The sequence below is a fragment of the Streptomyces sp. NPDC001599 genome, assembly GCF_042893535.1.
Taxonomy (GTDB): Bacteria; Actinomycetota; Actinomycetes; order Streptomycetales; family Streptomycetaceae; genus Streptomyces.
The window spans coordinates 838,258-883,055 of the sequence record NZ_JBIAVA010000003.1 but is presented as its reverse complement, the minus strand read 5'-3'; the positions used below and the strand labels follow the sequence as shown (position 1 = coordinate 883,055).

General features: G+C 70.2%; 35 protein-coding genes and 1 pseudogene. 22 read left to right on the top strand and 14 right to left on the bottom strand.

Annotated features, from left to right (window positions below; translation table 11 throughout):
- From ACFYZ3_RS12810 to ACFYZ3_RS12780, 7 genes are all read right to left on the bottom strand, one after another.
- Window positions 1-1,517, bottom strand: a 1,517-nt coding sequence (locus ACFYZ3_RS12810; RefSeq protein WP_388515997.1) for an alpha-amylase family glycosyl hydrolase, incomplete at its 3' end; no start/stop codon positions are given.
- Between the two features lie 152 nt (window positions 1,518-1,669).
- Window positions 1,670-3,367, bottom strand: coding sequence for a carbohydrate-binding module family 20 domain-containing protein (locus tag ACFYZ3_RS12805; protein WP_186780137.1), 1,698 nt, complete (start codon window positions 3,365-3,367; stop codon window positions 1,670-1,672).
- A 321-nt stretch (window positions 3,368-3,688) separates the two neighbouring features.
- Window positions 3,689-4,756 carry a LacI family DNA-binding transcriptional regulator gene (locus ACFYZ3_RS12800; RefSeq protein ID WP_007388230.1) on the bottom strand — a complete coding sequence of 356 codons (1,068 nt, stop codon included), beginning with the start codon at window positions 4,754-4,756 and terminating at the stop codon, window positions 3,689-3,691.
- Window positions 4,753-6,393, bottom strand: coding sequence for an alpha-amylase family glycosyl hydrolase (locus ACFYZ3_RS12795; RefSeq protein ID WP_228956019.1), 1,641 nt, complete (start codon window positions 6,391-6,393; stop codon window positions 4,753-4,755). Before ACFYZ3_RS12795 ends, ACFYZ3_RS12800 begins: the two co-directional genes overlap by 4 nt.
- Before the next feature lie 76 nt (window positions 6,394-6,469).
- Window positions 6,470-7,375, bottom strand: a complete 906-nt coding sequence (locus ACFYZ3_RS12790; protein WP_356203750.1) for an ABC transporter permease subunit — start codon at window positions 7,373-7,375, stop codon at window positions 6,470-6,472.
- A gap of 22 nt (window positions 7,376-7,397) precedes the next feature.
- Window positions 7,398-8,405 (bottom strand): carbohydrate ABC transporter permease, encoded by a 1,008-nt coding sequence (locus tag ACFYZ3_RS12785; protein ID WP_007388233.1) that lies wholly within the window; start codon window positions 8,403-8,405, stop codon window positions 7,398-7,400.
- Window positions 8,406-8,518: 113 nt separating this feature from the next.
- Window positions 8,519-9,793 carry an extracellular solute-binding protein gene (locus ACFYZ3_RS12780; protein ID WP_365005149.1) on the bottom strand — a complete coding sequence of 425 codons (1,275 nt, stop codon included), beginning with the start codon at window positions 9,791-9,793 and terminating at the stop codon, window positions 8,519-8,521.
- Between the two features lie 404 nt (window positions 9,794-10,197).
- Between ACFYZ3_RS12780 and ACFYZ3_RS12775 the strand changes: the two genes are divergently transcribed.
- Complete coding sequence (locus tag ACFYZ3_RS12775) at window positions 10,198-11,226, top strand: LacI family DNA-binding transcriptional regulator (protein WP_007388257.1); 1,029 nt, start codon at window positions 10,198-10,200, stop codon at window positions 11,224-11,226.
- Window positions 11,227-11,244: 18 nt separating this feature from the next.
- Here ACFYZ3_RS12775 and rfbB read toward each other — a convergent pair whose 3' ends face one another.
- Complete coding sequence (rfbB, locus tag ACFYZ3_RS12770) at window positions 11,245-12,222, bottom strand: dTDP-glucose 4,6-dehydratase (protein ID WP_007388235.1); 978 nt, start codon at window positions 12,220-12,222, stop codon at window positions 11,245-11,247.
- 77 nt (window positions 12,223-12,299) lie between these two features.
- Window positions 12,300-13,373 carry a glucose-1-phosphate thymidylyltransferase gene (locus ACFYZ3_RS12765; protein ID WP_108988837.1) on the bottom strand — a complete coding sequence of 358 codons (1,074 nt, stop codon included), beginning with the start codon at window positions 13,371-13,373 and terminating at the stop codon, window positions 12,300-12,302.
- A 232-nt stretch (window positions 13,374-13,605) separates the two neighbouring features.
- Between ACFYZ3_RS12765 and ACFYZ3_RS12760 the strand changes: the two genes are divergently transcribed.
- The 14 genes from ACFYZ3_RS12760 to ACFYZ3_RS12695 are packed head-to-tail and all read left to right on the top strand — an operon-like array spanning window position 13,606 to window position 31,981.
- Window positions 13,606-14,904 carry an aminotransferase class III-fold pyridoxal phosphate-dependent enzyme gene (locus ACFYZ3_RS12760; protein ID WP_164413951.1) on the top strand — a complete coding sequence of 433 codons (1,299 nt, stop codon included), beginning with the start codon at window positions 13,606-13,608 and terminating at the stop codon, window positions 14,902-14,904.
- Window positions 14,901-15,926 (top strand): ATP-binding cassette domain-containing protein, encoded by a 1,026-nt coding sequence (locus tag ACFYZ3_RS12755; RefSeq protein ID WP_007388259.1) that lies wholly within the window; start codon window positions 14,901-14,903, stop codon window positions 15,924-15,926. Before ACFYZ3_RS12760 ends, ACFYZ3_RS12755 begins: the two co-directional genes overlap by 4 nt.
- Window positions 15,923-16,747 carry an ABC-2 family transporter protein gene (locus tag ACFYZ3_RS12750; protein ID WP_125634041.1) on the top strand — a complete coding sequence of 275 codons (825 nt, stop codon included), beginning with the start codon at window positions 15,923-15,925 and terminating at the stop codon, window positions 16,745-16,747. Before ACFYZ3_RS12755 ends, ACFYZ3_RS12750 begins: the two co-directional genes overlap by 4 nt.
- Complete coding sequence (locus ACFYZ3_RS12745; protein WP_125634039.1) at window positions 16,744-17,550, top strand: ABC transporter permease; 807 nt, start codon at window positions 16,744-16,746, stop codon at window positions 17,548-17,550. The genes ACFYZ3_RS12750 and ACFYZ3_RS12745 overlap by 4 nt, the downstream gene beginning before the upstream one ends.
- 6 nt (window positions 17,551-17,556) lie before the next feature.
- Complete coding sequence (locus ACFYZ3_RS12740) at window positions 17,557-19,020, top strand: hypothetical protein (RefSeq protein WP_356203742.1); 1,464 nt, start codon at window positions 17,557-17,559, stop codon at window positions 19,018-19,020.
- A gap of 7 nt (window positions 19,021-19,027) precedes the next feature.
- Window positions 19,028-21,115 carry a glycogen/starch synthase gene (locus ACFYZ3_RS12735; protein WP_388515955.1) on the top strand — a complete coding sequence of 696 codons (2,088 nt, stop codon included), beginning with the start codon at window positions 19,028-19,030 and terminating at the stop codon, window positions 21,113-21,115.
- Window positions 21,108-22,229 (top strand): sugar phosphate nucleotidyltransferase, encoded by a 1,122-nt coding sequence (locus ACFYZ3_RS12730; RefSeq protein ID WP_042822082.1) that lies wholly within the window; start codon window positions 21,108-21,110, stop codon window positions 22,227-22,229. The genes ACFYZ3_RS12735 and ACFYZ3_RS12730 overlap by 8 nt, the downstream gene beginning before the upstream one ends.
- Window positions 22,226-23,152 carry a carbohydrate kinase family protein gene (locus ACFYZ3_RS12725; protein ID WP_007388265.1) on the top strand — a complete coding sequence of 309 codons (927 nt, stop codon included), beginning with the start codon at window positions 22,226-22,228 and terminating at the stop codon, window positions 23,150-23,152. Before ACFYZ3_RS12730 ends, ACFYZ3_RS12725 begins: the two co-directional genes overlap by 4 nt.
- 17 nt (window positions 23,153-23,169) lie before the next feature.
- A complete protein-coding gene (locus ACFYZ3_RS12720) occupies window positions 23,170-26,253 on the top strand; it encodes a Cof-type HAD-IIB family hydrolase (protein ID WP_388515954.1) in 3,084 nt (1,027 codons plus the stop codon).
- Window positions 26,250-28,358, top strand: a complete 2,109-nt coding sequence (gene malQ / locus ACFYZ3_RS12715) for a 4-alpha-glucanotransferase (protein ID WP_388515952.1) — start codon at window positions 26,250-26,252, stop codon at window positions 28,356-28,358. The genes ACFYZ3_RS12720 and malQ overlap by 4 nt, the downstream gene beginning before the upstream one ends.
- 12 nt (window positions 28,359-28,370) lie before the next feature.
- Window positions 28,371-29,552 carry a sedoheptulose 7-phosphate cyclase gene (locus tag ACFYZ3_RS12710; RefSeq protein ID WP_054101757.1) on the top strand — a complete coding sequence of 394 codons (1,182 nt, stop codon included), beginning with the start codon at window positions 28,371-28,373 and terminating at the stop codon, window positions 29,550-29,552.
- Complete coding sequence (locus ACFYZ3_RS12705; protein ID WP_125634031.1) at window positions 29,545-29,961, top strand: cupin domain-containing protein; 417 nt, start codon at window positions 29,545-29,547, stop codon at window positions 29,959-29,961. The genes ACFYZ3_RS12710 and ACFYZ3_RS12705 overlap by 8 nt, the downstream gene beginning before the upstream one ends.
- On the top strand, window positions 29,958-31,010 hold the full coding sequence (locus tag ACFYZ3_RS12700; protein ID WP_007388270.1) for an ROK family protein: 1,053 nt from the start codon (window positions 29,958-29,960) through the stop codon (window positions 31,008-31,010). The genes ACFYZ3_RS12705 and ACFYZ3_RS12700 overlap by 4 nt, the downstream gene beginning before the upstream one ends.
- Entirely contained in the window at window positions 31,007-31,981 is a 975-nt protein-coding gene (locus ACFYZ3_RS12695; RefSeq protein ID WP_388515950.1) for an SDR family oxidoreductase, read from the top strand. Before ACFYZ3_RS12700 ends, ACFYZ3_RS12695 begins: the two co-directional genes overlap by 4 nt.
- Here ACFYZ3_RS12695 and ACFYZ3_RS12690 read toward each other — a convergent pair.
- Entirely contained in the window at window positions 31,920-33,269 is a 1,350-nt protein-coding gene (locus ACFYZ3_RS12690; RefSeq protein ID WP_158002317.1) for a serine hydrolase domain-containing protein, read from the bottom strand. The genes ACFYZ3_RS12695 and ACFYZ3_RS12690 overlap by 62 nt on opposite strands.
- Window positions 33,270-33,575: 306 nt before the next feature.
- Here ACFYZ3_RS12690 and ACFYZ3_RS12685 point away from each other — a divergent pair, with 306 nt between their 5' ends.
- Window positions 33,576-33,914: an alpha-amylase gene (locus ACFYZ3_RS12685; protein ID WP_007388238.1), complete on the top strand. Its 339-nt coding sequence runs from the start codon at window positions 33,576-33,578 to the stop codon at window positions 33,912-33,914.
- Between the two features lie 112 nt (window positions 33,915-34,026).
- Here the strand turns inward: ACFYZ3_RS12685 and ACFYZ3_RS12680 are convergent, their stop codons facing one another.
- Window positions 34,027-34,944: an alpha/beta hydrolase gene (locus ACFYZ3_RS12680; protein ID WP_007388216.1), complete on the bottom strand. Its 918-nt coding sequence runs from the start codon at window positions 34,942-34,944 to the stop codon at window positions 34,027-34,029.
- Window positions 34,945-35,142: 198 nt separating this feature from the next.
- Here ACFYZ3_RS12680 and ACFYZ3_RS12675 point away from each other — a divergent pair, with 198 nt between their 5' ends.
- Window positions 35,143-36,000: a helix-turn-helix domain-containing protein gene (locus ACFYZ3_RS12675; protein WP_388515947.1), complete on the top strand. Its 858-nt coding sequence runs from the start codon at window positions 35,143-35,145 to the stop codon at window positions 35,998-36,000.
- A gap of 678 nt (window positions 36,001-36,678) precedes the next feature.
- Here ACFYZ3_RS12675 and ACFYZ3_RS12670 read toward each other — a convergent pair.
- On the bottom strand, window positions 36,679-37,458 hold the full coding sequence (locus ACFYZ3_RS12670) for a hypothetical protein (RefSeq protein WP_228956026.1): 780 nt from the start codon (window positions 37,456-37,458) through the stop codon (window positions 36,679-36,681).
- A gap of 262 nt (window positions 37,459-37,720) precedes the next feature.
- Between ACFYZ3_RS12670 and cseB the strand changes: the two genes are divergently transcribed.
- The 4 genes from cseB to ACFYZ3_RS12650 all read left to right on the top strand — a co-directional run bounded on the left by cseB (window position 37,721) and on the right by ACFYZ3_RS12650 (window position 42,059).
- Complete coding sequence (cseB, locus tag ACFYZ3_RS12665; protein WP_176156289.1) at window positions 37,721-38,431, top strand: two-component system response regulator CseB; 711 nt, start codon at window positions 37,721-37,723, stop codon at window positions 38,429-38,431.
- 1 nt (window position 38,432) lies between these two features.
- Window positions 38,433-39,686, top strand: coding sequence for a HAMP domain-containing sensor histidine kinase (locus ACFYZ3_RS12660; protein WP_054101752.1), 1,254 nt, complete (start codon window positions 38,433-38,435; stop codon window positions 39,684-39,686).
- Window positions 39,687-39,859: 173 nt separating this feature from the next.
- Window positions 39,860-40,942, top strand: coding sequence for a D-alanyl-D-alanine carboxypeptidase family protein (locus tag ACFYZ3_RS12655; protein ID WP_388515946.1), 1,083 nt, complete (start codon window positions 39,860-39,862; stop codon window positions 40,940-40,942).
- A 205-nt stretch (window positions 40,943-41,147) separates the two neighbouring features.
- A complete protein-coding gene (locus ACFYZ3_RS12650) occupies window positions 41,148-42,059 on the top strand; it encodes an endonuclease/exonuclease/phosphatase family protein (protein ID WP_054101750.1) in 912 nt (303 codons plus the stop codon).
- A gap of 178 nt (window positions 42,060-42,237) precedes the next feature.
- On the opposite strand, the pseudogene ACFYZ3_RS12645 reads toward ACFYZ3_RS12650, so the two are convergent.
- Window positions 42,238-42,450, bottom strand: a pseudogene (locus tag ACFYZ3_RS12645) (ATP-binding protein); the annotation flags it as partial.
- Between the two features lie 64 nt (window positions 42,451-42,514).
- Window positions 42,515-42,862 carry a hypothetical protein gene (locus tag ACFYZ3_RS12640; RefSeq protein ID WP_007388218.1) on the bottom strand — a complete coding sequence of 116 codons (348 nt, stop codon included), beginning with the start codon at window positions 42,860-42,862 and terminating at the stop codon, window positions 42,515-42,517.
- 505 nt (window positions 42,863-43,367) lie between these two features.
- On the opposite strand from ACFYZ3_RS12640, the gene ACFYZ3_RS12635 reads away from it, so the two are divergent.
- Window positions 43,368-44,669: a phytase gene (locus ACFYZ3_RS12635; RefSeq protein ID WP_042822089.1), complete on the top strand. Its 1,302-nt coding sequence runs from the start codon at window positions 43,368-43,370 to the stop codon at window positions 44,667-44,669.
- The last annotated feature ends 129 nt before the right edge of the window (window positions 44,670-44,798 follow it).

Here is a 44,798-nt window from a genome sequence, read left to right as displayed (position 1 = left end):
ACCCCGTCCGCCAACGCCGGATTCGCCTTGCGCAGCTTCGACAACGCCGCGATCGACCGGTACAGCGGATGCCGCACGTCATACGCGTCACTCGCATGCGTACGCTCCGTACCGATCTCGTCGTCGTCCAGGTAGTCCGCCACCTTCGACGCGAACATCGACTGACGACCGTAGACGTCGTCCCCGGCGCCGGTGAAGCCCTGCTCGTCACCGGAGTAGATCACCGGATTGCCCCGCGACAGGAACATCAACTCGTGCGCCAGCCGGTCCCGCCGCAACAGTTCCGCGTCCCCGGCCCCCGGATGATCGGACTTCAGGAAGAAGCCGATACGGCCCATGTCATGGCTGCCGAGAAACGTGACCTGGCTGTACGCGTTCGCCTTGTCCGTGGTGTACCGGTAGTCCTGCGCGAAGACGGTGGCCAGGTCACCGGCGGGGCCGCCTCGTGAGGCATAGTTGCGGATGGCGGACTGGAGCGGGAAGTCGAGAGTTCCGTCGAGGCGGCCCTCGGTGAGGTAGGGAGCGGTGATGGCCGGGTCGGCGGAGAACGCCTCGGCGAACAAGAAGAAGTCCTCACGGCCCTTCTTCGCGGCGTAGGCGTCGAGTGCCGTGGCCCACTGCGTCCAGAATTCCATGTTGACGTTCTTGGCGGTGTCCACGCGGAAACCGTCGACGTCGAAGTCGTCGACCCACTTCTCGTAGATCTTCTCCATGCCCTGGACGACCTCGGGCCGCTCGGTCCACAGATCGTCCAGGCCGTAGAAGTCGCCGTACAGCGCGCTCTCGCCGGCGAAGGTCGAGTCGCCGCGGTTGTGGTACATCGTCGGGTCGTTCAGCCACTCGGGGACCATCTCGCCGGTGTTCTCCGGCGTGTACGGGAAGGAGTCCCGGTCGACCTTCGACATGGCCTCGGCGTCGTCGAAGGGCCGGCCCGACGCGTCCAGGTACGGGTAGGCGCCCTTGCTCCGGTAGCCGTACTTCTTCTCCGCGTAGTCGACGGTGTCGGCGGTGTGATTGGTGATGACGTCGAAGTAGACCTTCATGCCCTTGGCATGGGCCTTGGAGATGAGGTCGGTGAGATCGCGTTCCGAACCGAAGTGCGGGTCGACGCTGGTGAAGTCGGTGACGGCGTAGCCATGATAGGAGGCGGTCTTCTTGCCGCCCCGTTCCAGCACCGTCTTGTTGCGGAACACGGGCGTGAGCCAGATCGCGGTGGTGCCCAGTCCCTTGATGTAGTCGAGCCTGCGCGTGATGCCCTTGAGGTCGCCGCCCTGGTAGAAATTCTTGTCCGTCGGGTCGTAGCCCGTGCTGTAGCGGTCGCCGCTGAGGCCTCCTCGGTCGTTGGACGGGTCTGCGTTCGCGAAGCGGTCCGGCATGAGGAGGTAGAACTGTTCCCTGCTCACTGAAGGGCGTGCGGGCTGCGCTGCCAGCCATGCGTCGGGTGGGGGCGCGGGTGCCGTGGGTGCGGACGCCGCGTGCGCGGGTGCGGGCAGGGCCGTGGCCAGAACGGTCGCCAGCGCCGTGGTGAGAACGGATCTTCGCAGAGAGCCGGTCACGCGTGTGTGCTCCTCGTCTGTGCGGTCGGTTGGGATCCGGGGCACGTCCGGCCGCCCGGCGCCTGCGGCGAGGCGCGGCACCGGGCGGCCGTGGGTCGTGGAGGTGCGGGTGTTCAGTCGCGCCAGGTGTCGCCGAGCACGACGGAGCCTGACGACGAGACGGTCGCGGTGCGGTTCGCGCCGCTCTCCCAGGTGACCTTGCCGTTCGCGTCCTTGCGCAGGTACTTGTACTCGAAGGAGGTCCCGGCCGGGAGGCTGACGTCGAGCTTCCAGACCGGGTAGGCGGCCGGGTCGAGCTTGAGTGCGTTGTCGGGGTTCCAGTCGCCGAGCCGGGTGTTGTCGCCGGTGACGTAGATGTTCTCGCCCCAGCTGGTCGTGGCGTTCACGCGGAACGAGGCGCCGGCGGCCGGCTCGGGGTCGGTGCTGCCGCCACCACAGGTCTTGGCACCGACGTGCAGGGCCAGCGCGGTGTTCGCCCCGAGCGTGGCCGTGAACTGGCCGGCGGAGTTCACCGTGACGCCCTTGCCGCTCTGCACGTCGCAGTAGTCACCGGCGGGCAGGGAGGTCTGGAACGTGCGGGTCAGCGATCCGCCCTCGTGGTTGATGGCGACGTACGCCTTGGATCCGCGGCCGAAGGCGATCTGGTTGTTCCCGTTGTCCCACCAGTCCGTCACGGCCTCGCCGTGGGCGGTGTTGCGCCAGGCGACCATGCTCGCGACCTCGCGCCAGGCGTGCTGGCACTTCCAGCCGTCGGTGTAGCAGGCGTTCACCTGACCGCCGTTGGGGCCGCCCGCCGCCGTGTCGGTGAAGGAGTAGCCGGAGTGCACGTCCGGAGCACCGTACGGCCAGGCCAGCGAGAAGACCTGGGCGAGCGTGTACGTGGCGCCGTCCTTGTAGGTGAGCGTCCGGCCGTTGCGTTCGGTGTCGTGGTTGGTCACGAACACGGACGCCTTGTCGCTCGGCAGGTACCCCCAGTCCTCCCCGAAGTTCTTCAGGTACGCGAGCTTCTCGCCGCTGAAGACCCGCTTGAGATCATAGGCGTACGTGAACTCCTGCGGGTCGCCGACGCCCAGGTACTCACTGGGCTGCACGGCCTCCCCCGGGGCTCCGATCGTTTCCAGCTTCATGTACGCGTTCGGGTCGGTGAGCCGCGACTTGATGTCCTTGAGATCGTCGACGGCGATGTGCTTGGCGGCGTCGACGCGGAATCCGTCGACGCCCAGGGAGAGCAGGTCGTTCAGGTACCCTGCGATGGTCTTCCGGACGTACTCCTCGCCGGTGTCGAGGTCGGGCAGACTGCCCATCTCGCAGTGCTGGACGTTCCAGCGGTCCCGGTAATCGGTGATGTCGGTGCGGCAGTCGTCCATGTCCGCGCCGGAGTAGGTGCCCGGGTAGTCGTACTTGCTGTACGTGGAGCCGCCGGTACCCGTGCCGGAGGAGTTGGCCATGTGGTTGATGACGGTGTCGGCCACGACCTTCACTCCGGCCGCGTGACAGGTCTCGACCATGCTCTTGAACGCGGCGCGGTCACCGAGCCGGGTGGCGATCTTGTAGCTGACGGGCTGGTAGGCGGTCCACCACTGGCTGCCCTGCACCCGCTCGTTGGGCGGTGAGACCTGGACGTAGCCGTAGCCGGCGGGGCCGAGCGTGTCGGTGCACTCCTTGGCAACCGATGCGAAGTTCCACTCGAACATCACCGCGGTGACGTCCTTGTCTCCGACCGGCGCGGCCTGCGCCGGGGCCGGGACCGTGACGGCGGCAGCGGCTCCCGCCACGACGGCGAGTGCGGCAGCCACGGACTTTCTGGCCATGGTTCCTCCTGAGTCGAAGGGCAACGCGCCATGCCCGTGGGGTTGGTGGGGGGATGGAGTCAACCATCGCATCGATGAATCTTGCTGCAAATGGTTGCGGGCCGACCGTATGGGGAGGCGCCTTCATGGTCAACCCCTTCGACCCCACTCTCGCCAAACCGCCGCATTCAATGGGGAATTCTTCTTGCAAGGACTTACGCAAGAGTTCCGACGGTGTTACCTTCAACCACGCTTCCGGTCCGGTGCCGGTGGCCCGGTCCGCACCGGGCCACACGCGCCCGGCCCGGACCGGAGCGGTACACACCGGCCCCGTTCACGGATCTAGGCGTGCGCCTGGCTCCGCGCCACCTGCGCCGTAGAGCCCCGCACCACCAGCTCGGGCTGGAACACGTACTCCGTCCGCTGGACCGGCGTACCGCCGATCTCTTCCAGGAGCGCTCCCACCGCCGCGGTCGCCATGGCCTGTACGGGCTGGCGCACCGTGGTCAGCGGTGGATCGGTGAACGGGATCAGCGGTGAGTCGTCGAACCCGATCACCGACACGTCCCGCGGCACGTCGAGGCCTCGCTCGCGCACCGCCCGGATGACACCGAGCGCCATCGGATCGCTGCCGCAGACGATGCCGGTGCAGCCCTGGTCGAGCAGCGCGCCGGCGGCCGCATGGCCGCCCTCGACACTGAACAGCGTGCGCTGGATCAGTCTTCCGGCCTCGTCACCGGGAGTACCGAGGAAGGAGTGCAGCGCGGCCACGAAGCCCTCCGCCTTGCGCCGGGACGGTACGAAACGGGTCGGCCCGACGGCCAGGCCGATGCGCTCGTGTCCGAGATCCACGAGGTGACGCACGGCCATTCGCGCCGCCGAGCGGTCGTCCGGGGACACGAACGGCGCGTTGACGTGTTCGTTGAACCCGTTGATGAGGACGAACGGCACCTTCCGCTCGGCGAGCCGGGCGTAGCGCAACGCGTCCGCCGTGGTGTCCGCGTGCAGCCCGGAAAGGAACACGATGCCGTTGACACCGCGCTCCTCCAGCTGTTCGACCAGTTCGTCCTCGGTCGCCCCACCCGGCATCTGGGTGCACAACACCGGGGTGTACCCGTATCCCGCGAGGACCTGCTCGATGACCTGGGCGAACGCGGGGAAGATCGGGTTGGTCAGCTCGGGGATGACCAACCCGATGAGTCCGGCGCTGCGCCGGCGCAGCCGTGTCGGCCGCTCGTAGCCGAGCACGTCGAGCGCGGCGAGGACCTTCTGCCGGGTACCGGAGGCGACGCCGGGCTTGCCGTTGAGCACCCGGCTGACGGTGGCTTCACTCACCGCCGCCTGGGCCGCGATGTCGTGGAGGCGCAGCGTGCCGGTCTCGGTTGCGCGAAGCGGCCGCAAGGCCGTCATACCTCCCACCAGACGGCCGTGTCGGCGGGCAGTTCGAACTCGTCGCCGCTTGCCCTGACCGGGCTCGATGCGAGCAGTACGCGGCCGGGTGCCGCGATGCGGACCGCGCTCCCCGTCGTATTGACGGTGCACGCGAAGCCGGGCCGGTCGAACCTCAGGGTTCCGGTCGGGGCGTCGTCGTGCCAGACCACGTCGGTGCCGGCGCCGAGGCCCGGCTGCTCGCGGCGCACGGCGAGGGCGGTGCGGTACAGCTCGAGAGTGGAGCCGGCGACGCCGGTCTGCGCCTCGACGCTCAGCTCGCCCCAGCCCGCCGGCTGCGGCAGCCAGCTGCCGCCGGCGCCGAAGCCGTATGAGGAGCCCTCGCGGGTCCAGGGGATCGGCACCCGGCAGCCGTCGCGGAAGCCGTCCTGGCCCTGGGCCCGGAAGAAGGACGGGTCCTGGCGCAGTTCGTCGGGCAGGTCGGTGACGTCGGGCAGGCCGAGTTCCTCGCCCTGGTAGATGTAGGCGGAGCCGGGCAGCGCGAGCATCAGCAGCGTCGCGGCGCGGGCACGACGCAGGCCCAGCGCGCGGTCACCGGGAGTGCGGATCTGCGTGCCGAGGCCGGGCGGGTTGGCGTACCGGGTGGCGTGCCGGGTGACGTCGTGGTTGGACAGCACCCAGGTCGCCGGGGCGCCGACGGGTCGCATGGCGTCGAGGGAGCTGTCGATGATCGCGCGGAGTTCGGCGGCGTCCCAGGGTGCGCCCAGGTACTGGAAGTTGAAGGCCTGGTGCAGTTCGTCGGGACGGACGTAGTTGGCGGTGCGCTCGACGGTCGGGGTCCATGCCTCGGCGACGAAGATCCTGTCCCGGTCGTACTCGTTGAGGATGAGGCGCCAGGCGCGGTAGATGTCGTGGACACCGTCCTGGTCGAAGAACGGCATGACGTCGGTGCCGAGCAGCTTGAGCTGGTCGCTTCCGCCGAGGTCGGGCAGGCCCTCGGCCTTGACCATGCCGTGGGCGACATCGATGCGGAAGCCGTCGACGCCCATGTCCAGCCAGAACCGCAGGATCGAGCGGAACTCGTCGGCGACGGCGGGGTGTTCCCAGTTGAGGTCGGGCTGCTCGGGCGCGAAGAGGTGCAGGTACCACTCGCCGTCCGGCAGCCGGGTCCAGGCGGGGCCACCGAAGATGGACTCCCAGTCGTTGGGGGGCAGTTCCCCGTTCTCTCCCTTGCCGGGGCGGAAGTGGTAGCGCTCCCGCAGCGGCGACCCGGGCCCCTCGGCGACCGCGCGCCTGAACCACTCGTGCTGGTCCGAGGAGTGGTTCGGCACCAGGTCGACGATGATGCGCAGGTCCAGGGCGTGGGCGTCGCGGATCAGCGCGTCGGCGTCCAGCAGAGTGCCGAACATGGGGTCGACGGCACGGTAGTCGGCGACGTCGTAGCCGCCGTCCGCCTGCGGGGAGGCGTAGAACGGGCTCAGCCAGACCGCGTCCACGCCAAGATCGCGCAGATACGGGAGGCGCTGCCTGATGCCTTCGAGATCACCGGTGCCGTCTCCGTTGCTGTCGGCGAAGCTGCGCGGGTAGACCTGGTAGATGACGGCGTCTCGCCACCAGTCCGCGGCTTCGCGGGTGGAGGTGACGCGGGCAGGTGCCATGTCGGTCGGGTACTGGCTCATGATGTCCCTTGAGACGTGAGGGGCCGGACAACGGGTCAGTGGTGCGGGCGGGTTCTCAGCCCTTGGTGCCACCGGCTGTCAGACCGGTCACCAGGTTCTTCTGAACGAGGTAGAAGACTGCGGAGATCGGGATGGCGATCAGTACGGCCGTCGCGGCCATGTACTGACGCTGCGCGTCGTGCTCGCTGACGAAGCTCTGCAGGCCGACGGCGAGGGTGTACTTCTGGTCGTCGAGCATGAACGTGGTGGCGAACGCGACCTCGCTCCAGGCCGTGATCATGGTGTAGAACCCAGCGACGGCCAGGCCCGGGCGGGCCAGTGGCAGGATCAGACGGAAGAACGTGCCGAACGGCGAGAGTCCGTCGACCCGGCCGGCCTCGTCGATCTCGACGGGGATCGTGTCGAAGTAGCCCTTCATCAGCCAGGCGCAGTACGGCACCGCGGTCGTGAGATAGACCAGGATGAGCGCCGCGTAGGTGTCGATGAGGCGGAGGTCCGAGAGGATCACGTACATCGGGACCATCAGGACCGCGATGGGGAACATCTGCGTGATCAGCAGGACCCACATGAACTTCTTGTAGCCCGGGAAACGCATCCGTGAGACGGCGTACCCGCTGGTCGCCGCCACGAGTACCCCGATCACGGTGGTGCCGAGGGACACGATGAGCGTATTGCCCAGCCACTTGAGGAAGTTGGTGTGCTCGAGCACGAACGAGTAGTTGCTCAGGGTCGCGGTGTCGAGGATGCGGGAGGGGTGGAGGTAGTCGTCCTTGCCCGGGCCGAGCGAGAGGAACACCAGCCAGCCGATCGGGAACAGCGCGACGAGGCTCGCGACGACCAGCACGGCGTGCGTGGCCACCGAAACCCCGCGGCTGCGCCGGCCACGGCGCGGAGCGTTGCGCGGCACGGACGTCTCGACCGGGTCCAGGACCGGTGACGTGGAAAGGGTCTGGGTGCTCATGATGGTGGCTGCTCCTGCGGCGTCAGATGGCGGCTTGCACGTCGTTGCGGTTCAGCCAGCGGCGGTAGACGGAGGTGAACACGATGAGGAGGGACAGCAGCAGGACGCCGTACGTCGCGGACTGGGCGTAGTCGCGCGGCGTCTGTCCGAAGCCGAGGTAGTAGGCCCAGGTGACCAGGATCTGCGCGTCCGGCGCGGTGTTGCCGAAGAGCAGGAAGATGATCGCGAACTGGTTGAACGTCCAGATCACGCCGAGCAGCACGACCGTGGAGCTGACCGACCTGAGCCCGGGCAGGGTCACGTTGCGGAACTGCTGCCAGGCGTTCGCGCCGTCCATCTCCGCTGCTTCGTACAGCGTCGAGTCGATCGACTGCAGGCCGCCGAGGAGCGAGACCATCATGAAGGGCACACCGCACCAGGTGTTGACCATGATGGCGGCGATCTGCTGGAAGAGCGGATCCTCCAGCCAGGCCGGCGAGGGCATCCCGAGCGCGTCGAGCGTCGTGTTGACGACGCCGGCATCGGCGAGCATGAAGCGCCAGGCGAAGACGGTGACGAACGTCGGCACGGCCCACGGCAGGATGAGCATCATCCGGTAGGCGGTGCGGCCGCGCAGCCCCTTCTGGTTGAGCAGCAGGGCCAGGCCGAGACCGAGACCGTAGTGCAGCGCGACGCAGGCGGCCGTCCAGACGATGGTCCAGATGAAGTGGGACCAGAAGCGGTCGTACGCCGTCGGTCCCCACAGGATGTCGGCGTAGTTGTCGAGGCCGATGAACTTGTAGGTGGCGTCGATGTGGTTGACGCCGATGGTGCGGGCGGAGTTGAGGCTCGTGGCGTCCGTCAGCGTCAGATAGAAGCCCCGGACCAGCGGATACAGCACGATGACGGCGAGCACGACAACGACCGGGGCGATCATCGCGTAGGCGTACCAGTGCTTCTGGTAGCCGCTCTTGAGACGGGTGATGAGGCCCGGACGCCGGCCGCGGTCGTCACCACTGGGTGCGGCCGGGCGCTCCACGGCGACAGTCATGAGGAAACACCTTCTGGTCTGGGGCGGGTGTAACGGGTGCCGCGGCCCGCCACGCGGGGCGGGCTGTTGGGGCGGGGCCGCGGCACCTGATCGGGGAGCGCTCGATCAGCGCGTCACTTGCTGAAGCCGTCGGGCAGGAGCTTGCCGTACTGGACCTCGACGGAGGACAGGACTGCGTCGAGGCTCTCCTTGCCACTGGCCGCCTTGGGCAGCTCCTGGTCGAGCGGCCCCCACAGCGAGCTGTACTCGGGCAGCTCGGGCCGCGGCTGGGCGGCGGAGAGCACCTTCTGGAATCCGGCGAGGCCGGGGTCGGCGGTCACCTTCTCGGTGTACGCGTCCGAGCGCGTGGGCAGCGTCGAGTTCTTCAGGGCGATCTGCTCCTGCGTCTTCGCGGAGGTCATCCACTTGACGAACTTCAGGGCCGCGTCCTGGTGGGCCTTGTCGGATCCGGCGTAGACGGACAGGTTGTGGCCGCCCGTCGGAGCGGCCGCCTTGCCGGTGGAACCGGCCGGGACGGTGGCGACACCGAGGTTGTTCTTGTCCTTGAACGCGGTGCCCTTGTAGAAGTTCGTGATCTCCCAGGGACCCTCGATGGTCATGGCGACCTTGCCGTTGACGAACGCGTCCTGGCGGTGCGCGTACGAGTCGGCCGTGACGTCCGCCTTGTGCAGGCCCTTGCCGTTGAACAGGCTCAGCCAGGTCTCGGCCGCCTTCTGTCCCTTGGCGGAGTTCACCGTGATCTTCTTGGCCTCGGCGTCGACCGTGTCGGTGCCCTCGCCCAGGAGGAACGGCTCGAGGTAGTAGCCCTTCTCGGAACCGAAGAACCCGTCGACGCCGGTCTTGTCCTTGATGGTGGCGGCGGCCTTCTTCAGCTCGTCCCAGGTCTTGGGCGCCTCGCTGATGCCCGCCTTCTCGAAGAGCTCCTTGTTGTACACGAGCGCGAGCGTGTCGGTGAGCAGCGGAACACCGTACGTCTTTCCCTCGTACTGGGCCTGCTTCATCAGGTTCGGCTGGAACTTGTCCTGCTCGTCGAGCGCCACGGTGCCGTCGAGCGGCAGCAGGTAGCTCTTCTTCGCGAAGGCCGGGGTCCAGCCGACCTCGGCACGAATCACGTCGGGTGCGCCGCTGGCGCCGGCCGCCGTGTCGAACTTGTTCTGGGCCTGGTCGAAGGGGACGTTGACGTATTTGACCTTGACGTCCGGGTTGGCCTTCTCGAAGTCCTTGATCAGGGCCTTGTACGTGGGCGCCTCGTTGGTGGCGTTCGACGTGTCCCACCATGTGATGGTCACGGGGCCGGAGGCCTTGCCCCCGTCATCGCTTCCGCCGCAGGCCGTCGCCGCGAGTGCGAGGGACGCCACCACCGCGGTGGTCACTATGCCACGCCGCATGAGATCTCCTAGAGGGTGAAGGCCCGTGAGTGGGCGAGGAACGGTCCCGTCCGTACCTCTGGCCGACTTGCCGACTGAGCCGTCGCGGCCACCGGGCGACGTGAACGTAACAGTGGAGAAAGACTGGCGAAAGACGTTGCGCGAATTTTCTGCAAGAACTGCCCATCGTTACTTCTTCGTATCCCATCGGTTGCCGACGGAATACTTGACGTGGCACGCATCCTTGAGACGCAGTGGCGCGAATCACCGCAAAACAGATGATGATGGGCCCGGTCCGCCCAACAGCTCTCCTCTTCGTGCCGCACGGGGCTGCAAGGTCTTCCGCAAGGACACCGGCTACACCATCACGGTGGCCGTCCGGTGCTGGTGGGCTTTCCCCCTGGTAACGGGTAGAGTCCCTGTCCATGACCGCGCGGCTCTCCGACATCGCAGCCCAGGCGGGAGTCAGTGAAGCCACCGTCAGCCGCGTGCTCAACGGCAAGCCAGGAGTGGCCACCGGCACCCGCGAGTCCGTCATGGCGGCACTCGACGTACTCGGGTACGAGCGACCGCCGCGGTTGCGCACCCGAAGCGCCGGCCTGGTGGGCCTGATCACCCCCGAGCTGGACAATCCCATTTTCCCCGCGCTCGCCCAGGTCATCGGCCAGGCGCTCACGCGCCAGGGATACACGCCGGTCCTCGCCACCCAGACTCCGGGCGGCTCGACCGAGGACGAACTCACCGAGATGCTGGTGGAACGCAGCGTTTCCGGCATCATCTATGTCTCAGGGCTGCACGCCGACACCACCGCCGACACCCAGAGGTACGACCAACTCCGCGGTCAGGGCATACCGTTCGTGCTCGTCAACGGGTTCTCGGCGCACATCGAGGCCCCTTTCGTATCCACCGACGACCATGCCGCGACGCGCCTGGCCGTGCAGCATCTCGCCTCGCTCGGCCACACGCGGATCGGCCTCGCCGTCGGCCCGCGCCGGTTCGTCCCGGTGCAACGCAAGATCGCGGGCTTCCTGGCCGGGATGTCCGGGTATCTGGGCCTGAGTGAGGAACAGGGCGAGGAGCTTGTGCAGCACTCCCTCTTCACCATGGAGGGCGGCCAGGCAGCGGGTACCGCGCTCCTTGCGCAAGGTTGCACCGCCATCGTCTGCGCCAGCGACATGATGGCGCTGGGCGCCATCCGAGCCGCCCGCCAAGCCGGCTGCCGGGTCCCCCAGGACGTCTCCGTGGTCGGCTTCGACGATTCTCCGCTGATCGCTTTCACCGACCCGCCCCTCACCACCATCCGTCAGCCGGTGCACGCCATGGGCCAGGCCGCCGTCCGCGCGGTTCTCGAGGAGATCGGCGGAACCCCCGCGCCCCACACCGAGTTCATGTTCATGCCCGAGCTCGTGGTACGCGGCTCGACCACCGCGGCGCCCATCACCCGCCCCCGCTGATCCTTCCCGGGGAACCGGTCAGGCTGCCTCGTACAGCGGTCGCCACCAGTGCGGGTGCTCGCGGTACCAGGCCACGGTCCGCGTGAGCGCCCGCTCGAAGTCGCCGGACGGTCGGTAGCCGAGTTCCTGGGTGATACGCGTGTGGTCCACCGCGTAGCGGCGGTCGTGCCCCTTGCGGTCCTCCACGTGCTCAATGCGGTCGGGGCCGGCACCGCACAGTTCGAGCAGCCGGTGGGTCAGGTCGAGGTTGGTCAGTGAGGTGCCGCCACCGATGTTGTAGACGCGACCGGCGCGGCCCGCCGTGCGGACGAGTTCGATGCCCCGCACGTGGTCGTCGACCGACAGCCAGTCCCGCACCTGCAGCCCGTCCCCGTAGACCGGGACCTTACCGCCGCTGAACAGCGCCGCCACAAAGCGCGGGATCAGCTTCTCGGGATGCTGGTAGGCACCGAAGTTGTTCGAACAGCGTGTCACCCGGACGTCCAGGCCGTGCGTGCGGTGATGAGCCAGTGCCACGTGGTCGGCGGCGGCCTTGGACGCCGCGTAGGGCGAGTTGGGGCTCAGCGGGGAGTCCTCCGTGGCGGCGCCGGCCGGTAGGTCGCCGTACACCTCGTCGGTGGAGACCTGGACGAAGGTGCGGGTCCCCTGTCGGAGCACGGCGTCGAGGAGAGTCTGGGTGCCCATGACGTTGGTGCGGGTGAAGGCCGCGCCGGAGGCGATCGACCGGTCGACGTGGGACTCGGCCGCGAAGTGCACGATGTCCTCGTGTTGAGCGGCGAGCCGCTCCACCGAACGGGCGTCCAGCACGTCGCCGTGTACGAAGGACAGCCGAGGGTCGCCGGTGACGGATTCCAGGCGGGTGAGGCTGCCGGCGTACGTGAGGGCGTCGAGCACGGTCACCTCGATGCCCGGTGGCCCGGCCGGCCCCAGCAGGGCACGAACGTATGCGGAGCCGATGAAGCCGGCTCCGCCGGTGACGAGGATGCGTCGGGTCATGAGGTCGTGTGCACCTTGTCCTTGGAGTGGTCGTCGACGGTGGCGGGGCGCATCGGTGCGTTCCGGCCGGCAGGCTGTCACGAAGTGAGGTGGACCCTGCTGTCGTCCCCGATGACGAGCCTGTGCGAGCGCGACAGCCGCGGGGACGCCACGACGACCGCGCCGCGGCCTATGAGGGAGTCCTCGATGCGTGGGGCGCCCGCGATCCGTGCCCCGGGCAGCAGCACCGAGTGGGCGATCGCGCTGTCCTCGATGCGGCAGTCCTCACCGACCGCGGTATAGGGCCCGATCATGGAGTCGGTGACCACTGTTCCGGCGCCGATGATCGCCGGACCTGTGATCCGTGAGCCCCGCACCACGGCTCCCTCGGCGACGAGGACCCGTCCGCGTACCGTGCTCTCGGCGTCGACCTTGCCCTCGATGCCTCCGGTCACGGTGTCCAGGACGTGCCGGTTGACCTCAAGCATGTCGTCGACGCTGCCGGTGTCCCGCCAGGGCGCCGCCGTGGTCTCCGCGCGCACCGGGAGCCCCTGGTCGATCATCCACTGGACGGCATGGGTGATCTCCAGTTCCCCGCGGGCGGAGGGGGAGATGGACCGGACCGCCTCGTGCACGGCGGCAGTGAAGGCGTAGACGCCCACGAGGGCCAGATCGCTGCGCGGGTGTTCGGGCTTCTCCTCCAGCCGCAGCACCCTGCCTTCGTCACCTCCCTCGACTTCGGCCACACCGAAGGCGGTCGGGTCGGCGACCCGCGTCAACAGCAGCCGGGCCGCCGCCCGTTCGGTCCGGGCTCGCCGCAGGAAACCGGTGACCCCTTCGGGCAGGTAGTTGTCACCGAGGTAGAGGAGGAAGTCGTCGTCACCCAGGAAGTCGCGGGCGATCCGCACCGCATGGGCGAGGCCCAGGGGGCGGTGCTGGCGCAGGTAGGTGACCCGCAGGCCGAAGGCCGAGCCGTCTCCGACCACCCGGCGGATCTCCCTCTCGTGGGAGCCGACGACGATGCCCGTCTCGGCGATTCCGGCGGCCGCCAGCGCGTCGAGCGCGTAGGAGAGAACCGGCCGGTTGGCTATCGGCATCAGCTGCTTGGCACCGGTGTGGGTGAAGGGACGCAGTCTGCTACCCGTTCCGCCCGCCAGGAGCAGGGCCTTCACACGGACCTCCGGCGGGGCGGTTCTTGCGGTGAGTGCGGTCGCACTGACTCCTCCTCGGTCCAGCTCGGCGAGCGGGCGCGTTTCGACTCAAGCAGAGTTCGCAACACCGTGCAAGGCGCTTCTGAAATTTTCAGAAACTACTTGCTGAGATCGTCGCCACGGTGTTTCACTCGGAGTCCTCACCAACCAAAACCCTTGCTCCACAGCTCAGTTCACACCGTAGGGAGCCGCCGTGAGGCACCAGCACCACCAGCTCGACCAGTTGGAGCGGGAGGAGTTGCGCCTGGCACCCGGAGCCTCCGAGGAGGCGACCGCGGGACGGCGGGTCTTCGCCGAAGGACGCGGCCCCGTACTGACCGACCTGGACGGCAACCAGTACCTCGACTTCGCCGCCGGCACCCTCACGCAGTCCCTCGGGCACACCCATCCCGAGGTGGTCGAGGCGCTCACCGCCCAGGCACACCGGCTGTGGAACGTGCACGACACCGCCACGCCCGACCGGGCGCGACTCCTCGACACCCTGGCCCGCCTGCTTCCCGAACACCTCGACACATACGCGCTGTTCTCCACCGGTGCCGAGGTGGTCGAGGCCGCCCTGCGCGTCGTACAGGCGACCGCGCCGCCGGGACGCAACCGGATCGGCGCGCTGCGGCACGGCTTCCACGGCAAAACGCTGGGGGCACGGATGCTCGTGCACTGGGACATCGGTCACCAGTCGTTCGCGGGCAACAGCGTGCTCGGCTACGCGCCCTACTGCTACCGGTGTCCGCTGGACCTGGAGTACCCGTCCTGCGGTGTGCGCTGCGCGTCGCTGGTGCGCCGCCACATCACCGACAAGCCCAGCACGTCGGCCCTGGTCTTCGAGCCGGTGCTCGGCGCGGCCGGCGTCATCGTGCCGCCGGCCGGCTACTGGGACCAGATCGCCGACGCCTGCCGGGCAAGCGGTGTGCTGCTCGTCGCCGACGAGGTGCTCACGGGCGGCGGTCGCACCGGCGCCTTCCTGGCCAGTGACCGAGTCGGGGTGGAGCCGGATCTGGTGGCCATGTCGAAGGGCATGGCGAACGGCTTCCCCTTCGCCGTGCTCGCGGGCCGCCACGACCTGCTGCACGATCCCGCCGCGGCGACACCGGGTGCGTACGCCTCCACCTACGCGAGCAACCCGCTCGGGATAGCGGCCGCACGCGCGACCCTGGAGGTCATCGAGCGGGACCGCCTGATCGAACAGGTGGACCGTCTCGGCGAGGTGCTCGGTGACCGGCTCCGAGCACTGCACGACCGGTTCGAGAACCTCGGGGAGGTGCGCGGGCTCGGGCTGCTGTGGGGCCTGGAGTTCGTGACCGACCGGGCCAGCCGCACCCCCTCCCCCGCACTCGCCCGCTCCGTGTACACGACCGCGCTGGATCTGGGGCTGCGGGTCGCGCTCGGCGGGCACGTGCTGCGCATCGCACCACCCTTCACGATCGACGAGGCGCTGGTGGACGAGGGTGTCGGACTGCTCGCGAAGGCGATCGAACAGGCGGTGGACGCGTGATCGTCGCACACGAACTGGTCAAGGAGTTCAAGATCCCGGAGCGGCGGCCGGGCCTGGCGGGCTCGCTCGCCACCCTCTTCACCCGCAGACACCGGGTGGTACGCGCCGTGGACGGCGTCTCCTTCGAGATCCCGGCCGGCTCACGCACCGCCTACATCGGCGCGAACGGCGCCGGCAAGTCCACCACCATCAAGATGCTCACCGGCATCACTACGCCCACGGCGGGGTACTGCCGGGTGCGCGGCATAGAGCCGTATCGCCACCGGCAGCGCAACGCCCGGTCCATCGGGGTCGTCTTCGGGCAGCGCAGCCAGCTGTGGTGGGACCTGTCCGTGCCGGACTCGTTCCGCATCCTGCGGCGGATCTACGACATCCCGGACCCCGTCTACCGGCGCAACCTGGCCCTGTACCGCGACCTCCTCGACATCGATGCGCTCGGGACCACACCGGTGCGGCAGCTGAGCCTCGGACAGCGCATGCGCGCGGAGATCGCGGCGAGCCTGCTGCACGACCCGGCGGTGGTGTTCTGGGACGAACCCACGATCGGGCTCGACATGGTGCTCAAGGAGGCCGTGCGCGAACTGGTCAACCACGCTCACCGCGAGCTGGGCACCACCGTCGTACTGACCAGTCACGACATCGCCGACATCGCGGCCATCTGCGACAGCGCCCTGGTGGTGGACCGGGGCCGGGTGGTGCATCAGGGCAGCATCCAGGACCTGTTGCGCTCGGCCGACCGGCGTGCCGTCCTCTTCGACCACCGCGACCCGATCGCGCCGGACACTGCGTGCGCGATCGTGGAGCAGGGACTGCCCGGGGTGCGGGCCACGGTGGTCGACGGCGGCCGCGTCCACGTCGACTACCCCGCGACGGAGTTCACCTCCCGCCGCGTACTCGCCTTCCTCCTGGAACGCTTCGACCTGGCCGACTGCTACGCGCCCGAGCCCGACCTCGAGGACGTGCTGCGCCAGATCTACGGGCAGCGACGTGACGCGGCCCTCCGTGAGGTGGACGCCGCGTGAAGCCACCCACGACGCGCGCGGTGCGGGCCTACCTCCCGTTCGCGACAGGAGGGCTGCAGTCACTTCTGCAGTACCGCTCGATGTTCGTGATCACCGGCATGACCGCGGCCGCGGGCGCGGCCGTCACCGTGTTCCTGTGGCGCGCCGTCTACGCGGACACTCCGGCGGACGGTGGGCCGGGCGGCTTCACCCTCACGGGCATCACCACCTACCTCCTGGTCGCGCAGGTGCTCCAGGTACTGCACACCAACCGGGTGGACGACGAGGTCGCCGCCGAGGTCTACCGCGGGGACGTGGCCGTGATGCTGGTGCGGCCGGTCAGCTATCCGCTGGTGCGGTTCTTCGCCAGTCTGCCGGTCGTCGCGGCGAACGCGGTGCTCGTCGCGGTGCCGGTCCTGGTCCTCTTCGCCCTCCTGGTACCTCTCACGGTGCCGCGTCCCGGTGACGTGGCCCTGTTCGCGCTGTCCACCGTGTTCTCGGTGCTCATCGCGTTCTGCGTCAACCTGCTCACCGGCATGACCGGCTTCGTCACCACGAACACCTGGGGCGTCCGCATGGTCAAGCAGAGTGTGGTCGCCTTCTTCGCCGGGCAGTTGGTGCCGATCGCGCTGATGCCGCAGCCACTGGCGGCTCTCGCCCGTTGGCTGCCGTTCCGGGGCATGGTCGACGGCCCGCTGACGCTGCTCCTGGGCCGCTACGACGGCGCCGCCGGGGCACTGCAGGTCCTGGTGCAGCAGGTGGGCTGGGTCCTGGGGCTCGGGGCCGTGTGTGCCGTGCTGTGGCGGGCGGCACTCGGCCGGCTGGAGGTGCTCGGCGGATGAGCGCACGGAGCACGGCGGCGCGGTACGCGCGTCTGTCCTGGTTTCTGGGCGGTGTCGGTCTGCACCGGCTCACCGCCTACCGGTTGGACTTCCTGCTCGGTGCCGGCGCGTTCCTGGTCCGGGTCGGGGTGCAGACGGCCGTGGTCGGCCTGGTGTTCCGGCAGGTGCCGGTGGTGGGCGGCTGGTCGTACCACGAGGTGGTGTTCCTGCTGGGCTTCTCCCTGCTGCCGCGGGGCCTCGACCATCTCTTCACCGACCAGCTGTGGGAGCTGAGCCGCAAGCTGGTGCAGCGCGGTGAGTTCTACCGGCACCTGGTGCGGCCGGTCAGCCCGCTGTTCTCACTGCTTTCCGAGCGGTTCCTGCACCCGGACGGGTTTGGCGAACTGATCGTCGGCGCGGCCCTCGTGGGCTGGTCCGGATCTCATCTCGACCTGGACCTGACCGCCACCCAGTGGGCACTGGCCCCGCTGTTCGTCCTGTGCGGGGCGCTGATCCACTCGGCGGTGAAGCTCCTGTTCGCCTCGCTGTCCTTCTGGACGGTCACCAGCCTGCCCGCCATGTACGCGGCCAACCAGGTCTCCGAGTTCACCTCCTACCCGCTGGACATCTACCACCCGACCCTGCGGGCCCTGCTGACCTGGGTGCTGCCCTTCGCCTTCACCTCGTACGTGCCCTGCACCTATCTGCTGACCGGCGACACCGGGCTGGTGGTGTGGCTGCCGGTGGTGACGGCGGGAGCGGTCGCGCTCGCACTCGCGGTGTGGCGGCGAGGTCTGACCATCCACGACACGACCGGGAGTTGAGAGCACATGCACGGTGCCGAAGCGGATGCGGGCCTGGACGGGCTGCTGCGCGCCGCCCCCTGGATGCCCGAGGACGCGCGCGCCGCCGAGCGTTTCGAGCGGATCGATCACGCGGTACTCGGCGGGGCGGCGTTGCTCCTGATCGTGGCGGCCGTCGGCGGTCCCGCGTCAGGTCGCCGGTTCTTCGTACCGGTGCGCGGAACCGACGGCGGCGGCTTCGAAGCGGCGCACGGCAGCGAGGCATTCGACGTCGCCGCGGTGACCCGCACGCTGACCGGCGGAAAGCTGCCCACGGCGCGAGGCGGGTCCGTCGAGTTCCGGGGACCCGGGCGCGGTCCGATCGGGGTGCGGCGCCTGCCGTTCGAGCAGGGCTGGTCCTCCAACGCGCTGTCGCTGGTGGACGTGTCGGGCACGGCCTGCATCCACAAGACGTACCGCCGTCTGGACGAGACCATCCACGAGCCGGAGCTGCTGCGCCGCATGAACGGCACCGGCCGCACCCCTCAGTGGGTGGGCGACTACACGTACGTGGCGCCGGACGGCACGTCCCGCAGTCCGCTCGGCGTGATCTACCAGTACGTCCAGGGCGAGGGCATCGACGTCCCGCTGCGCGGGAACCTCCGCTCGATGTGGCCGCGGCTCTCGGGCACCACGTCCGTCGAGGAGGTCGTCCGCTCCCACCTGGGACCGCTGGAAGAACGGTTGCGCCGGGCCTGCGAGTTCCTGGGCGACTTCCACCGGGACCTGGCACACCGGCTGGGCGGCGCCGCCGAGTATCCCGTGCGCGAGGCCCTGGACGACGCGGTGGACCGCGCCGACCGTCTCGCCCGGCACGGCACCGGACTGGCACTGCCGAAGTCCGCGCACGAGGCCGCCTTCGACGCCCTGCGCACAGAACTCGCCGCGCTGGCGGCGGAGTTCGAGGACGGGAACATTCCCGCGTCCGGACCCTGTCACGGTGACCTGCACCTCTCCCATCTGCTGTGCGCGGCCGACGGCGACAGGGGGGCCGGAACCGGCTGGCGCATGACGGTGCTCGACCTGTCCACGCCGGCGCTCGGCCCCGACGACCCGGACTGGCCCCGGCAGTCGCCCCTGCAGGACCTGGTCGCTCTCGAGCGCGCTCTGGAGTACTTCGCGGCCGACGAGGCGGCGTTCGAGGCCGCGCGGCGACTCGGCGTGGACTCGCTGGAGACGATGCTCGGCTCTCTGGACGGCGCTCCGCACTGGCCCGAAGCCCGGCGGGCGGTGCTGCGGCAGGTGTTCGCGGCGGCCGACGCGTGGCGGCGGCACGTGACGCGGCTGCTGCTGGGTTCCGCCTCCGACCACCCGCTGCGCCGCCTGCTGTACGTCCGCAGGCTGCTGCACGAGCTCACCTACAACCAGGCCCATGCCCGCCCCTACCACGCGGCGATCGACCTGCGTCACGCTCGCGCGCTCGCGCCGGCCGCCGCGTTCGCGAGGAAGTGACCGAGCTATGGAACCGCGTATGCACATCATCGAGACGTACTTCGAATGCTGCGGCTTCGACCACACCTTCATCCAGGGCGGCACGTCCGTCTATCTGTGGAATCTGTCGAAGAAGTTCGCCCAGAGCGGCCACCGGGTCTCCATCGTGACCCCGGCCCACGGGCGCCTCGACGACCTGCGCACCCGTTACGAGGTCGAGGACCTGCCGTACGAGGACGCGTACACGCTGCCCGTCCCGCTCGACCCGGAGGTGTGGCGGGACTTCCCCGCCGAGGCCGCGCTGGCGCTCACCACCACCGCGCACCGCATCCGCCTGGACGGCGTCGACCTGTACTTCCTCGCCAACGACTGGCTGAACCGGCTGCCGGACACCTTCTACCCGCCGTACCAGAGCAAGGGCAGCGACCTGGTCTTCTTCAAGCCCCTGGTCTTCCAGGTGGACGCGGTGCGGTTCCTGCGTACCTGGTTCGGTGACGAGAAGGCGCTCGTCCACGCGCACGAGCCCTACTACCACTATCTGCTGCCCGCGGCGCTGCGCGACGACCCTTCGAAACTGGTCGTGAGCAACGTGCAGAGCAACATGCCCATCGCGAAGAAGGTGTACGAACCCGAGGTGCGGCGGTTGCTCGAACTGCTGGGTGCTCCGCTTCCGGCGCGTGCTCCCGAACCGCCCGTCGCCGCGCCCGCGGCCATGGTCCAGTACCAGCAACTCACCCATCTGCACTACGAGTACGGGCCGGACAACCTCGCCGTCTACGAGCTGACCGCCGACCACTCCGATCTGATCGACTTTCTCTCGCCGGGCCAGCTGGACTTCTACGCCGGTTTCCGTGACACCCCGTTCGAGGATCTCTTCGGACGGCTGCCGATCGCCGACGTGGTGCGTCGCAACGCGCACAAGATGTTCGTCGGCGGCTGCGCCGTCTCGGACCAGTGGCTGGCCTGGGACCCCGCCGGAGTCGACCGCACCGAGGTGCTCGAAGGGCTGGGCCTGGACCCGGACCTGCCGGCCTTCTTCCACAACGCCCGCTACGCCGTCCACCACAAGGGTCAGCTGGAGCTGGTCCGCGCCGTCGACCGGGTGCTGAGCGAGGGACTCGCGGCCAGCTTCGTCATCCGCTGCATCTCCGGCAGCGGCATCGACGACCCGTTCTTCCACGAGGTCGCCGCCCGGCACAAGGGGAGGCTGCACCTGGAGTGGGAACGGGTCCCGGAGCGGCAGGTGTTCGGGTACGCGGCCGCCTCCGACTTCTGCCTGTTCCCCTCCAAGTTCGAGATGGACACGTTCCTCATCGCACAGGGCGAGGCCATGGCCGTCGGCTCGGTGCCGATCGCCACGGACCAGCGGGGCATGGCGCACTTCGGACACGCGGACCCTCCGGACTCCGCCACCGGCTTCGCCGTGAACCGTTCGTTCGCCGAGGACGACGAGTTGCTGGTCGCCGCTCTCGCCGCCCGCATCCGTCAGGCGGCCGCCCTGTGGCGGGAGGAACCCGAGCGGTACCGGGAACTGGCCCGGCGGGCGTCCGCCGTCGCCCGAGTGTTCACCTGGGCCCACTGCGCCGATCTGCACCTGACGGAGTTCGCCCGGCTGTGGCAGGGCGAACCCCCTCGGCTCGATCCCGAGCTCGCCCTGCGGCACGGCTGGTTCGACCTGGTGGAGGACGCGGCACGCACTGCGGAGGCGGCCCTTGCCCGCGGTGATGTGGACGCCTACGAGCGCCGTGCGCCACTGGACGACGCCGCGGTCCGGCAGTTGTTCGACGCGGCCTGGGCACGCGCCGACTTCACCGCGTGCGAGCGCGCCGCGGTGCGCGGCCGGCCGGGCGTGATCGGCGCCGACGACCTGACTCGGCTGCGCACGCGCGCCCGCCTCACGCCGGACGGCTCCCTGCTCTACCGGCTCCCGCAGGCGGTCCGGGTCGAGGTCGTGTCGCCGGCCTCCGACAGCGGCCCGCGGGCGCGGCCCGGCGTACGCGCTCTGGAACGCACGGCCCCGGGCACGTTCACGGGTCCGGCACCCGGGCCGGGCGCGCTGCTGCTGCTCACCCTGGACTCCGGTCGCGTGGTCTGGGACGAGGTGCGCCGTGGCTGACCGTACCGGGGTACGCGCCGTCCTCCTCGCCGGTGGGGAGGGCCGGCGCATGGGGCCGCTCGGCACCGGCCGCCTCAAGCCGCTGATCCCCTACGGCGGCGCCTGCCGGCTCATCGACTTCAGCCTCGCCAACGCGCACCGGTCCGGGCTGGGCGAGGTGTTGCTGCTGTCGCAGTTCGAGGAGCGGCAGCTCATGGACGACCTGCACCAGGTGTGGAACGCCCGGCCCGGCCTGCGGGTGCACTTCGGGCCGTACGACTCCGCCTACCGGGACGCGCCCGCCGGCCTCCTTCCACGCCGCCTCCCGCCCCGCTCCGGGGCACCGGAGCGGGGCACGGCCGATGCTCTGATCCGCAAGGCGCCCTACATCTTCGGCCCGGGCACGGAACAGGTGCTCGTGCTGCACGCCGATCACGTCTACCGCTTCGACTACGGCCCTCTCATCGCCTCGCACAGGGCGTCGGGAGCCGCCCTGACCATCGCCTACCAGCGCATCGAGCGACGTTGGGTGCATCTGTTCGGGATGGTCGACTTCGACGCGGACAACCGCCTCACACAGTTCGTCGAGAAGCCCGAGCAGCCCACCTCCGACCTGGTGTTCGCGGCGTTCTGCGTCTTCGACGCCGAGGTGCTCCACCGCCACCTCGAACAGCTCGAGGGCACCGACTGGCAGCACGACATCAGCCGCGACGTCATCCCGGCCATGCTCGCCGCCGGCGAGGACATCCGCGGCTACGAAGTGCACGGGCACTGGGCGGACATCGGCACCGTCGAGCGGTACCACCGGGCGCACCTGGCCCTCGCGGACCATCCGCGCGCCGGTCTCCCGGCGGACCGGATGCCGTGCACCGTGCGCCCCGACGTGCGGCGCGCCTGGATCTCCGACTCCCCCGGCGTTCGTTCGTCCTGGGTGCCCCAGGATCTGGTCAACGAGGGGCAGGTGGAACGCAGTGTGATCTTCCCCGCGGTCCGGATCGGTGCGGGCGCCAGGGTGCGTCGCAGTGTCGTCCTTCCGGGTGCCGCTGTGCCCGCGGGCGCCGACATCGATGCGTCGGTCGTTCTGGAGAACGGGACGATCCAGCCCATAGCGCGGACAGAAGGAGTACTGACGTGACCGTTTCCTCGAGCATGTACGACATCCTGGTGGCGGGCGGGGCCGGTGTGGACACCATCGTCCGGGTGCCCGAACTCAGGGTGCCGCCCGGCGACTCCGTGTTCGTACCACCGGTGCGTGACTACGTGGCTCACACCGGCAACGGCGTCGCCCGCGGCACGCACGCCCTGGGGCTCACCACCAAGTTCATCGACTTCCTCGGCGCCGACGCACAAGGCCACCAGATCCTCGCCGCGTACGCCACGTCCGGGCTCGACTTCAGTCACGTCGTCTCGCCGCACGGCACTCCGCGCGGGGTCAATCTCGTCGACGCGCAGGGGCGGCGCTTCTCCTTCTACGACGGCCGCCATCCGGCCGACCTGCGGCTGCCCCGCGCCTTCTACCTGCCCTTCCTGGAGCGGGCCCGGCACGTGCACCTGTCCATCACGGGCGTCACGCTGGACATGTATGCCGACATCCACCGCCTCGGCGTCCCCTGCTCCACGGACCTGCACGACTGGGACGGTGCCAACCCGCACCACCTGGCCTACGCCGTCGCCTCCGACTACGTCTTCATGAGCGCCGCGGCGGTCCACGAGCGTCTCGACGAGGTACTGCGTTCCATCCTGGACCGGGGCCGCGCGCGCCTCGTCGTCGCCACCGACGGGGCAGCCGGCTGCCACGTCCTCGAACGCGGCGACACGAGCGTGCGGCGCTACCCCGCCGTACGACCGGAGCGTCCCGTCGTGGACAGCAACGGCGCCGGGGACGCGTTCGTGAGCGCGTTCCTGTACGCACTCGCGCAGGGAAGGCCGGTGGCCGACTGCGTGCTCGCCGGATCGGTGTCCGGAGCGTTCGCATGCACGAGCGCGGGCACGCACACCGAGTTCATCGACCGGGACGGGCTGCGGGCGGGCTGTGCGCGCGCCGGGGCCGACGGCTGACGACGGGAACGCACGACGTGCACATCATCACCTTCTCCTTCGAATGCGGCGGCTTCGACCCACGCCTGATGCGCGGCGGACTGTCTCCACTGGTGTGGCAGCTCTCCCGCCGTTACGCCGCGCAAGGCCACCGCGTCTCGCTGGTCACGCCGGGACACGGGCACGTGGACCGGCTGCGGGCCGCCCACGGCATCGAGGACCTGCCGCACCTCACCCGCACCCGCACGGTGCCTCTGGCGCTGGATCCCGAGGTCTGGGCCTCATGGCCGGCCGACCTGGACGTGGACGTGACGACCACGGTGCACCGGCTGCGTCTGGACGGCGTGGACGTGTACTTCCTGTCCAATGCGTATCTCGACCTGCTGCCCGACCGGCTGTATCCGCCACCGGGCGTCGAGGGCAGGGACCTCTCCCACTTCAAGCCGCTGGTGTTCCAGGCCGAGGGACTGCGGTTCGTCCAGGAGTACCTGCGGTCGGAGGACGAACCCGCCGTGGTGCACGCCTTCGAACCCGCCTATCACTACCTCTTGCCCCCGGTTCTCGCCCCCGATCCATTCCTCCACACGGTCAGCACCGTCGCCGCGAATGCCCCGATCGGGCAGAAGGTGTACCGGCCCCAGGTGACGCGGATGCTGAAGCTGTTCGGCGTGGCCGACGTGGACCTGGACGCGCTGGACGGCCCGCCGCCCGAGGAGCGCTCGACGCGGGCGGTACTCTCGCGCGCCCTGGCCGGGACCCGGATGCACGTCGAGTACGGCCCCGACCACGTCGGCCTGTTCCCGTTGATAGCCGCCCACGCTGATCTGGTCGACTTCGTGTCGCCGGGACAGCGCGCGTACTACAGCACATTCCGGGACACGCCCGTGCAGGCGCTCTTCGAGACGCTGCCGGTGGCCCGGACGCTGCGGCAGCGCGCCGACCGCGTCATCACCGGTGGCTGCGCCGTCACGGACTCCTGGCTGGCGCGCGACACGGCCTCGGTCGACCGGCACCAGGTGCTGCGCCGTCTGGGTATCGATCCGGCACTTCCGGTCTTTTACCACGCGGCGCGCTACGCGGTGCACCACAAGGGCCAGTTGGAACTGATGCGGGCTATCGAGGAACTGCTGGACGACGGAGTGGAGGCCGGGTTCCTGCTCCGCTGCTCCACGGGAGACGGCGCCGCGGCGAACGCGTACTTCCAGTCCGTGGCCGACCGCCACCCCGACCGGCTCCGGCTCGCGTGGGATCTCGCGGACGAGGACACCCTCTTCGAGGAGGCGGCGTGCGCCGACTTCTGCGTCTACCCGTCCAAGTTCGAATTGGACGGCTTCCTCATCGCACAGGCCGAGGCGATGGCCTGCGGGGCCGTGCCGATCGCCACCGACCAGCACGTCACCCGGCACTTCCGGCACGCTCTGCCGAGCGGACATCCCGAGGCGACGGGCTTCTCGGTGCCCGGCTCGTTCCACGACGACGACCCGGCGCTCGCCCGCGGCCTGGCCGCGCGGATCCGCACGGCGGTCGGTGTCTTCGCCGCGCACGTCGACGGTTCCGACCCCACCTATGCCCGACTGTCCGCCAACTCGCGCGCCCTGGCCCGGAGGTTCACCTGGGAACGCGCCGCGCGCACCCGGCTGGACGCCTTCGAGGGGCTTCTCCATGGCCGGGTCCGGCCGTTCCCCGTGCGCGAGGCGATCGCGTACGGCTGGTTCGACGACCTGCCCGCGAGCGCCTGGGACCAGCACCCCGAGGAGATCCGGGAGGCGGCGCTCACCCGCGGGGACCTCGGCGCGTGGGAGCGCGCGGGCGGGGCGGTGGACGCGCAGGCGTGTGAACGGCTCTTCGAGGCCGCGTGGCGGGAGGCCGAGTTCACCACCGCGCTGCACAACGCCGTGGTGGCCGGACGCTCCGACCTGACCGCCCGGGTTCACGGCCGGGGCACCGTTCGACGTACGGCGAACGGCCGGTGGGAGGTGACGTACCGGCACGAGCACGTGGCTCGGGTGGAGGCCGTGCTGGAAGGTCGGAGGGGCGCTCGCACCGGACCGGACGCCGTCTCGGGCGGCTCCCGGCCGGCCGCGGGCGAGACCGCCGCGGAGGCCCTCGCGTCCGACGAGCCGGTGCCCCCCGGCACCGGCGCCGTGTTCCACGCCCTGTCTCCGCAGGGCGGTCGGCCCGGTTCCTTCCGGGCCGTACTCGACGCCGCTCCGGCGGGGCGCGACCTGTCCGTCATGCTCACGCTGGCCTCCGGTCACGTCCGCTGGGACACCCTGCCGCTGCGCCGGCCACCGTTCCGGCTGGTCGCAACCGATCTAGACGGGACCCTGTTGCGTGACGACCTGACCGTCTCTCCACGAACCCGTGCCGCCCTCGCGGCGGTGACCGACGCGGGAGCGCACCACCTCGTGGCCACCGGACGCCCGGCCTCGGCCTGCGCGCACATCCTCGACGCCCTCGGATACCGCGGTCTGGCCGTCTGCGGACAGGGCGCCCAGCTGTACGACGCCGGCTCGCGACGGCTGCTGTCCTCGGCCTCCCTCGGCCGTACGCTCGCACGCCGCGTCGTGGCGGGCGTGGAGGAGAGGCTCGGTCCCGTCGAGCTGGGCGTCGTCACGGCGCCGCCGGACAGCCGGTTCAAGGTGACCGAAGGCTTCGGGCAACGTGTGCGCCACGGCTGGGACGTGACCACCGACCGGGATCTGTTGTGGGACAGTCCCGTCGACAAGCTGATCCTGCACCATCCCGAGGTCGACGAGGACCGGCTGGCCGCGCTCACCCAGAGTCTGTTCGACGACGAGGTGACGGTCGTCCACTCCGTGAAGGGCATGGTGGAGGTGCTGCCGCCGGGTACGACCAAGGCCGCCGGGGTCGAACGCGCCGCCCGGCTGCTGGGCTGCGCCGCGAGCGACACCATCGCCTTCGGCGACATGCCCAACGACGTCCCCCTGCTCACCTGGGCGGCGCACGGCGTCGCCGTGGCCAACGCCCACCCGGCCCTGCTCACCGCCGCCGACGAGATCGCACCGCCCAACGAAGAGGACGGGGTTGCGGTGGTCCTGGAGCGGCTCTTCACCCCCGGGGCGCAGAACCGCCGCACCCCCTCCGAACGTCACGCATGACCGCCCAGAAAGGGCACTTGACCATGGCCGACGCCCTTGTCCGCCTTGCCCGCGCCCACGGCGTGGCGACCTCCTACACCACCGACCGCGGTGTCCGCGTCGACGTCGCGCCCGACACCCTGGTCGCCGTTCTCGCCGCCTGCGGGGTGGACGCCGCCACCCCCGCGGCGGCGCGGGACGCCCTGGCCCGGCACGAATTTCGCTCCCGTACCCGCCTTTTGCCCCCGTGCGTCGTACTCCGGCAGCCCGAGACCGTACGGCTGGAGGCGCTCGGCCTGCCGCGTGACACCGAGGGCCACGTGGAACTGGAGAACGGTGCGGGAAGGGCCGCACTCGACGATCCGCTGCCCGCCGGACTGCACACCGTGCACGTCCAGGGCCCGACCGGTGTCGGCGACTGCGCCCTGCTGGTGGCCCCGGCACGGCTCGCGGTCCCCGAGGGCCGACACTGGGGCTTCCTCGTCCAGCTGTACTCCGTGCTGTCGCGACGCTCCTGGGGCATGGGCGACCTGGGAGACCTGGCGGACCTCGCCGCATGGTCGGGGCGCGCGCTGGGTGCCGGATTCCTCCAGTTGGGTCCCCTGCACGCCGCCGAGCCGGGACCGCTGACCGACCCGTCGCCCTACCGGCCCAGCTCACGCCGCTTCCCCGATCCCCTGCACCTGCGGGTGGAGGCGATACCCGAGTACGCGTATCTGGACCCGGCCGAGCGTCGCGACGTCGACGCCTGCGTGGCACAGGCGCGCGCCCTCAACGACAGGGTGCTGCGGGGACAGTCCCTGATCGACCGGGAGACTGTACGCGCCCTCAAGCTGCGTGCCCTGCGCGGCATCCACGGGGCGGCGCCGCTCAGTCCCGGCCGCGCCGCTTCCTTCGCCTCTTTCGTCCAGCGCGAAGGTGATGAACTCACCGACTTCGCCACCTGGTGCGCCCTCGCGGAGGTACACGCCGGCGACTGGCACACGTGGCCCGCCGACCTGCGCGATCCACGCTCGGCAGCAGTCGCCCGAGCCCGCACCGAACTCGCCGACGACATCGGCTTCCACCAGTGGCTCGCCTGGCTCACCGACGAGCAGCTCGCCGACGCCCAGCACCAGGCCCGCACCGCGGGCATGCCGATCGGGCTCGTGCACGATCTCGCTGTCGGCGTCTCGCCCCACGGCGCGGACGCCTGGGCGTACCAACGCTTTCTCGCCGCCGGCATGAGCGTGGGCGCGCCACCGGACGACTTCAACCCGCACGGCCAGAACTGGGGACAACCCCCCTGGCGGCCCGACGCGCTGGCGGCCGCGGCCTACCGCCCGCTGGCGGGTCTGCTGCGCGCCGGGCTCCGGCACGCCGGCGCGCTCCGTGTCGACCACGTCATGGGCCTGTTCCGGCTGTGGTGGATCCCCGACGGCTGCGCGCCGGACGCCGGCACCTATGTCCGCTACGACTCCGACGCACTGCTCGCCACACTGATGCTGGAGGCCCACCGGGCCGGCGCCGCCGTCATCGGGGAGGACCTCGGCACGGTGGAGGCCGGCGTCCGGGAGCACCTGGCGGACCTCGGCGTGCTGGGCACCTCCGTGCAGCGCTTCGAGTACGTCGGCGGGTCGGAGGGCCGGCATGGACCGCTTCCGCCCGACCAGTGGCGTCAGGAGTGCCTGGCCACACTCACCACCCACGATCTGCCGACCACCTCCGCGTGGCTGAGCGGCGAGCATGTGGAACTGCGCGCCGGGCTCGGCCTGCTGACCCGCCCCGAGACGGAGGAGAAGGCCGAGGCCGCCGCCGAATGCGATGGCTGGCTCGCGGAGCTGACCCGGCTCGGCCTGCTGCCGGACGGCGCCGATTCCGAGGACCGGGATGCCGCCCTCGTCGCACTGCACGCCTTTCTGCTGCGTACCCCGGCGCGGCTCCTCGGTGTGTGGCTGCCGGACGCAACAGGGGACCTGATGCCGCAGAACCTGCCGGGGACGTCGGCCGCGGTGCACCCCAACTGGAGGCTTCCCGTGGCCGACGCCACCGGGTGCCCGGTCCCGCTGGAGGATCTGCCGGACCACCCGCTGCTCCGGAGAGTCACCGAGTTGTTCACGCCTTCCCACCGTTCACGAGTCCACTGAGCAAGGAGAGAGATGTCAGGCCAGGTTCTTGCCCCGGTCGAGCCGGGCGTGCGCGAGGACGCCACCGGCTTCGACCTGCTGGCGCCCGAGGGCACCGCCTACCGCGTGGACCTCACCACAGGGGTGTTCGACCAGGAGAATCCGCTCCTCGCACGCGCACTCATGGGCCGCAGGGTCGTCGCATTCGTCAGCCCCACGATCGAGGGACTGCACGGTGACCGGCTGCGCGCCTATCTCAACGCCCATGTCGATCCGGGGGACTGGAGTGTCCACACGCTGCGGACCGGCGAGCAGCACAAGACGCTCGCCGCCGCGGAGGACGTCTGCGCCACCGCCAAGGCCGCCGGACTCGACCGTCATGGGGTGATGCTGGCGGTGGGCGGCGGAATAGTCGCAGACGTCGTCGGCTTCGCCGCGTCCATGTACGCGCGCGGTGTCCGCTACGTCAAGGTCAACACGACGCTGGTGGGGCAGGTGGACGTCGGTGTCGGTGTGAAGACCGGTGTCAACGCCCTGCGCACGAAGAACATGCTGGGTGCCTACCACCCGGCTCACGCCTCCATCAATGATCCCGCGTTCCTCACCACGCTGCCCCCGCGTGAGATCCGCTGCGGACTCGCGGAGATCGTGAAGATGGCGGTGATCCTGGACGAGGAGCTGCTGCGGACCCTTGAGGATCACCCGGACGTCTTCCTCGGCCGGCCGTCCGCCGACGGCCGGCTGGAGGAGTATGTGCTGCGGACGTCGATGCGCCTGATGATGGAGGAGCTCTGCCCGAATCTCCGCGAGCACGAGCTGGCGCGCCTCGTCGACTTCGGGCACACCTTCAGTCCGGTGATCGAGACGGCCGGCAACCACCGCCTCGAGCACGGGGAGGCGGTCGCCGTCGACATGGCCCTCTCGGCACACATCGCACGGCTGCTCGGGCTGGCGGACGCGGACACGTGCGAGCGGATCGTGCGCCTGCTGCGGCGCATCGGGCTTCCGGTCTTCGACACCCTCACCTGCACACCCGAACTGATGAACCATGCGTTGCGGGCATCCTGGGAGCGACGCGGGCGCAAGCTGCACCTGGTCGTGCCGACGGCACCGGGCAAGGCGACGTTTGTCGAAGAGCTGGGGGACGTCCCCGAGTCGTTGCTGCGCACGGCTCTGTCAGCGCTGGCGCGGGATACGGAGGGGCACCATGTCTGAGGCCGTGGACGGCGGGGCGGTGCGCAATCTGCGCGAACTGTTCGCGCCCAAGGAACACGACCACGGTGGCCTCGGCACCATCCTGGCGCACCGGGTCTACGCCCGTCGGAGCGGGCGGCGCGGGGCCGAGTTCGTCGATCTGGCCGTACTGCCGCCCGGCACCTCGATCGGCCGGCACCGGCACGGCGCCGACCGGGAGACGTATGTCGTACTCGACGGCAGCGGGTTGATGTTCCGGGACGGCGAGCACTTCCGGGTCGGCGCGGGCGATGTGATCGCCAATCGCCCGTTCGGCGAGCACGGCCTCGTCAACGACGGCCCGGGGGATCTGCGACTGCTCGTGTTCGAGGAGCCGGAGGCCGCGCGGCCGCGCACCTCCCCCGCCGCGTCCGGGGAGGCGACGGCGTGAACGTCATCGACACCGAGGCTCCTTTCGTCGTGGTGGACGTGGGCGGCACCACCCTGCGCATCGCGGACTACGATCCGATGACCGGCGCCCTGTCCGGTACACGCCGCACGCCCGTCGATGGCATGGCCCGCGACCCGAACGCTCCCGTGCCCGTGCTGCAGGAACGCGTCGTCGAACAGTTGGCCCGAGAGATCGGTGCCCGAACCGCGCGGGACGGCGGCCGTTGCGCACCGCGCACCGTCGGCGTGGCCTTCGCCGGGCCGGTCACCGCCGACGGCCTCGTCCTGGCCGCCCCCACGGTCTGGGGCGGACGGAGCGAGCCACTGCCCCTCGGTGCCCTGCTCACGGCGCGCGTCGGCGCCCCGGTCGTCGTCGTCAATGATCTGACGGCTGCCACCTGGCGCTACGCCGCCACCGAGAGCCGGCCCTTCTGCCTCATCACGGTCAGCTCCGGCATCGGGAACAAGGTCTTCCGCAACGGCGAGGTCCTGCTGGACCCGGGCGGCCACGGCGGGGAGTTGGGGCACTGGACCTACGACGCCTCCCCTGACGCCCTGCCGTGCGACTGCGGGGGCCGCGGCCACCTGGGGGCGATCGCCTCCGGCCGCGGTGTGCTCGCCGCCGCGCGACGGGCCGCGGTGACCGACCGGGGGGCGTTCGCCGCCTCCCGGCTGTCGGCTCTCGCCCACGGCCGTCCCGAGGCGATCGACAACCGTGCCATCGCCTCGGCGGTTCGGGCGGGCGACGCCTTCGCGACTGCCGTCCTGCGCACCACCGTCACTCCCCTCGCCCAGGCGATCGGGTCCGTCTTCACTTCGATCGGCATCTGCCGCTACCTCTTGATGGGCGGCTTCGCGCTGGCCGTCGGTGAGCCCTACCGCAGGCTGCTGGTGGCCGAGTTGACCCGGCTCGGCTGTTTCGGTCTGGACGCGGACGCCATCGACGCGATGGTGGCGCTCGGTGCCGCCGATGACGATCACGGCCTGCTGGGCGTCGGCCGCCTGCTCGGCGCGCGCCTGCCCGCCGGGGCCGGGCAGGTGGTCGGATGAGCACCGTCCTGGTGATAGGCAGCGGCTTCGTCGGCACCGGCATCGCCCGGCATCTCGCAGCCCACGGGCACACCGTCACCCTGGCGTCGCGCGGCCGGCCCTCAACGTCGCCCACGACGTACGGGGCACGCTGGGCGGCGCTGGACGCCACCGTCCCCGAGGCGTGCGACAGGCTTCTGACCCGACTGCGTCCCGACGGCGTGGTCCTGGTGCACGGCCCGTCCGACGTGACCTGGTGCGAGGAGCATCCGGGTGAGGCCGAGCAGGCTCACGCAGCGGTAGCGGGCAACGTGGCATCCCTGGCCCCGGGGGCCCGTGTCGTGCTCATCTCCACGGACAACGTCTTCGACGGCTCCTTGCCGCACAACACCGAGTCCACGCCGGTACGGCCCGCGAACGCATACGGCCGCGCCAAGCTCCGTGCCGAGCAGATCCTGCTGGCCACGGCGGCCGACGCCGTGGTGCTGCGCGTGAGCCTCGTCTACGGCCACGAGCCGGCGGGCGCGGGGAAGTGGCTGAACTTCTTCGCGTCCTGCGCTCATCAACTGTTGCTGGGTGAAGCGGTGCACGCGCCCGACGACCATTGGACGACCCCGGTGACCGTCTCCGACGTGGCCCGGGTCACCGCCTCCGTGCTCTTCGCCCCTGCCCCGCTGCCCGAGGTCCTCCACCTCGGCGGTCCGGACCGGGTCACCCGGGCCGAGTGGGCGCTGACGATCGCCGACCTGCTGGGCGCGCCGCGGAGGTTGGTGGTCCCGGTCCCGAAGGCCGCGACGCGGTACGCCTCCCGGCCCGAGAACGCGTGTCTGACAAGCACGTCGCTGCCCGGCCTGCTCGGTCTGCCCCCGGTCGACGGTGTCGCCGCCGGGGCGCGAAAGCTCGTCACCGCTTTCACGGGGCGCCACGCGATCAGCCGGACACCTCCGGGGACAGGGCCGGTGTCGACGGAACCGGACCGGGAACGCGGGTGAAGCGGGCACCGGTGAGCTCGAGGGCCGCCGGCCGCCCGTCCTGATCCCGGAGCACCCGCAGTTCCTCTCCCACGTACGCGCCGTCCAGTCCGGTCAGACCGCCCTGAGGAGTGGTACCGAACCGGCTGGCCGGAGCGCGGAAGCGGGAAGGCTTGGTGCGGGTGCTCACCGGTTGCAGCAGCACGCTGCCGTCCGCCTCCATCTGGATGGCGTGCGGACGCGGGCCCTGGTACCAGTAGCCCGTGAGGTCCAGAAGGTGGGGCGGCAGGTTTTGCGGCGCCCACTCGTCGGGCAGGGGCAGCGTCTGCTCACCCACGATGTCGAGCAGTTCCAGGGCCCGGCTCGGGCTCAGCCCGGTGCTGGCGTTGCCGACGATCACTGCCCCCGTCCGGCGTTCTCGGTCCACCCAGATCGTGGCCAGGAATCCCGGTATGCCGCCGGGGTGTCCGATCAGAGTGCGTCCCTGGTGCCGTACCGCCTGCAGTCCCAGTCCGAATCCGGCGCCGGGCTCGTCCTCGTGGGCGGACAGCCGGGTCGGTTCGGCCATTTCGGCCAGCGTGTCCGGGTGGAGCACCTCGGCGCAGTCGCCCAGGAGGAACTCCGCCCACCTGGCGAGGTCCGCCGGCGTGGACCACAGCGCCCCGGCGGCGGCCATGGCGCGGGCGTCCTGGACCTCTTCGGCCACGAGCGTCGGCGCCCACGGGTGCACGCTCCATCCCGGAGCGGCCTCGGCACCAGGGTCCGTGCCCGTCCCTCTCATGCCCAATGGGGCGAGAACCTCCCTGGCCAGCACGTCTGCCCAGGGCTCCTGCCGAACCCTCTCGATCACCGCGCCCAGAAGGGCGTACCCGACATTCGAGTAGTGGAAGCGCTCCCCCGCCGCGCAGAGAACCCCGGCCCCGCGCCGCAGCGGATCGGCCGGCCCCTGTCCGCTGTACGGCCAGTCACAGCCTGGCGTCATGGTCGTCAACCCCGCGGTGTGACTCAGGAGTTGCTCAAGGGTGCGGTCTCCGATTCCGGTGCCCGGCAGATACCGGTCCAGCGGGTCGTTCGTCCTGAGCTCACCCCGGTCCCGCAACCGCATCACCAGAACGGCTGTGAAGGACTTCGTGAGCGACCCGATCCGGTACTGCGTGTCCAAGGTCGGCGACCCGCCACCCACCCGTCCGCGGACGCCGGTCCAGGCCGTCCGTCCTTCGACCAGGGCACAGCCCGCGACGGACGGGACCCGCCCCAGGGCTTGGGCGCGAGCGAGCCGGCTCAGGAGCAACTTCCCGGTTCCGCCCATCGGTTGGGCCGTGGGATCGGCGGACGGCTGAGGCAACGGAGCCATGGGGGACACTCCCGTCGTAGGTCTCGCACGGACGCCCCGACTTAACCAGCGACCACACGCACACTGCAAGAGATTCCCAAAAGATGCAGCAAGAACTTGCTCTCGACCATCCACCTCGCGCCCACTCCGGACCGTGACGCAATCTCCGACGGGTCTCGACGTGAGGTAGCAACCAGTTGAAGCGGGACAGTCCATCACTCATGGCCGAAAGTTTTTGCAGCAACTTGCGCAAGAGCGGTCACCGGCTCAAGGATTCGTCGCATGTCCCGCATGAAGCGCGTGAAGCGCACCCTCGCCCTCGCCGCCGTGAGCGCGGCCGGCCTGCTGATGACCGTGGCGGCCACCCCGTCCGTCGCGGCACCCGCCCAATCGCCCGCTCCGGCGTGCGTGGAGTACTACCAGAGCTGGCGTTACACGGACGTCGTCAACAACTGTGCCGAGACCGTGGCCGTCACCGTCGAGTACACGAACGGCCAGGACGCTCCGTGCCGCGTCATCGCACCCGGCGCCTGGGCGACCTTCGCCGGCTACGGCACGGACGGCAACTACGCGATCGCGGTGCGAACGTGCGAGCCGTCCGTTGCCGAGGTAGCCCCGTAAGAACTGCTGAAGCAACCATGCGCCTCACGCGGCCGTCGATGACCGAAGCCGCCTCCTCCTCAGCGTTCGCCCTGCCGGCCAGTGCGGGCGCGGGCGTCGCGATGGCGGCTGGTCATCCGGCCAGGTGCTTGCCGAAGAAGTCGGTGAGCTTGGCGACGGCAGCTGTGACGTGTTCGTCCCTGTCGTACAGGTCGATGTGCGTGGCGCCGTCGATGACGAACAGTTCCTTGGGTTCGGCCGCCCGTTCTATCGCTTCCCGGCTGAAGTACGCGGTCTCCGCCTCGGAACCCACGATCATCAGCAAGGGGCGGGGGGCGATGAGCCGGATCATCGCGTAGGAGTCGTACTGGGCCAGTTGGTCGGCGCTGCGCAGGACCCACCCCTGGACCGCTCGAGGGTGGTATCCGCGCGGGGTCCGGTAGAACTCGTAGGTCTCCCGGAACTGCCGGGTGCCAGTCGCCGGCATGTCTTCGGCGTCGTCGGGGATCCACGCCACTGTCTCCGGAGCCTCGCCGCGAGCCTCGGCGGTACGCGCCGCCGCGGCCCGGTCGAGCAGGGCCGTGAGGACCGCGGGGTCCTGGGCGCGGCCCAGCCCTTCACGGATCACGGAGCCCATGTCTCCGGCACTGACCGTGGCGACGGCTTTGACCCGGTGGTCGGTCTGCGCGGCGTAGGGGACGTATCCGCCTGACGCGCAGATGCCCAGTGCACCGATCCGGTCAGGGTCGATGTCGTCACGGGTGGTCAGGTGAGTCACGGCGGACTTGATGTCCTCGGCCCGCTGGAAGGGGTTCTCCAGTCCTCGCGGCTCGCCCTCGCTCTCCCCCTGGTAGGCGGCATCGAAGACGAGCGCGGCAAATCCCTCCCGGGTCAGGCGCTCGGCGTAGACACTCGGGCTCTGCTCCTTCACACCACCCCCCGGGTGGGAGATCACAATGGCCGGCAGGCGGGCGTCGATGCGTTCGTCGGGGGTGAAGAGAATCCCGGCGACGGCGAGATCGTTGCTGGGAAACGTGACGTCGGTCTTCACGGTCTGTGTCTCCTGTCGTGCGGGTGGGTAAGGAAGTGGCCGCGAACGGCTGGGAACGCTCCGTGCAGTCCTCGTCCTCACCGACAGTCGCACGCGGCTCAGGGTCGGGTAAGGGGCTTCTTCTGTCCCAGGACTGTGCTGTCCTGGGACACGCCAGGCCCCCTGTCACGGGGTCGGCGCGCTGTCACACTGGGGCGCATGAGCAGCAGTAACGGCCATGTCAGCGAACTGGGCGCTTTCCTGAAGGCGCGGCGTACGGAGCTGAGCCCGGCCGAAGCGGGACTCCCTGGTTCCGCCGGCAGGCGCAGGGTCAAGGGTCTGCGCCGCGAAGAGGTGGCGTTGCTCGCGTCGATCAGCCCGGACTACTACACGCGCCTCGAACAGGGCCGCCGCCGGGCGTCCGAACCGGTACTGGATGCCCTCGCGCGTGTCCTGCGGCTCGATGACGGTGAGCGCGCCTACCGGCTCGAGTTGTCGGGCCGGGACACAGCGCGGCCGCGTCGGCGCACCTCGCAGAAGGTCCGGCCGCAGCTACGGCGCCTCTTGGACGACCTCTGCACCACGCCTGCCGTCGTCCTGGGCCGGCGTACGGACATCCTCGCCTGGAACGCCATGGCGTCCGCCCTGTTCATCGACTTCGCGCGGATTCCGGAAAGGGACCGCAACTTCGTACGACTGATCTTCCGTGAGCCGGCCGTCAGAGCGCTGTACGCGGACTGGGAGTGGGCGGCACGGATGACCCTGGCACAGCTGCGCATGGAGGCCGTCCGCGATCCCGAGGACCCACGTCTCACCGAACTTGTCGGCGAACTGTCGGTGCAGGATCCCGACTTCCGGCGCTGGTGGGGTACCCACCGGGTCGCGGCCCAGAGATCCGGCACGAAAGTGCTGGACCATCCGGTCGTCGGCCCGCTCACCCTCGACTGGTCCTTCCTCACCTCCACCGACGATCCCGACCAGCAGCTCATCACCCTGACCGCCGAACCCGGCACGACGAGTCACGACCGCCTGCGCACCCTCGCCTCACGGACCTCGGGAGCCCACGACCGGCCGTAGGCAGAAGTGCTCGCCCGGACAGCTCCTCCGCGATGGCGGGGGCCTCATGGCCGTCCGCCAGCAGGGTGAGAACCTGACGCTCTCGTCCCGACAGAGGCGGCATCGCCTCGGGGCCCGCCGCCCGGTGACGCAGCGGCGTGACCGGGGGCGACCTCTCCAGCACGACGACGAGCCCTCCGCGCAGCACGGTTAACGGCATGCGTTCCGGGCGGCTGGTGCCGCTCCCCCTCCCTGGCCGGCGAACCACTGGTCAACGGTATGCCGGAATGCCGCGCGGTCTGGATCAAGTCCGTCTGCACAGGCGACCCTGCGCCGGGAGCCGGACGGCACCTTCCCTCATCCACTGGGACACTGCCGTCCGCGAGATCGCCGCCCGCTGAAGACCGTGCGGCACCTACGGCGGCCAACCGATCTTCTTCTACGGCGGCGGACAGGGCAACCAGCGCGGCGGCGCTACAGCGGCGCCCTGCTGCGCGGCCTTGGCGCCCGCTACCGTTCCAACTCCCTCGCCCGGCAAGGCGGCCTCCAGTGAAGCGTGCGTCGTCGGTCACCTCTGCTACGCGCTCCGGAGGGGTACGAAGGACTGAGCCTCCTCGTCAGTGGGAACTCGGCCTCGGCCAGGACCAGGCCTTGAGAGGGCCGTCGAAGACATCGACGCTCAAACGGAACAGGGCTCGATCAGTTCGCGGCATGGTGAATGATGGACTGGCCGTCGGTGGCGGTGATGTCGATGTCGGACAGGTCCACGTCACCTGCGCCCACCCGGACCGCATCCGCTTCTCGTCCCGTGGCGTGGATGCCGCCGGTGACCCTCAGGGTCCCCACCTCGCCGTCGATCTCGACCGTCGTCAGGTGGTCCCCGCTCGTGGCGATGCGCCCGTCAACCGTGGCCGTACCGATCCGACCACCTTGTTTGACGCTCAGGGCCACCGCGGCCAACTCCACCTGCATTCCCCGCACCAGGCTGAGCGTGGTGATCGGGGCCTGCACGTCGAGGCTGCCGAGGACGCCGAAATTGACGAACCCGATTCCGCTGGGGCCGTGCGAGGTCACCGGTGCGGTCGCCGTCCACGTCTGCACCTGACCCCAGTTGTCCAACACCATGTCGTTCTGCCCGTACGTGGTAACCGGCCCGCAGTTGAGCACTTGGCCGACCACGGCACCCGAGATGACAAACACCCCGCCGCTGATCAGGTCCGTTGTCCCGGCGGGGATCCCGCCGTCGGTGTGGATCTCTCCGGTACGCAGCGTGTTCACCCGCACCGTGCCCCCGTCTGCGACCCCGTCCCAGTCGCCGTGCCCGCCGACGAAGACGCCGCTGCCGCGCACCGGACGCTCGGGGCAGCGTACGGTCACGCTCTCCAGAATGTTGTCCCGCGTCAATCGCACGCCCTTGGCGCCGAACTCCAGAACGCCGCCGCGCAACCGTACTCCTGGTGCAAGCGTCACCATCGGCATCCCGCGAACCACACCGTTGACGGACCCCTCACGCTCACGGGAGCGAACACGACCCTGTCGCCGGTATCTCCCTCCGTGTCGAGCTTGTCGTCGGGCGATACAGCGTTGATACGGGCCCGAGCCGTGCCGGATGCCCCGAGACCACGGTTGGAAGGCACAATGCCTTCGGAACGGGATGTCGTCGCGCGCCGACGGTGTCCGGCCGTGGGTGACAGGGAAGGAAGGGCCGGAGTCGGTGAGTGAAGGTGATGCCCCGGTGCCCGTGGCGATTCTCCTGGTCGAGGACGACGAGGTCATCCGCAGGTCGGTCACGATGGCTCTGGAGCGCTACGGCTACCGTGTCGCCTCCGCCGGTGACGGGCTGACCGGGCTGGAGCTGTTCCGGGAGGGCCGCCACGATCTGCTGCTGCTCGACGTGATGCTGCCCGGGCTCGACGGCATCGGCCTGTGCCGTCGCGTCCGGGAGACCAGCATGGTTCCCATTCTGATGATGTCCGCCCGGGGCGATGCCCTGGACGTGGTCTCCGGCCTGGAGGCGGGCGCCGACGACTACGTGGTCAAGCCCGTCGACACCGCCGTGCTGGTGGCCAGGATCCGCTCGCTGCTGCGGCGGGCCGTCTACTCCCCCGGCGCCGCCCCGCCAGCCGCGAGCCCGGAGGAACCGGCCGGCGATCGAGCCGGGGAGCACAACCTGCTCGTCTTCGGCGACCTGTCCATCGACACCGCGGGCCTCGACGTCTCCGTGGCCGGCCGGCCGGTCGCGCTGGCCCCCACCGAGCTGCGCCTGCTGCTGGAGTTCGCCGCGCATCCCGGCACCGTCCTCGACCGGCAGACCCTGCTGCGCAACGTGTGGGACTACGGCTGGGACGGCGACAGCCGCGTCGTCGACCTGTGCGTGCAGCGGCTGCGCAAGAGAATCGGAGCCGAGCGCATCGAGACCGTGCGCGGGTTCGGCTACAAGCTACGGCGCTGACGTGAACGTCGTGCGTGACCTGCTCAACTGGCGTTCGCTCCGCTGGAAGATCGTTCTCCTCGTCGCTGTGTGCTGCGGCGCCGTCGCGCTGACCGTCGGGAGCCTGGTGCACTCCAGCACCCTGGCCCGGTCGATGAACGACGGCGGCGCCAAGGCCGTCACGGCTCTGGCCCGGGCGCTGGAGGACTACGAGCGGGACGGCGTCCCGCCCACCGCACTCAAGGTGTCGCCCGGGGAGATGCCCGACGAGCTGCTGCGCGAGCTCCGCGACCGGCAGGACTTGAGCGACGGATACGCCACCTGGTACGACGCGGACGGCCCAGGCGACCATCCGTCGATGTGGGCGGCGCGGACGTATCGCGGCGAGCCCGTCGCGCTCGAGGTCGACATGACGTCCGACCTGCTCACGAGGCGCGCTTTGGACCGACACATGTGGAAGTACTCGCTGCTCGCCCTGGCCGCCGTCGTCCCTGTGTCGGCGCTCGCCGCGGAACTGCCGCACCGCAGACTGCGGAGGGTGGCACAGACCACACGCCGGATCGCGGCCGGTGACCTGACGGCCAGGACCGCGGACAACCGTGGCAGCGACGAGATCACCGACATCTCGGCCACGGTCGACTCGATGGCCGACAGCTTGCACCAGAGGCTGCTGAGCGAGCAGCGCTTCACCGCGGACGTCGCCCACGAGCTGCGCACCCCGCTGATGGGCCTGCTCACCGCAAGCGAGCTGCTCCCCGAGGGGGAAGCCACCGATCTCGTTCAGGACCGAGTGCGGGCCTTGCGCACGCTGGTCGAGGACCTGCTCGAGATCTCGCGCCTGGACGCGGGTGCCGAGCAGGCCGAGCGAGAGCGCGTTCCGCTCGCCGAGGCGGTTGCGGACTCGCTGGCCCGTACCGGTCTGGAGACCGGCCTCGCCGCGACCGGTGCCGGGTACGCCGAGACCGACCCGCGCCGACTCGACCGGATCGTCACCAACCTGGTCGTCAACGCCCACCGGCACGGCCGCGGACCGGTCACGGTGACAGTCGCGGGCACCACGGTCACAGTGCGCGACCACGGTCCGGGGTTCCCGCCCGAGCTGCTCGCCGACGGACCGCAGCGCTTCCGTACCGGGACGCCGGAGCGCGGTCGGGGACACGGACTCGGGCTGACCATCGCGCTCGGCCAGGCCCGACTCGTCGGAGCCTCTCTGGCCTTCGACAACGCGCCCGACGGCGGCGCCGTCGCCACCCTCCGCCTGCCGGTCGCCGGCTGACGCGGGTGCCGGGGGACGAGCCCCGTGGCACATCCCTGCCTCGGCACTGATACAGAACCGATGACCGGGTGCGCGGGAGCCGAGACATGGTCACGGCCGCGCGGACATCGGCGCCACCCACAGTGACACCGTGCGTGAACGCCACGCACGGTGACCCCGTGGAGGTACCACCCATGCGCCCGCCGACCGACCCCGCCGAGCACGGCACCCTTCCCGGCGCATCGGAGCGGCCCGATCCCGTGCGGCATCCGCACGGCCTGCCCCGCGGGCTCCCGCGCCGTTCCCGGCTCGTCGCCGCAGGAGCCGCGGCTCTGATCACCGTGGCGGTCCTGGGCACCGTGATCAGCGTCGGCGGCAAAGACGGCGGGCCCGGGACCAGCGGCCCCCTCAGTGGCGGGAAGCACGAACCGGGGGTCACGTCGCTGCCCTGGCCGCGCGAGGGCCAGGCCGCCGTACGGCTCGAAGGATTCGGCGACCGCGGTGACCTCGGCACCCACGGCCCGAACCGTCCCGTGCCGATCGCCAGCGTCACGAAGGTGATGACGGCGTACGTGATCCTCCGCGACCACCCGCTGCGCAGGAGCGAGTCCGGCCCCCGGATCACCGTCGACCGCCAGGCCGCGGACGAGTCCGTCTCCGGCATCGAATCCAGCGTTCCGGTCACGCAGGGACAGCGGCTGAGCCAACGGCGGCTGCTGGAGCTGATACTCGTCCCCTCTGGCAACAACATCGCCAGGCTGCTTGCCCGTTGGGACGCCGGATCACAGGAGGCGTTCGTCGGCAAGATGAACCGGACGGCAGCCGGCCTCGGCATGACCCGGACCACGTACACCGGGGCCAGCGGCTTCGAGCCCACGACGACGAGTACCGCGGCCGACCAGCTGAAGCTGGCCCGGCAGGTCGTGCGCGACGAGGTCTTCCGCTCCGTCGTCGCCCAGTCGCACACCGTCGTCCCCGGCACGTCCCGCACTCTCGACAACACCAACGCCCTGCTGGACACACCGGGCGTGGTCGGGACCAAGACCGGCTCCAGCACTCCGGCGGGAGGCGCGCTGATGTGGGCGGTCACCGTCCCCGATCGCCGCGGACGGCAGCACCTCGCCCTCGGTGTGGTCCTGCACCAACGCGCGGGCACCAGCCCGCAGGAGGGCCTGCGAACAGTCTTCGACTGCAGCCGCGCACTTGTCGAGGCGGTACGGAGCCAGGTGGCCACAGCACCGTCGCCGACGGTCGACGTCGCGTCCGGAAGCCGGTGAGCCGAGCGTGGCCACACTTCCCGCCGCATTCTCCGCCTCCGTCTCTTCATCCGCCTCTGCCATCCTTTCTTCCCCTTCCACCCGTTCCGGCTCCACCGATCACGCAGAACGCGGTTCCACGGCTCCCCAGGGGAAGGACCCCGGCACCCGCCGCCGACGCCGGGGACGGATCATCGCCCTCCTCGCCCTCCTGCACTCGCTCGTGATGCTCGGGCACCGATACATCCCGAACCGGCCGGGTCATCTCGGCAGTCTCGTCGAGACCTTCCTGCCCTGGACCGGCCTGGCGGTGCCGCTGCTCCTCGGGTACGCGGTGATCCGCCGCTCCCCCACCGTCGCCGTGGCGGCACTGCTGCCCGCCGTCGTCTGGTGCGCGCTCTTCAGCGGGACACTCGTCGACAAGCGAGCCGGCGGCGGGAACCTGACGGTCGTGACCCACAACGTCAACGAACACAATTCGGACCCGGCGCACACCGCTCGTGCCCTGGCCGACTCCGGTGCCGACGTGCTCGCCCTCGAAGAACTGGGGGACGACACGCCGGTCTATCGCAGGGTCCTGGCCGCCGAGTACCCGTACCAGTGGGTGAGGGGCACGGTGGGCCTGTGGAGCCGCTATCCCCTCTCCGACGCGCGCACGGTCGACATCGCCCCCTGGCCCCGCGCACTGCGCGCCACCGTCCGCACCCCGCGCGGCCCCGTCGCCGTGTACGTCGCCCACTTGCTGTCCGTGCGGATGAGCACCACGTCGGGTTTCGGGACGAGCGCGCGTGACGACGCCGCCGGCCGTCTCACCGCCGCGCTGCGGGCGGAACCACTCCCCCGGGCCCTTCTCGTGGGCGACCTCAACGGCACCACGGACGACCGCGCCCTGTCCGCCCTCACCTCCGGGATGACCTCCGCACAGGACGCTTCGGGCGCCGGGTTCGGGCTGAGCTGGCCGGCGTCCTTCCCTCTGACGCGGATCGACCACATCCTCGTACGCGGCATGCAGCCGCGCTCGGCTTGGACCCTGCCCGCTACCGGCAGCGATCATCTGCCGGTGGCGGCATCCGTGCGGCTGTCCCCCACCACGGCGCGGCCGGACCAGCCCGGCCGCAGCCAACGCGCAGCACCGTGAGACCGCGCGCGCAGCACTGGGGGTACCCGAGGACAGCAGGGTCTTTCTGTGGGTGCCTACGTTCCAGCTTTCCCAGCGCCGCGGTGCAGTTGTGGCGGAAGAATCGCGGTAGAACGGGACTCGTTCGTCGCCTTCGCCGGTCGGAAGCGGGCGGCGGAGCACGCCACCCGAGTCCGAGGAGTTGCGGCGACAGAGGCGCTGCGTGCCGGATCGTGTTCGTCACCAACTCCCCGAGCGTCAGAATGGCCGGCCCGACAGAGGGGTGGTGTGGGTTCACTCCCCACTCGGCCAGCACGGATTCCAGGGTCTGCCTGGCGAGGCGGACCGCGGCCGGGGTGGTCGGCACGGTCAGCGCATGACGGTAGGGCAAGGATTCGAGCTGCGAGGTCAGGAGCGACGGCGAGGCCGCGTCAGCAGACGCTCCCGTCCTGACTCACGAACCCGGAACGGAGTGTCTAGACGTACACGGTGTAGACGTGGCAGGAGCTGCATCCCTTGATCTGTGCCCTGTCGAACTTGCCGCTGGGGCTGGTGCGCTTCACGCTCGTGTTGCTGTGCGTCCAGCTCCCCCACGCGTCGCCGTGGACGCGCATCCAGACGTGGCCGTCGCAGGAACCGTTGTTGCCCTTGGCCGCGACTGCCTTGGTGGTGCTGAGGCTGATGGCGTAGGTGGTGTCACAGGAACGCGTGAACTGTCCGAAGCCGTCGGTGAAGTAGACGTCGGTGTCCGCGGACGCCGTGCCGGCGGTGAGCATGACGGCTGTGGCCGCGGCTCCCAAGGTGGCGGCGATGCGCTTGCGCATGAGGGTTCCTCCCCGTATTGACCATGTGTGGCTGGTGGTCGGACGACCGCGGCCAACGTAGAGGACCTGCCGCTCAGAGAGTGCCTACAACTTTCCAGGGAAGGCATATGGCAGTGACAAAGCAGCTCCGATCGCGTCCTTCTCGCAGACCCCACTGGTCACACGGCACTGGCACCAGCCAAGGCAGCCCAACGACGAAGGGCCGCGACCACGCGGTCGAAGCGGGCCCTGCGCGAATCGCGATGGTGTGCGTGGCAGCCGCCACGGTGCTGGCCGCGTTGGTGACGGGGTGGCGATGAAGGTGATGAGCGATGTCCCCCGCCCGGCATCGCGCCTCTCCGGGCGCCTCCGCACAACCGGCACGACGCCATGACCGGAGTTCTGGGACATTCACCTGTCGGACATCCGTCCGTCGATGCAGAGTTGCCGCCATGTCGCCCGCGCTCCGCGTGCTCTTGTGATCGTTCGGTGGTGTCCCGTCCACTTCTCGACCGAGGAGAAATTCTTGCGCCCGTTCACTAGACGCCGTTTCGGTGCCGTCGCGGTGGCCGCATCCCTCGCTTTCGCCGCTGGTGCGGCATCCGGCACTCCGGCAGGTGCTGCCGCACCGCCCGTGGTCGTCCCTCGGGCCGAGACCGCCGCGCTGTTCGACGACGACGAGGGCGGTAACGCGAACGCCGACGACCCGGCGATCTGGCGCAACTCCGCCGACCCGGACGCCAGCCTCGTCATCGCCACGGCCAAGGAGGGCGGCCTGCGGGTCTACGACCTCGACGCCCGGCAGGTGCAGTCGGTCCCCGCGCCCGCGGCACCCGGCGCGGACGACGCCCCCGGCCGCTTCAACAACGTCGACCTGGTGCACGACACGGCCCTGGGCTCCGGCACCACGGACCTGGCGGTCGTCAGCGACCGCGGCAGCGACAAGCTGCGCATCTACCGCGTCGACGGCGACCGGCCCGGCGCCCCGCTCACCGACGTCACGGACCCCTCGGCGCCGTGGATCTTCTCCGGCTCGCAGGAGGAGGTCAATGAGGAGAGCACCGCCTACGGCCTGACCACCTACACCGACTCCGCGACCGGCAAGTCCTACGCGCTCGTCAGCCAGAACGCGACCACCCGCATCGCGCTGCTGGAACTGACCACGACGAGCCGGGGCACGGTGTCCTACCGGAAGGTCCGCACCCTGGACCTGCCCGCCGTCTTCACGATGCCCGACGGCACGAAGTGGTCCCCCTGTGGCGATCCCGGCGAGGGCCCGCAGGTCGAGGGTATGGTCGTCGACCAGGAGACGGGCACGCTCTTCGCCGGGCAGGAGGACGTGGGCATCTGGCGCCTGCGGGCCGACCTCAAGGGTGATCCCGTCCTGCAGGACAAGGTCCGTGAGTACGGTGTGCCGGCCACGTACGACGAGGCCTCCGACGAGTGCCTGGCGGCTGACGACCCCGGCTTCGGCGGTGACCGGATGTCGGCGGACGTCGAGGGCCTGACCCTGCTGAAGCAGGACGACGGGGACGGCTACCTGCTCGCCTCCAGCCAGGGCGACGACACCTTCGTCGCCTACGACCGTGAACGCTCCGACGACTACGAGTACGAGGGCGGCTTCCGGGTGGGTGCCGCTTCCGGGTCGCTGGACGGCTCCGAGGAGTGCGACGGCGCGGACGTGCTCGCCGAGCCGCTCGGCCGCAGGTACCCGGACGGCCTGCTCGTCGTCCAGGACGGCCACATGGCCCCGGAGGACGGCGACCGGGAGGCCACCGGCTTCAAGTTCGTCGACCTCGGCGACGTCCTGGAGGCGCTCGACGACTGACAGCCGCCCAAGGAGTGAGCGGCGGGCCGCCCGCACGGACGGCCCGCCGCTCACCGTAGCCAAACCCTCGCATGGGACCGCACGCGCGACTCACGACGCGACAGCCGTGGAGGGCCACTCGAGCACTGC

Bases quoted from the DNA above. Each gene is read 5' to 3' on its own strand.
- ACFYZ3_RS12745 (WP_125634039.1), top strand. From the start codon at position 16,744: ATGAGCGCACGGAGCACGGCGGCGCGGTACGCGCGTCTGTCCTGGTTT.
- ACFYZ3_RS12670 (WP_228956026.1), bottom strand. From the start codon at position 37,458: ATGCCGATGGTGACGCTTGCACCAGGAGTACGGTTGCGCGGCGGCGTT.
- ACFYZ3_RS12805 (WP_186780137.1), bottom strand. From the start codon at position 3,367: ATGGCCAGAAAGTCCGTGGCTGCCGCACTCGCCGTCGTGGCGGGAGCC.
- ACFYZ3_RS12735 (WP_388515955.1), top strand. From the start codon at position 19,028: ATGGAACCGCGTATGCACATCATCGAGACGTACTTCGAATGCTGCGGC.
- malQ (WP_388515952.1), top strand. From the start codon at position 26,250: ATGACCGCCCAGAAAGGGCACTTGACCATGGCCGACGCCCTTGTCCGC.
- ACFYZ3_RS12685 (WP_007388238.1), top strand. From the start codon at position 33,576: ATGTCCCGCATGAAGCGCGTGAAGCGCACCCTCGCCCTCGCCGCCGTG.
- ACFYZ3_RS12740 (WP_356203742.1), top strand. From the start codon at position 17,557: ATGCACGGTGCCGAAGCGGATGCGGGCCTGGACGGGCTGCTGCGCGCC.
- ACFYZ3_RS12790 (WP_356203750.1), bottom strand. From the start codon at position 7,375: ATGAGCACCCAGACCCTTTCCACGTCACCGGTCCTGGACCCGGTCGAG.
- ACFYZ3_RS12800 (WP_007388230.1), bottom strand. From the start codon at position 4,756: ATGACGGCCTTGCGGCCGCTTCGCGCAACCGAGACCGGCACGCTGCGC.
- ACFYZ3_RS12640 (WP_007388218.1), bottom strand. From the start codon at position 42,862: ATGCGCAAGCGCATCGCCGCCACCTTGGGAGCCGCGGCCACAGCCGTC.
- ACFYZ3_RS12785 (WP_007388233.1), bottom strand. From the start codon at position 8,405: ATGACTGTCGCCGTGGAGCGCCCGGCCGCACCCAGTGGTGACGACCGC.
- ACFYZ3_RS12655 (WP_388515946.1), top strand. From the start codon at position 39,860: ATGCGCCCGCCGACCGACCCCGCCGAGCACGGCACCCTTCCCGGCGCA.
- ACFYZ3_RS12775 (WP_007388257.1), top strand. From the start codon at position 10,198: ATGACCGCGCGGCTCTCCGACATCGCAGCCCAGGCGGGAGTCAGTGAA.
- ACFYZ3_RS12690 (WP_158002317.1), bottom strand. From the start codon at position 33,269: ATGGGCGGAACCGGGAAGTTGCTCCTGAGCCGGCTCGCTCGCGCCCAA.
- ACFYZ3_RS12705 (WP_125634031.1), top strand. From the start codon at position 29,545: ATGTCTGAGGCCGTGGACGGCGGGGCGGTGCGCAATCTGCGCGAACTG.
- ACFYZ3_RS12675 (WP_388515947.1), top strand. From the start codon at position 35,143: ATGAGCAGCAGTAACGGCCATGTCAGCGAACTGGGCGCTTTCCTGAAG.
- ACFYZ3_RS12695 (WP_388515950.1), top strand. From the start codon at position 31,007: ATGAGCACCGTCCTGGTGATAGGCAGCGGCTTCGTCGGCACCGGCATC.
- ACFYZ3_RS12650 (WP_054101750.1), top strand. From the start codon at position 41,148: ATGCTCGGGCACCGATACATCCCGAACCGGCCGGGTCATCTCGGCAGT.
- ACFYZ3_RS12710 (WP_054101757.1), top strand. From the start codon at position 28,371: ATGTCAGGCCAGGTTCTTGCCCCGGTCGAGCCGGGCGTGCGCGAGGAC.
- ACFYZ3_RS12795 (WP_228956019.1), bottom strand. From the start codon at position 6,393: ATGGCACCTGCCCGCGTCACCTCCACCCGCGAAGCCGCGGACTGGTGG.
- ACFYZ3_RS12780 (WP_365005149.1), bottom strand. From the start codon at position 9,793: ATGCGGCGTGGCATAGTGACCACCGCGGTGGTGGCGTCCCTCGCACTC.
- rfbB (WP_007388235.1), bottom strand. From the start codon at position 12,222: ATGACCCGACGCATCCTCGTCACCGGCGGAGCCGGCTTCATCGGCTCC.